This is a genomic window from Pseudoalteromonas sp. CO109Y, from assembly GCF_004208935.1.
Classification (GTDB): domain Bacteria; phylum Pseudomonadota; class Gammaproteobacteria; order Enterobacterales; family Alteromonadaceae; genus Pseudoalteromonas; species Pseudoalteromonas shioyasakiensis.
The window spans coordinates 57,672-115,342 of sequence record NZ_SGPD01000041.1 but is presented as its reverse complement, the minus strand read 5'-3'; the positions used below and the strand labels follow the sequence as shown (position 1 = coordinate 115,342).

Annotated in this window: 50 protein-coding genes (1 of these 50 only partly in view); 26 read left to right on the top strand and 24 right to left on the bottom strand. The window is 40.8% G+C overall.

Annotated features, from left to right (window positions below):
- A protein-coding gene (gene yfcC, locus EXT43_RS17145) for a putative basic amino acid antiporter YfcC (RefSeq protein WP_130167530.1) crosses the window boundary here: on the bottom strand, nucleotides 1-1,409 show its 5' portion. The gene continues 1 nt to the left of window position 1, outside the view; only the first 1,409 of its 1,410 coding nucleotides appear in the window; its start codon is at nucleotides 1,407-1,409; the stop codon is cut by the window's left edge — 2 of its three bases fall inside, at nucleotides 1-2.
- Between the two features lie 142 nt (nucleotides 1,410-1,551).
- Nucleotides 1,552-4,479 (bottom strand): TonB-dependent receptor, encoded by a 2,928-nt coding sequence (locus tag EXT43_RS17140; RefSeq protein ID WP_130167529.1) that lies wholly within the window; start codon nucleotides 4,477-4,479, stop codon nucleotides 1,552-1,554.
- A gap of 343 nt (nucleotides 4,480-4,822) precedes the next feature.
- Between EXT43_RS17140 and EXT43_RS17135 the strand changes: the two genes are divergently transcribed.
- The 7 genes from EXT43_RS17135 (at nucleotide 4,823) to EXT43_RS17105 (ending at nucleotide 14,847) form a co-directional block, all read left to right on the top strand.
- A complete protein-coding gene (locus EXT43_RS17135; protein WP_130167528.1) occupies nucleotides 4,823-6,517 on the top strand; it encodes a cyanophycinase in 1,695 nt (564 codons plus the stop codon).
- An 86-nt stretch (nucleotides 6,518-6,603) separates the two neighbouring features.
- Nucleotides 6,604-7,017 (top strand): hypothetical protein, encoded by a 414-nt coding sequence (locus tag EXT43_RS17130; protein ID WP_130167527.1) that lies wholly within the window; start codon nucleotides 6,604-6,606, stop codon nucleotides 7,015-7,017.
- A 71-nt stretch (nucleotides 7,018-7,088) separates the two neighbouring features.
- Nucleotides 7,089-8,177 (top strand): ATP-dependent 6-phosphofructokinase, encoded by a 1,089-nt coding sequence (locus EXT43_RS17125; protein ID WP_130167526.1) that lies wholly within the window; start codon nucleotides 7,089-7,091, stop codon nucleotides 8,175-8,177.
- A 213-nt stretch (nucleotides 8,178-8,390) separates the two neighbouring features.
- The gene (locus tag EXT43_RS17120) at nucleotides 8,391-9,554 is read left to right on the top strand and encodes an efflux RND transporter periplasmic adaptor subunit (RefSeq protein WP_055198854.1); all 1,164 of its coding nucleotides are present in this window, start codon (nucleotides 8,391-8,393) and stop codon (nucleotides 9,552-9,554) included.
- A gap of 12 nt (nucleotides 9,555-9,566) precedes the next feature.
- The gene (locus EXT43_RS17115) at nucleotides 9,567-12,698 is read left to right on the top strand and encodes an efflux RND transporter permease subunit (RefSeq protein WP_054563051.1); all 3,132 of its coding nucleotides are present in this window, start codon (nucleotides 9,567-9,569) and stop codon (nucleotides 12,696-12,698) included.
- On the top strand, nucleotides 12,698-14,101 hold the full coding sequence (locus tag EXT43_RS17110) for an efflux transporter outer membrane subunit (protein ID WP_130167525.1): 1,404 nt from the start codon (nucleotides 12,698-12,700) through the stop codon (nucleotides 14,099-14,101). The genes EXT43_RS17115 and EXT43_RS17110 overlap by 1 nt, the downstream gene beginning before the upstream one ends.
- A gap of 128 nt (nucleotides 14,102-14,229) precedes the next feature.
- Nucleotides 14,230-14,847 (top strand): TetR/AcrR family transcriptional regulator, encoded by a 618-nt coding sequence (locus EXT43_RS17105; RefSeq protein ID WP_058584303.1) that lies wholly within the window; start codon nucleotides 14,230-14,232, stop codon nucleotides 14,845-14,847.
- Between the two features lie 8 nt (nucleotides 14,848-14,855).
- Here the strand turns inward: EXT43_RS17105 and EXT43_RS17100 are convergent, their stop codons facing one another.
- Both EXT43_RS17100 and EXT43_RS17095 read right to left on the bottom strand, forming a co-directional pair.
- Entirely contained in the window at nucleotides 14,856-15,953 is a 1,098-nt protein-coding gene (locus EXT43_RS17100; RefSeq protein WP_130167524.1) for a HupE/UreJ family protein, read from the bottom strand.
- Between the two features lie 177 nt (nucleotides 15,954-16,130).
- On the bottom strand, nucleotides 16,131-16,820 hold the full coding sequence (locus EXT43_RS17095) for an anti-sigma factor (protein WP_130167523.1): 690 nt from the start codon (nucleotides 16,818-16,820) through the stop codon (nucleotides 16,131-16,133).
- Nucleotides 16,821-17,124: 304 nt separating this feature from the next.
- Here EXT43_RS17095 and EXT43_RS17090 point away from each other — a divergent pair, with 304 nt between their 5' ends.
- Complete coding sequence (locus EXT43_RS17090) at nucleotides 17,125-18,747, top strand: diacylglycerol kinase family protein (protein WP_130167522.1); 1,623 nt, start codon at nucleotides 17,125-17,127, stop codon at nucleotides 18,745-18,747.
- A 4-nt stretch (nucleotides 18,748-18,751) separates the two neighbouring features.
- Here EXT43_RS17090 and EXT43_RS17085 read toward each other — a convergent pair whose 3' ends face one another.
- Both EXT43_RS17085 and EXT43_RS17080 read right to left on the bottom strand, forming a co-directional pair.
- Nucleotides 18,752-19,018: a VF530 family protein gene (locus tag EXT43_RS17085; protein ID WP_130167521.1), complete on the bottom strand. Its 267-nt coding sequence runs from the start codon at nucleotides 19,016-19,018 to the stop codon at nucleotides 18,752-18,754.
- A gap of 56 nt (nucleotides 19,019-19,074) precedes the next feature.
- Nucleotides 19,075-19,374, bottom strand: a complete 300-nt coding sequence (locus EXT43_RS17080; RefSeq protein WP_165385116.1) for a DUF1496 domain-containing protein — start codon at nucleotides 19,372-19,374, stop codon at nucleotides 19,075-19,077.
- A gap of 77 nt (nucleotides 19,375-19,451) precedes the next feature.
- On the opposite strand from EXT43_RS17080, the gene EXT43_RS17075 reads away from it, so the two are divergent.
- Nucleotides 19,452-19,682, top strand: a complete 231-nt coding sequence (locus tag EXT43_RS17075; RefSeq protein WP_054563059.1) for a TIGR02647 family protein — start codon at nucleotides 19,452-19,454, stop codon at nucleotides 19,680-19,682.
- Between the two features lie 53 nt (nucleotides 19,683-19,735).
- On the opposite strand, the gene maiA is transcribed toward EXT43_RS17075, so the two are convergent.
- Both maiA and hmgA read right to left on the bottom strand, forming a co-directional pair.
- Nucleotides 19,736-20,365: a maleylacetoacetate isomerase gene (maiA, locus tag EXT43_RS17070; protein WP_063530108.1), complete on the bottom strand. Its 630-nt coding sequence runs from the start codon at nucleotides 20,363-20,365 to the stop codon at nucleotides 19,736-19,738.
- Nucleotides 20,365-21,669, bottom strand: a complete 1,305-nt coding sequence (gene hmgA, locus EXT43_RS17065) for a homogentisate 1,2-dioxygenase (protein ID WP_130167519.1) — start codon at nucleotides 21,667-21,669, stop codon at nucleotides 20,365-20,367. Before hmgA ends, maiA begins: the two co-directional genes overlap by 1 nt.
- Before the next feature lie 103 nt (nucleotides 21,670-21,772).
- Here hmgA and EXT43_RS17060 point away from each other — a divergent pair, with 103 nt between their 5' ends.
- The 5 genes from EXT43_RS17060 to EXT43_RS17040 all read left to right on the top strand — a co-directional run bounded on the left by EXT43_RS17060 (nucleotide 21,773) and on the right by EXT43_RS17040 (nucleotide 26,696).
- Nucleotides 21,773-22,228, top strand: a complete 456-nt coding sequence (locus EXT43_RS17060; RefSeq protein WP_130167518.1) for a MarR family winged helix-turn-helix transcriptional regulator — start codon at nucleotides 21,773-21,775, stop codon at nucleotides 22,226-22,228.
- A 94-nt stretch (nucleotides 22,229-22,322) separates the two neighbouring features.
- A complete protein-coding gene (locus tag EXT43_RS17055) occupies nucleotides 22,323-23,135 on the top strand; it encodes a hypothetical protein (protein ID WP_062565497.1) in 813 nt (270 codons plus the stop codon).
- Nucleotides 23,135-24,175: an extracellular solute-binding protein gene (locus EXT43_RS17050; protein ID WP_130167517.1), complete on the top strand. Its 1,041-nt coding sequence runs from the start codon at nucleotides 23,135-23,137 to the stop codon at nucleotides 24,173-24,175. Before EXT43_RS17055 ends, EXT43_RS17050 begins: the two co-directional genes overlap by 1 nt.
- Nucleotides 24,175-25,674 (top strand): iron ABC transporter permease, encoded by a 1,500-nt coding sequence (locus EXT43_RS17045; protein WP_054552193.1) that lies wholly within the window; start codon nucleotides 24,175-24,177, stop codon nucleotides 25,672-25,674. Before EXT43_RS17050 ends, EXT43_RS17045 begins: the two co-directional genes overlap by 1 nt.
- 11 nt (nucleotides 25,675-25,685) lie before the next feature.
- Complete coding sequence (locus EXT43_RS17040) at nucleotides 25,686-26,696, top strand: ABC transporter ATP-binding protein (protein WP_130167516.1); 1,011 nt, start codon at nucleotides 25,686-25,688, stop codon at nucleotides 26,694-26,696.
- Between the two features lie 437 nt (nucleotides 26,697-27,133).
- Here the strand turns inward: EXT43_RS17040 and EXT43_RS17035 are convergent, their stop codons facing one another.
- Nucleotides 27,134-30,256: a TonB-dependent receptor gene (locus tag EXT43_RS17035; RefSeq protein WP_130167515.1), complete on the bottom strand. Its 3,123-nt coding sequence runs from the start codon at nucleotides 30,254-30,256 to the stop codon at nucleotides 27,134-27,136.
- A 34-nt stretch (nucleotides 30,257-30,290) separates the two neighbouring features.
- A complete protein-coding gene (locus EXT43_RS17030; RefSeq protein WP_130167514.1) occupies nucleotides 30,291-31,154 on the bottom strand; it encodes a S1/P1 nuclease in 864 nt (287 codons plus the stop codon).
- A 219-nt stretch (nucleotides 31,155-31,373) separates the two neighbouring features.
- On the opposite strand from EXT43_RS17030, the gene EXT43_RS17025 reads away from it, so the two are divergent.
- Both EXT43_RS17025 and EXT43_RS17020 read left to right on the top strand, forming a co-directional pair.
- Nucleotides 31,374-32,276 carry a hypothetical protein gene (locus EXT43_RS17025; RefSeq protein ID WP_130167513.1) on the top strand — a complete coding sequence of 301 codons (903 nt, stop codon included), beginning with the start codon at nucleotides 31,374-31,376 and terminating at the stop codon, nucleotides 32,274-32,276.
- A complete protein-coding gene (locus tag EXT43_RS17020) occupies nucleotides 32,263-33,210 on the top strand; it encodes a hypothetical protein (protein ID WP_240701530.1) in 948 nt (315 codons plus the stop codon). The genes EXT43_RS17025 and EXT43_RS17020 overlap by 14 nt, the downstream gene beginning before the upstream one ends.
- Before the next feature lie 58 nt (nucleotides 33,211-33,268).
- Here the strand turns inward: EXT43_RS17020 and ushA are convergent, their stop codons facing one another.
- Together ushA and EXT43_RS17010 are read right to left on the bottom strand one after the other, a co-directional pair.
- Nucleotides 33,269-34,876, bottom strand: a complete 1,608-nt coding sequence (ushA, locus tag EXT43_RS17015) for a bifunctional UDP-sugar hydrolase/5'-nucleotidase UshA (RefSeq protein WP_130167512.1) — start codon at nucleotides 34,874-34,876, stop codon at nucleotides 33,269-33,271.
- A 75-nt stretch (nucleotides 34,877-34,951) separates the two neighbouring features.
- Nucleotides 34,952-35,149 (bottom strand): hypothetical protein, encoded by a 198-nt coding sequence (locus EXT43_RS17010; protein WP_054563072.1) that lies wholly within the window; start codon nucleotides 35,147-35,149, stop codon nucleotides 34,952-34,954.
- Between the two features lie 247 nt (nucleotides 35,150-35,396).
- On the opposite strand from EXT43_RS17010, the gene EXT43_RS17005 reads away from it, so the two are divergent.
- Nucleotides 35,397-36,134 (top strand): peptidylprolyl isomerase, encoded by a 738-nt coding sequence (locus EXT43_RS17005; protein WP_130167511.1) that lies wholly within the window; start codon nucleotides 35,397-35,399, stop codon nucleotides 36,132-36,134.
- A gap of 123 nt (nucleotides 36,135-36,257) precedes the next feature.
- Here EXT43_RS17005 and EXT43_RS17000 read toward each other — a convergent pair whose 3' ends face one another.
- On the bottom strand, nucleotides 36,258-36,671 hold the full coding sequence (locus tag EXT43_RS17000; protein ID WP_130167510.1) for an MAPEG family protein: 414 nt from the start codon (nucleotides 36,669-36,671) through the stop codon (nucleotides 36,258-36,260).
- Nucleotides 36,672-36,837: 166 nt separating this feature from the next.
- Here EXT43_RS17000 and EXT43_RS16995 point away from each other — a divergent pair, with 166 nt between their 5' ends.
- Nucleotides 36,838-39,723 carry an insulinase family protein gene (locus EXT43_RS16995; protein WP_130167509.1) on the top strand — a complete coding sequence of 962 codons (2,886 nt, stop codon included), beginning with the start codon at nucleotides 36,838-36,840 and terminating at the stop codon, nucleotides 39,721-39,723.
- A 49-nt stretch (nucleotides 39,724-39,772) separates the two neighbouring features.
- On the opposite strand, the gene EXT43_RS16990 is transcribed toward EXT43_RS16995, so the two are convergent.
- Nucleotides 39,773-41,155 (bottom strand): Na+/H+ antiporter NhaC family protein, encoded by a 1,383-nt coding sequence (locus EXT43_RS16990; protein ID WP_062565487.1) that lies wholly within the window; start codon nucleotides 41,153-41,155, stop codon nucleotides 39,773-39,775.
- 285 nt (nucleotides 41,156-41,440) lie between these two features.
- On the opposite strand from EXT43_RS16990, the gene EXT43_RS16985 reads away from it, so the two are divergent.
- The gene (locus tag EXT43_RS16985) at nucleotides 41,441-41,845 is read left to right on the top strand and encodes an NUDIX domain-containing protein (RefSeq protein ID WP_130167508.1); all 405 of its coding nucleotides are present in this window, start codon (nucleotides 41,441-41,443) and stop codon (nucleotides 41,843-41,845) included.
- A gap of 3 nt (nucleotides 41,846-41,848) precedes the next feature.
- Complete coding sequence (locus tag EXT43_RS16980; protein ID WP_130167507.1) at nucleotides 41,849-42,340, top strand: GNAT family N-acetyltransferase; 492 nt, start codon at nucleotides 41,849-41,851, stop codon at nucleotides 42,338-42,340.
- Here the strand turns inward: EXT43_RS16980 and EXT43_RS16975 are convergent.
- Genes EXT43_RS16975 through EXT43_RS16965 form a run of 3 tightly spaced genes read right to left on the bottom strand, consistent with a single transcriptional unit; the run spans nucleotide 42,323 to nucleotide 45,824 of the window.
- Nucleotides 42,323-42,934 carry a PqiC family protein gene (locus EXT43_RS16975; protein ID WP_130167506.1) on the bottom strand — a complete coding sequence of 204 codons (612 nt, stop codon included), beginning with the start codon at nucleotides 42,932-42,934 and terminating at the stop codon, nucleotides 42,323-42,325. The two genes, EXT43_RS16980 and EXT43_RS16975, sit on opposite strands and share 18 nt — an antisense overlap.
- Nucleotides 42,934-44,589 (bottom strand): intermembrane transport protein PqiB, encoded by a 1,656-nt coding sequence (gene pqiB, locus EXT43_RS16970; RefSeq protein WP_062565483.1) that lies wholly within the window; start codon nucleotides 44,587-44,589, stop codon nucleotides 42,934-42,936. Before pqiB ends, EXT43_RS16975 begins: the two co-directional genes overlap by 1 nt.
- Nucleotides 44,586-45,824, bottom strand: coding sequence for a PqiA/YebS family transporter subunit (locus EXT43_RS16965; RefSeq protein WP_063529372.1), 1,239 nt, complete (start codon nucleotides 45,822-45,824; stop codon nucleotides 44,586-44,588). The genes pqiB and EXT43_RS16965 overlap by 4 nt, the downstream gene beginning before the upstream one ends.
- Nucleotides 45,825-45,964: 140 nt before the next feature.
- On the opposite strand from EXT43_RS16965, the gene EXT43_RS16960 reads away from it, so the two are divergent.
- A complete protein-coding gene (locus EXT43_RS16960) occupies nucleotides 45,965-46,741 on the top strand; it encodes a transporter substrate-binding domain-containing protein (protein WP_240701529.1) in 777 nt (258 codons plus the stop codon).
- Here the strand turns inward: EXT43_RS16960 and EXT43_RS16955 are convergent.
- Nucleotides 46,730-47,530 carry a thioesterase family protein gene (locus EXT43_RS16955; protein WP_130167505.1) on the bottom strand — a complete coding sequence of 267 codons (801 nt, stop codon included), beginning with the start codon at nucleotides 47,528-47,530 and terminating at the stop codon, nucleotides 46,730-46,732. The two genes, EXT43_RS16960 and EXT43_RS16955, sit on opposite strands and share 12 nt — an antisense overlap.
- Before the next feature lie 239 nt (nucleotides 47,531-47,769).
- Here EXT43_RS16955 and dnaK point away from each other — a divergent pair, with 239 nt between their 5' ends.
- Complete coding sequence (gene dnaK, locus EXT43_RS16950) at nucleotides 47,770-49,692, top strand: molecular chaperone DnaK (protein ID WP_055021216.1); 1,923 nt, start codon at nucleotides 47,770-47,772, stop codon at nucleotides 49,690-49,692.
- 233 nt (nucleotides 49,693-49,925) lie between these two features.
- Nucleotides 49,926-51,065: a molecular chaperone DnaJ gene (gene dnaJ / locus EXT43_RS16945; protein ID WP_054563084.1), complete on the top strand. Its 1,140-nt coding sequence runs from the start codon at nucleotides 49,926-49,928 to the stop codon at nucleotides 51,063-51,065.
- Between the two features lie 75 nt (nucleotides 51,066-51,140).
- Here the strand turns inward: dnaJ and EXT43_RS16940 are convergent, their stop codons facing one another.
- The 3 genes from EXT43_RS16940 to EXT43_RS16930 all read right to left on the bottom strand — a co-directional run bounded on the left by EXT43_RS16940 (nucleotide 51,141) and on the right by EXT43_RS16930 (nucleotide 52,933).
- Nucleotides 51,141-52,271 carry an HlyD family secretion protein gene (locus tag EXT43_RS16940; RefSeq protein ID WP_062565480.1) on the bottom strand — a complete coding sequence of 377 codons (1,131 nt, stop codon included), beginning with the start codon at nucleotides 52,269-52,271 and terminating at the stop codon, nucleotides 51,141-51,143.
- 3 nt (nucleotides 52,272-52,274) lie between these two features.
- On the bottom strand, nucleotides 52,275-52,619 hold the full coding sequence (locus EXT43_RS16935) for a DUF3302 domain-containing protein (RefSeq protein ID WP_054552213.1): 345 nt from the start codon (nucleotides 52,617-52,619) through the stop codon (nucleotides 52,275-52,277).
- Between the two features lie 77 nt (nucleotides 52,620-52,696).
- Nucleotides 52,697-52,933 (bottom strand): hypothetical protein, encoded by a 237-nt coding sequence (locus tag EXT43_RS16930; RefSeq protein ID WP_130167504.1) that lies wholly within the window; start codon nucleotides 52,931-52,933, stop codon nucleotides 52,697-52,699.
- Nucleotides 52,934-53,083: 150 nt separating this feature from the next.
- On the opposite strand from EXT43_RS16930, the gene ybaK reads away from it, so the two are divergent.
- Nucleotides 53,084-53,545, top strand: coding sequence for a Cys-tRNA(Pro) deacylase (ybaK, locus tag EXT43_RS16925; RefSeq protein ID WP_062565479.1), 462 nt, complete (start codon nucleotides 53,084-53,086; stop codon nucleotides 53,543-53,545).
- Here the strand turns inward: ybaK and EXT43_RS16920 are convergent.
- The 3 genes from EXT43_RS16920 to EXT43_RS16910 all read right to left on the bottom strand — a co-directional run bounded on the left by EXT43_RS16920 (nucleotide 53,542) and on the right by EXT43_RS16910 (nucleotide 55,697).
- Nucleotides 53,542-54,798: a Y-family DNA polymerase gene (locus EXT43_RS16920; RefSeq protein WP_062565478.1), complete on the bottom strand. Its 1,257-nt coding sequence runs from the start codon at nucleotides 54,796-54,798 to the stop codon at nucleotides 53,542-53,544. The two genes, ybaK and EXT43_RS16920, sit on opposite strands and share 4 nt — an antisense overlap.
- On the bottom strand, nucleotides 54,786-55,199 hold the full coding sequence (gene umuD, locus EXT43_RS16915; protein ID WP_054552219.1) for a translesion error-prone DNA polymerase V autoproteolytic subunit: 414 nt from the start codon (nucleotides 55,197-55,199) through the stop codon (nucleotides 54,786-54,788). Before umuD ends, EXT43_RS16920 begins: the two co-directional genes overlap by 13 nt.
- Nucleotides 55,200-55,262: 63 nt before the next feature.
- Entirely contained in the window at nucleotides 55,263-55,697 is a 435-nt protein-coding gene (locus EXT43_RS16910) for a MarR family transcriptional regulator (RefSeq protein ID WP_054563088.1), read from the bottom strand.
- Between the two features lie 112 nt (nucleotides 55,698-55,809).
- Between EXT43_RS16910 and EXT43_RS16905 the strand changes: the two genes are divergently transcribed.
- Together EXT43_RS16905 and EXT43_RS16900 are read left to right on the top strand one after the other, a co-directional pair.
- Nucleotides 55,810-56,583, top strand: coding sequence for a siderophore-interacting protein (locus EXT43_RS16905; protein ID WP_130167503.1), 774 nt, complete (start codon nucleotides 55,810-55,812; stop codon nucleotides 56,581-56,583).
- Between the two features lie 67 nt (nucleotides 56,584-56,650).
- Entirely contained in the window at nucleotides 56,651-57,646 is a 996-nt protein-coding gene (locus EXT43_RS16900; RefSeq protein WP_130167502.1) for an LLM class flavin-dependent oxidoreductase, read from the top strand.
- The last annotated feature ends 25 nt before the right edge of the window (nucleotides 57,647-57,671 follow it).

The window sequence follows — 57,671 nt, the reverse complement described above, 5'->3', positions numbered from 1 at the left end:
TACTGATAGTTAATAAAGTGTGCGAGAAAAATAAAACCACTGGCAAGGCCAAACAAAGCTAAAGTGAAGCGCCAAATAAAACGTGCCCATTCACTCCAATCTAATTTAACAATACCTAAACAGCCAATGAGACTAGCAGAAGTAGGAATAAAAATATTCGTTAAACCATCACCCAACTGAAATGCCAACACCACAATTTGACGTGAGATATTTAACAAATCACCGAGCGGCGACATTAGCGGCATTGTTATGGCTGCTTGTCCTGAACCTGACGAAACAAAGAAGTTAAACACACTTTGAAATAATAGCATGCCCCAAGCCGCAATATAATCGGGCACAACTGAGATGCTGGTGGCACTATAGTACAGCAAGGTATTAAGGGTCGAAGGCGACGTTAAATCGCTACCGCCAAGTATTAAAATAACGCCTTTTGCAAGTGCCACTAAAAGTGCTGCAGGTAGGAGCTCTTGGGCACCTTCTTTAAATGCATTTGCACTTTCATTGGCAGTTAGTTTTTTGAATAGGCTAGCGATTACAGCGCAAGCAATACCAAGGCAAAAGAATTGCGCTGCTAATTCAGGAATATAATACTGCCGAGCCATCACGCCCCAAATAACCCAAATAATGCCAGCAATAAAAGTAAGTAAGATTAGTTTATCTGCGTTATCTAAATTTATTGCACTGTCTTTGTGTTGGTTAGATTGATGTTTAGTTGCTCTGATAGAGTTGGCATAGCGAATAGTAAATACAAGGCCAAATGAAGTAAAAACAAGCCAAGCAAACATTCTGAAGCCAGCGCCAGAAAAAACGGGAATTTCAGCAATTGATTGAGCTATGGCAATGCTAAAGGGGTTCATCCATGAGGTAGCAAAGCCAATTTGTGTGGCAACATAGGTTGTTAACACGGTAACTTTTGCATCATAGCCAAGCTGTTTCATAATCGGAAATAACACAATACAAAAGGCGATGGCTTCTTCACCCATGCCGAAAACTGCACCGCCTAAAGAGAAAAGCACGAACAAGAGAGGAATGAATACCCACTCTATATGTTGTGTTTTGTTGATCAGTGCCATTATGCCGTTATTTATCGCACCGGTTTTTAAGATAATCCCAAACGCACCGCCAGTGATTAAAATAAACGCCATTACACCAATCGCTGCGCCATACTTATCACCTGACACTAACCCTTCAAATAAGACATTAGCTAGGCCAATTTCACCACCTTCTGCAAAAAATGCTGGCGGTGTATGATCTGAGGCTGTTTGATATTGTGATAATTCAACGCTATGGCTATCTTTTTCGGCATTAAACACACCGGGGGTTATAAATAGGCTGGCAAAATAGGCGATAACTGCGACGCACAACAAAATGATGCTCGCATCTGGCATCGCAAACTGTTTGTTTTTCATAAAGTCACTTAAATGTCATTCGACGTTTATAAGATAAGCAAGGTATTGTAGCCCTTGCTAAGAAAGATTAATACTGAGAGTCGTCAGTTTAAGATAACGTAAGCTCAAAAGTGTGGGCGACTATTAAGCCGCCCAAACCTTGCTAAAAGCGATAGCTCAAACTTAACGTATAGCGACTGCCATAAGCATTATGGTTTATAGAATCAAAACCTCGACTTGAACCATACAGTTTAGGCGCTTCTTTATCGAAGATATTATCGATACGAGCACGGATTGATAATGCATCATTGATAAAATACCCGGCAGATAAATCCCATACTAGCCAGTCATCAACATCGCGTTTTAACTCATCATTAAGCTCGCCAAGTTCTTCTAACTCATCTATTTCACGGCCACGCAGCCCTTCAATATCATCCTCATAGCTACTGGTATAATTGGCACCTAGATTTATGTAATAACTCTCGGCATCCCAATCGATAGAGAATCTGCCTACATTTTCAGGGTAGCGATAAGTGCCGATTAACTTTTCGATTGCATCTGAACCGGGTTTGTTTCGCTCAAACTCTAAATAGTGTGTACCATCGAAAGCGAGTGTTAAGTTGCCTGTTGCAAAAAGAAAACGATGATCGAATTTAAAGTCGATACCCGCTAAGGTTTGTGTGCCGGTATTTTCCAGTGGAATAACATGGTCTCTAAATAGTGGCAGGAATAGCTCATCTTCTCGCGGGTTAAACTCACTAATATAGTTTGTTAGGATCTCTGAAATATTTGCGCCATCACTTTCGATATTAAGGCCAGCATTATCGGTTACTTCACACAGCTGCTGCTCGTACGAAATACCTTGTTGTCCTTGTGGTACTAAGCCACAGTGACGAAGAGAAGCATCCGTAATTGCTCTATCTAGCACGGCAGTCATATTGGTATCGATGACTTGCTCATGATCAAAATGCCAATAATCGACAGTGAGATTGGTATTTACAGATGGGCTCCATGCAAAGCCAATACTGAGCGCTTCAGACTCTTCGGCTTTGAGTGCTTGATTCCCAAGTTCTAGGCTGTTAACACTGACTTCTGTACCATCACCCATACAGTATAAGTCTGCAACTGCCTGATTTGCGCCGCAATCAAAGCTTGATTGTGTGGTACGTAATTTTACACCAGCTTGAGTTAATGAAGGTGCTCTAAACGACGTTGACCAAGAGCTCCTAATTATTAGAGAATCTGAAGGGCGGTAGCTTAAACCCACTTTAGGGTTAAACGTTCCACCAAAGTCATCGTAATGATCGTAACGACCAGCAACTTGCAGTTCTAGCTGCTCAGTAACTGGCATATTCAACTCTACAAATGCAGCGTACTGCGTACGGTCTGCCTCTGATAAACTCGAGCCAAAACCAAAAACATCAACTAAATAACCATTTTCAGCACGCGCTTGAGAGTCTAAAGACGGAATATCTTTTAACTCTTCTCGGCGAGCCTCAATACCAAATGCAGCATAAATGGGTAACTCATTAAATGTAAATAAGTCGCCATTAAAGTTTAAATCCCATCCGTAAACTGTACTTTCACCACTTCTACTTGGGTTTGCTTTTGCAAGCTCAAGCACCGCATCATTATTAGCATCACCCTGTAAAAAAGGGTTGTAGAATGGCATTAACTGACCTTGCGCACAATTGAGCTGTGTTCCATCGTATGTAGCTAATGATCCGTCAGAGCATAATTCACCAGTGATTGCAGCATGAAATTGGTAGCGGTTGTAAATTCCATCAATCGCTTCTTGCTCTGACTTAGAACGAGAAAATGTTACACCTGACTCCCAACTCCAGTCCTCAATGTAACCAGCTAAGCTACTGACTAAGCGAAAGTTTTTAGTTTCAACTTCAACTGTACGCGGTGAATTAAAACGTGCATCAAATGCAAAGCCATACACTTCTCGACCGGCTTGAGTGGTAAATGGATCAATATAAAGCTGGTCCATTAAGTCGTTACTGCCATCATCGTTATCATAAATGAATAGCGCATCCTCTATGATATACGGACCATCATCGTCGTTTATTTGATTGATTGGTGCAGGTGATGAATAGGCTTTTGATATAGTTTGGCTATAGAAGAAATCGGTATGCCAATCTAAATCACCTAAGGTGCTGTTAAACATAAAGCCAGTTGAAAGGCTTTCAAATGGGGTTTCTAGGTAATCATCTTGGTTAGCATAGTAAGCACAAATTTGCTCACCATACTCAGTCGTGACTAGCTCTGTTTTACAGTTTGGCGCTGGTAATTCATTGCCATCTCGGCTGCTGTAATAATAAATGTTTGGTGAGTTCTCAAGTTTCGGTAAATATGAGTAACCATTCACTAGATTAGGTGTTGCGGTATAACTTCTGTCGGTCGCTTTAAAGGCATTGCGGTCGTAAATATCAGCAAATACCGTTAAGTTACTTTCACCGATATTGGTTCCGTAGACTAAGTTAAGCTGCTTCTTACCTTCGTCATGACTGTCAAAACTATTGGTGTAAGAAGTGTTTACTTCAGCTCCTTGATAGTCATCTTTGAGAATATAGTTAATAACACCAGCGACAGCATCAGCACCATAAATTGCTGATGCGCCAGTGGCTAAAATATCAATGCGCTCGATTGCAGCAAGTGGAATTGAGTTCACATCGACAAAGTTTTCAGTGCCTGCTGCGAACGAGCTTGGTGCAACTCGGCGGCCATTAATCAGCGTTAATGTTGCAGAAGGACCCATACCTCTAAGGCTCGCAGCGGATTGACCCGCTGGCGTTGAGGTTGATGTACCACCACTTTCAGATGTTGAAAAGGTACCGGATCCGCCTTTAAAAACGGATAAATCTTTTAATAATTCATGAATAGTGTTCGCTCCTGAGCGCTTGATTGCATCTTGGTCAAGCACTGTAAGCGGGATGGTTCCTTCTAAATCAACCCCTTTAATTCGTGATCCTGTTACTTCTACTCGTTCAATTTTTTCTGATTGTTGGTCGTTTTGAGCATACACAGCTTGTACTGGGCACAGCACAGCACTGATTGCTACAGCAATTGATAACTGACGAAACATATTGATTTACCTTTGTCTTAAAAAACACACGGCAAAACCGTGACGTTTTGAATAATTGTTATAATTTTTTAGACAGGGCAGTGGGTTATAGACACAACTAGCCCCTCACAGGAAGTGAGGTGTGGCTACTCGTCAAACCACTCCGAAAGGTAGTGTGGAGAGTAGAAATATGTGCAAAGCGATAATGCGTTTTTCAACATAATTCCAATCCGTAAGGTCTTTTGACAAAGCTAGCGATACAGTGCTAGCTTACTCGCGTTTTTAAATGTTCCTTTTTTTTATAGCAAGCAACAAAAAGCTGCGCAAGCAATTTTCTAATATTTTTTTACAAGAGTGTAACAATATGAACATCCTTAAGGAGCAAAAGACTAAATATCAAACTTCAGCTTTTTCTTTGGTATTTGGTTTGTTTTTCGCATCATTTGGCAGCAAAGTCTATGCAAATGATCAACAGCAAACGCTGGTCTTAGTCGGCGGTTCTTTGACCACCTGCTCAAGTATGAGCCCTAAAAATTGTCTTTCTAATAAACAGATTAGTGGTAAACAAACTAATCAATATCGATTAAATAATGATGCTTTATCTGCAATAAAGACAAATTGGCCAACCAAGAATAAAAAAAATCGTCAGCAAACGCTTAAGGTATTAGCACAGATTGCACGTGAAAAGTCAGGTGTGATCACTAAAAGTGATATTTTATGGGCATGGCGTGATTTAGATAACAAGTTACTAAACGAACTCACTGATTCAGAATACAACTTTGTCATAGACTCACTTGAAGTCGCTGTATTAAATACAGATTCGACCCGTCAAAAAGAGCAGGTCAGTACAAGCGATAATAACGAACGTGCAGCCAATGATATTTTAGACTTTGTTGCTGCATCATTAAAAACAACCACCGGATCACCAACAATTTTAGCGGTTACGGCTTCAAGCAGAGACCCATATGAATCAGCTGACTTTTATGAAGGGCTATTAGACTTTACTGGTATAGAATCAAGCTGGTTACCTCTAACCCCCGCCTTAGCAAAAGCGATTACCAGTAAGCAATGTGAGAGTTTGGATTCTTTACGCACTGACTCTATGGGCGTTTTTAATCGTGAGACAATTTACCCTGATCGAATTAAGGCCGAAAAAGCGCTTTGTGATAAAGGAGTCGATCATTTAGTTAAACTGATTGAAAACGCTACGGGGGTGATGTTTAACGGTGGCGATCAGAGTTTAACCAGAAAAGTACTGTTTGATGACAACGGCAAGCAATATCCTTGGACTCACGCAATTTTACAAAGACCATTACTTGTTGGCACAAGTGCAGGTACAGCGGTGCAAAGTGGTGGTAAAAATGCCTACGGGATAGTGCCGATGATTTCAAATGGTACAAGTTTAGCGGCAATGAGAGAAGGCTCGTTTGCGGTGTCTGCGCCGAGTGAGCGCTGTGAAAATGAATGCGGTGATAAGATTTCGGCTGATAGTCTTACCTATGAAAAACAAGGTGGGCTTGGCAGCTTTACTTATGGTGTTCTTGATACACACTTTAGCGAGCGCAACAGAACAATGCGTTTGGCAAGATTACTGGCAGATACCGGGCAACAGCATGGCTTTGGCATTGATGAGACCACCGCCCTTGTATCAATTCGAGCTGGTGAAACCGCACTAATGACGGTGATTGGTAAAAGCGGTGTCGTGCATGTTAAATCTAACGCTAAAAACAACGGAGCAATCAGTTATTGGCCTGCTGGTGCCGTTATTGATGTAACAAAGGATGGTTTTACTCTAGCTAAACGAACTGTTGATAATGCACTCCCTAGTATTAAAATTCCGCCACTGCCGATGCAGCGTTTTGGCACTATTTTTTCAGATGCTAAATTACGTTCGCTTGTACAAGCTATGTGCTTAACACAAGAGCAACAAGCAGTCGCTCAGCATGATGAGTTTTTATTAGATTTAAATGCCACAGACAATACTCATTATTATCGTGTAAACACTAGTAGTACAGGCTGTGCGGTAGAAAACCTAGCCTTTAAAGTTAAGACATTTTAACGATGTAAGGTACTGAAAAAGTAGTGGATAATTTGTTCATTATTAGTTAGCGTAAGGCTAATAATGAACAAACCATGGAATGGGGTATGAAATATAACGTACTACTTTTATTTATTTTTGGCTGTTTATTTGCCTATTTATCTATACCAGTCATAGGTTATGGTTCGGCTATTGCGATTCCAACCGAAGTACTTTCAGCCCTTTATGATTTGTCACCTAACTTTGCTTTATCAATGGTTGATATCGTTACTTTAGGTCTTCCTTTATTAGCGTTACTCTTAGTATTTTTACTCATTAGTAAGTCGCTGTATCTTAAAGATAAAACGTATTCATACTTTATATTGCTGACACCATTTTTAGCGCTGCATTTATATTTTGCTGTTAACACCTTTTCTGCAAATATTGATAACACCACTTTACTGACAAGTCTGCCTAAGTATGTATTACTAGTGCTATTTGTTGCGCTTTTTTCTACGCATAAAAAACCAAGTTTTAGTTGATGTAAGTCATACGCGAAACTTCAACATATAAGCTAATCTGTAATTAATCAGTGAACGAAGTTGGTAACACAATGAAAAAATTACTGCTATTAACAAGTGGGGGTGATTGCCCTGGGCTCAATGGGGTGATCAGAGCGGTGGTTAAAGCAACCGAACATGATGGCAATTGGCAGGTGTATGGTAGCCGAAGAGCATATTGTGGTGTGCTTGAAAAGCCAAATGATATTATACACTTAACTAGTGAAGTTGTGGCGGGTATTCATGTTCGTGGTGGAACAATTCTCGAAACAGTTAATAAAGGGAACCCAACCGCATTTCCTGCTGAAATAGCGGGCGAACAAGTGTTTATTGACCGCTCTGATGAGTTAATCAGTATTATTAAGCAACTTGGGTTTGATGCCGTAATTAATATTGGTGGTGATGGTTCACATAGGGTATCTCAGCACTTATTTGAACATGGCTTAAATATCGTAGGCGTGCCAAAAACTATTGATAATGATTTATATGGCACTGATTACACAATTGGTTTTCAGACTGCTGTCGACACCGCCACCGAAGCCATTGATCGTTTAATACCAACAGCGCAAAGTCATAACCGAGTGATTGTGACTGAAGTAATGGGGCGCGATGCCGGTTGGATTTGTTTGCACTCTGCTATTGCAGCTGGCGCAGAAGTCGCACTTATTCCAGAGATTCCTTACGATATTGAAGCTATTAAAGCCAAACTAACATCACGATTTGATAAAGGCCATGGATTTGCCAACATTGTCATTTCAGAAGGAGCAAAGCCTGTTGCTGGTGGTGTTGTTAGTAAACAATCAAATGAACTTGGTTACGAAAACCCAGTGCTTGGTGGCATTGCTGAGCAGCTTGCTTCACAAATACGTGTGGCGCTTGATCTTGATGTAAGAGTAACCGTATTAGGGCATATTCAACGTGGAGGCACACCTAATGCGTTTGATAGGGTGCTTGCAGCAGAGTTTGGGGTGCAAGCATTCGAGCTAGTAAGGCAAGGTCAGTTTGGTTTTATTCCTGTCAGTAAAGACGGTGAAATTAAACCAATCAGTTTAAAAGAAGCTACTTCTGAATATCGCGTCATCCCTCTAGAACATTCTTTAATAACAAGTGCCCGCGCAATGGGCATGTGTTTAGGCGAATAATATGCGAATTGATATAACTTCAATTCGCATAACTAATAGTTTTAAAACAACTTTCTCAGTTACGTTCGTAATAATTCAATTAGCAATTTATTTATTGCACAAAATTCATGCTTTAAAGCAAGCATTTTATTTAATGTAAAGTTCTTTAAAGATGGTTGATCTGTGCCTTTTTTAGTTTAGAATGATCGTTCACTCTAAACTAAGGAACTACACATGCAGCGCTCTCGCATTCCATTTTTTGCAGTGTCAGCTTTGGCTGGTGCTGTTTTATTATCAGGCTGCGGCCAATCAGAATCGGCTCAAGGGCAAACGCAGGCAGCTCAAGCTGTTCCTGTTGGCGTTATTGAGATGCAAAGCAAACCACTTACGCTAACTAAAGAATTACCGGGTCGTGTGGCTGCTTCACGTATCGCGCAAATTCGTCCGCAGGTTAACGGTATTATTCAATCTCGTATGTTTGTTGAAGGTGCTGAGGTTGAAAAAGGCCAAGCTTTATATCAGATTGACCCATCTACATTTGAAGCTGAAGTAGCAACTAGTAAAGCCGCTATTACTAAAGCTCAAGCAAGTATTGCAAATGCCAAGGCAAAAGCAGAACGCTATAAAGAGCTATTGAGCATCAAAGCAGTAAGCCAACAAGATTACGACGAAGCTGATGCAGCATACAAAGGTGCAAAAGCTGACTTACTGACAGCTCAAGCGCAGCTTAAAACCGCTGAAATCAATTTAAACTACAGCAAAGTGTTAGCGCCAATTAGTGGCCAAATTGGTAAATCAGATGTCACTGCCGGTGCCCTTGTGAGTGCTAATCAAGCAACAGCATTAGCGACCATTACACAATTAGACCCAATTTATGTTGATTTAACCCAGTCAAGCAGTGAACTAACACGTTTGAAAAAAGCCATTGCTGCGGGTGATCTTGATAAAGATGCCGCTTTACATTCAAAAGTTGAATTAAAGATGGAAGACGGCAGTACTTATCAACATAAAGGTACATTGCAATTCTCTGAAGTGACTGTTGATCCAAGCACAGGCTCAGTAACCTTACGTGCTGAATTTCCTAACCCTGAAAAATTACTGCTGCCTGGTATGTATGTTCGTGCAGTGATTGTTGAAGGTGTGAAAAGTGATGCGATTTTAGCACCACAACGTGGCGTTAGCAGAAACACAAAAGGTGAGCCTACTGCCATGGTTGTAAGCAAAGACAATACCGTAGAAGCACGTGTGCTTAAAACTGATCGTACTGTTGGTTCAAACTGGTTAGTGACAGATGGCCTAAACAGTGGCGATAAGTTAATTGTTGAAGGTTTACAGAAAATCCGCCCAGGTGCACCAGTCAATGCAATGCCTGCAGAATCAGCAGCTAACAGCCAGTAACGGAGAAACTTAATGTCACGATTTTTTATTGATCGGCCCATATTTGCGTGGGTGCTTGCTATCGTTGTGATGCTGGCAGGTATCTTAGCAATTAGAAGTTTGCCGGTTGCGCAGTATCCATCAATTGCACCACCTGCAATTAGTATTCAAGCCACATACCCTGGTGCGTCGGCCCGTACTCTAGAAGATACGGTTACACAGGTTATTGAACAAAAAATGAAAGGGCTAGATGGCTTGCTCTACATGTCTTCAACCTCTGAGTCTAACGGCTCAGCGACGTTAACCTTAACCTTTAGTGCAGATACAGACCCTGATATCGCACAGGTTCAAGTACAAAACAAATTGTCGCTTGCAACACCGTTATTACCAGAAGAAGTACAACGTCAAGGTGTCTCGGTTGCAAAATCCGCTCGTAACTTCTTAATGGTTGTAGGCTTTGTATCTGAAGACGGCAGTATGAACAACATCGATATCGGTGATTATGTTTCATCAAACGTGCTTGATATTATTTCTCGTGTTAACGGTGTCGGTGAAGTGCAGCTGTTTGGCTCTCAATATGCAATGCGTATTTGGTTAGACCCAGCTAAATTACTTAAATACTCATTAACTCCTGCTGATATTAGTGCTGCAATCAGTGCTCAAAATGCACAAGTTTCAGCAGGTCAATTAGGTGCGTTGCCAGCAGTAAGTGGCCAACAATTAAATGCAACGGTAACTGCACAAAGCCGCTTACAAACACCTGAGCAATTTAGAAATATTTTTGTAAAAACCAATGCTGATGGTTCAGTTGTTCGTTTAAGTGATGTTGCTGATGTTGAATTAGGTGGTGAAAACTACGGTGTTGTTGCGCGTTTTAACGGCAAACCGGCATCAGGTTTAGGTGTTAAGCTTGCCAGTGGTGCTAATGCACTTGATACAGCTGATGGCGTAAAAGCGGCCCTTGCTGAACTTGAGCCTTTCTTCCCTGAAGGTTTAACAACGGTTGTTCCTTACGATACGACGCCATTCGTCTCACTTTCGATTGAAAAAGTTGTCAGCACTCTAATCGAAGCTGTTGTGCTGGTGTTCTTGGTCATGTACTTATTCTTACAGAACTTCAGAGCAACACTTATTCCGACTATTGCAGTACCTGTTGTATTGCTAGGTACGTTTGCTATCTTGCAAGTGTTTGGCTTCTCAATTAATACCTTAACCATGTTTGCGATGGTACTTGCCATTGGTCTACTTGTAGATGATGCAATCGTCGTGGTTGAAAACGTTGAACGTGTAATGACCGAAGAGAACTTATCTCCTCTTGAGGCAACACGTAAATCAATGGATGAAATCAAAGGTGCTCTTGTTGGTATTGCGATGGTGCTGTCGGCAGTATTCGTGCCTATGGCGTTCTTCCCTGGCTCAACAGGGGTTATTTATCGTCAGTTCTCAATTACCTTGGTAACTGCGATGAGTTTATCAGTACTTGTTGCATTGATTTTAACACCTGCTTTGTGTGCGACAATGCTTAAACCAAGTCATGTACATAACGATAAATCTTTATTTGGTCGTTTCTTCCTTGGCTTTAACCGTGGTTTTGACAGAACGAACTCGGGTACACAAGGTTTTGTGTCTCGCATGATCAAGCACAGTAAACGCTATTTACTTATTTACGGTTTAATCGTGGGTGGCATGGTGTTTATTTTCTCACAATTACCATCGGCATTCTTACCAGATGAAGACCAAGGTATTTTGTTTAACCAAGTAAGCTTACCTGCCGGTGCAACAACAGAGCAAACTTTAAAAGTTGTTGAAAAGATGGAACATCACTTCTTAGAAGAGCAATCAGAAGCGGTTAAGTCTATCTTTACGGTAACAGGTTTCAGCTTTGCAGGTTCTGGTCAAAACGCGGCAATCGGCTTTGTGGGTTTAAAACACTGGGATGAACGTCAGCGTCCTGATCTAACCGTCGGTGCGGTTGCGGGTAAAGCCATGGGATACTTCTCAACGATTAAAGAAGCGTTCGTATTTGCTTTCCCACCTCCTGCGGTTGTTGAGCTTGGTACTGCAAACGGTTTCACCTTGTTCTTACAAGATAGGGTTGGTCTAGGTCACGAAAAACTACTTGAAGCACGTAACATGTTTTTAGGTATGGCTGCACAAAACCCGGTGTTATCAGGTGTGCGCCCGAATGGTCAAGAAGATAAACCTGAGCTAGAGCTTGACATTGATTTAGCGAAAGCCGAAGCATTAGGTCTTACTCAAGCAGATATCAATAATACGTTATCAACGGCTTGGGGTAGTAGCTATGTAAATGACTTTATTGACCGTGGTCGTGTGAAAAAAGTGTACTTACAAGGTACGCCTGAATCACGCATGGTGCCAGAAGACTTAGATGAGTGGTATGTACGTAACGCCAATGGTGACATGGTGCCATTTACAGCCTTTGCTCACTCTTATTGGACATATGGCTCACCTCGTCTTGAGCGTTATAACGGCTTTTCAGCGATGGAAATCCAAGGTGCTGCTGCTCCGGGCTACAGTACTGGTCAAGCGATGGCTGAAGTTGAGAAAATGGTTAAGAAGTTACCACCGGGTGTATCGTTCGAATGGACAGGTATTTCATATGAAGAACGTTTAAGTGGTGGTCAAGCGCCATTACTTTATGCACTTTCATTGTTGGTTGTATTCCTATGTTTAGCGGCGTTATATGAGAGCTGGTCAGTTCCTGCAGCAGTTATGCTCATTGTACCGCTTGGTGTATTTGGTGCGTCGATTGCGTCATTTGTATTTAATTTATCAAACGATATTTATCTCCAAGTGGGTCTCTTAACCACCATAGGTCTGGCATCAAAAAATGCCATCTTAATTGTAGAGTTTGCTATTCATAAAATGGATGAAGGTATGAAACTTGTCGATGCCGCGGTAGCAGCAATTCGTCTACGTTTACGCCCAATCTTTATGACATCAATGGCATTTGTGTGTGGTGTACTACCATTGGCAATTGCATCAAGTGCAGGCTCAGGTGCACAAAACGCACTAGGTATTGCTGTTATTGGTGGTACTCTTGCGTCATCGACCATTGTGGTAATTTTTGTGCCGCTGTTCTTTGTACTGGTGCGCCGAGTATTCCCAGGCAAAACAAAATCAACTAATGAGGAGCAGGCATAATGAAAGCTAAACTTATCTCAGTGTCTGTTGCTGCACTTATGTTATCTGCCTGTAATATGGCGCCAGATATGGAGCAACGTGAATTACCCGTTGCTCAAAACTATGATATCCAAGGTACAGCGGGCGATATAAATGCGCTCAATTGGCAGTCATTTTTCAGTAATGCGCAACTTCAACAGTTGATTGCGCTCACACTTGAAAACAACAAAGACATAAAAACTGCTGCACTGAATGTGCAGCAGGTTAGAGCAATGTATCAGATTGAAGATTCAGCGCTTTACCCAAGCATTGATCTCAATGCATCGGGTACACGTCAGCGTCTTCCGGCAGATTTATCTGGTACTGGTCAAGCAACTATCTCTGAAAACTATACAGCAACTGTAGGCCTAACCGCTTATGAGATTGATCTTTGGGGCAAAGTACGTAACCAATCAGAACAAGCATTACAAAACCTATATTCGGCTGAATACAGTTTGACTAGTGTGCGAATTAGTTTGATCTCCGAATTAGTAAATGCATGGCTTAACTATGCAACGGACAAAGAGCTTTTGGCACTTGCAAACGAGACTTTGAAGTCTCAGCAGGAGTCTTTAGAGCTAACTCGTAAGACATTTGCTCTAGGTGCTGCTTCTCAGTTAACGCTATCGCAACTTGAAAGCACAGTAGCAACCGCTAAAGTCGATATTGCAAACTATCAGCGTTTACTAAAGCGTGATAAAAATGCCCTCGATTTTCTAGTAGGTAAAACCGTCACTGCAGATTTATTACCAAGTGAAAGTATAGATGATGTACTTAGTTTGCCTGATGTGCCAGTAGGGTTACCGTCTGAGCTATTGACTCAGCGACCTGATATCAAAGCTGCAGAGCATGATTTATTGGCTGCCAATGCAAACATTGGTGTGGCAAAAGCGGCATTTTATCCAAGCATCAGTTTAACAGCGAATGCGGGGACAGCTTCAGCTGACTTGAGTAATCTTTTTGATTCGGGCTCAGGTACTTGGAGCTTTGTGCCTTCGGTAAACTTGCCTATTTTTAACATGGGTCGTAATCAAGCTAATCTCGATGTTGCAAAAGCTCAACAAGAAATGGCTATAACCAGTTACGAGCAAACCATTCAACAGGCATTCAAAGAAGTCTCTGATGCCCTTGCTGATCGTGAAGGTTATATGCATCAGCTAGATGCCCTGAATGACTTGTATCAAAGTAATGAGCTATCTTTTACTTTATCGGATGCGCGTTTTCAAAAGGGTGCCGACAGCTACTTGCAAGTATTGGATGCACAACGAAATTGGTACAGTGCAGGACAACAGTTAATTTTGGGTAAGCAAGCGTATCTGGCGAGCCAAATTAATTTGTATAAAGCACTGGGTGGCGGCTGGAATGCACAAAAATCTGTGCAATAAATCAGCAAAAGCATAATTTATTTAAGGTTTTGCAGGTTCTTAGTTGTTTTGACTCTCCTCAAAGATTAAGATCCTGTAAACCTTGTTTAAATTAAAGTTAACCCTAGTCAGTAAAGCTTGGAGAAACCATGACGCAAAAAACGAAAAGACACAATGATCCTGCGCTTGCTGAGGCAAGACGTAATCAAGTGCTTTGTGCCGCAGCGGATTGTTTTCGACGTAAGGGTTATCATGGCGCGGGAATGGCCGAAATTTCTAAAACCGCGGGTATGAGTGCTGGCCACATCTACAATTACTTCGCCAGTAAAGAAGCGATTATAGAATCGATTGTTGAGCGTGATATGGAAGAAATGTTCTCAATCTTTAAAGAGTTTGCTGATAAACCTGGCGATCGTGTCACTGTATTACTAGATGGTCTAGGCAGAGGCGTTGAGCGCCATACCGATTTGAATCAAGGTGCGCTTGATTTAGAAATGCTCGCCGAAGCTGCTCGTAATGAAAAAGTGGCTAACTTATTACGAGAGTCAGATAGCCACGCTCGTGATTCTATGCGTGAATTATTAGTGGGTGAAAGAGGGCCATTACAAGGCACAGCACTTGAAGAAGTGAATGCCCGTATTGAAGTGATGTTTTCAGTAATGGGTGGCCTGTTACTGCGTAAAATGCTCAACCCAGATTTAGATATTCATGAGTTACTTAAAGCGCTACGTCCAACAATGAAAACCTTGTTGTTACCATTTGAATAAAGCGCTTATTAAAAGCGCTCTATAGACCATTGGATTGCCATAATGGCAATTACCACTGAGCCTGCTGGCATAATAGCTTTTTTGTACCAAGTGTTATTTCTAAGTAGCATTAGCAGTGGTAAACAGATTGCTAAAATAACCAGTTGACCAATCTCAACCCCTAAATTAAAGGCTAAAATACTCATTAGCTGGTATTCATTTGATAAACCAAGCTCACCTAAAACACTCGCAAACCCCATACCGTGTAATAGACCAAAACAGAATGTGATCCAGCCTAAGCGCACAATCATTGGCCAAATATTATTTATTGCAGCAAATAATACAGAAAGCGCGATACCTAATTCTACCCATCGGGTGTTTGGCGATATGATATTCATTGCCGTTGCTGTTAGGGTAAGTGAGTGAGCAAGTGTAAAAGCGGTGATTATCCAAGCGGTATCAATTAGAATTTGTTTTTTAGACTCGACATGTTGCCACTCGCCTTGCTTACGAACTAACACACAGCCCAGCAATAGCGCGATTAAGAACAAAATATGATCGGTACCCATCCAAATATGTAATATGCCTTGATGTACATATTCTATAAACGTTGTGGTGAAGCTTTGCTCTTTAAAGTTGATAACTTGTTTTGGCGTATTTTGTTCAAATACGCGGCTTGACTTTGCAATGGCAGCAATTGCTTGATGATGCTCATCTAATTCAAATAGGGCTGTGTAATTAACTGTTATAGAACTATCAGATGGACAATCAACTTGTAGTGGCACATGGATATACGACTGATTAAAGTGGTTATCTATACTAAGTGCACCATCAACCGTGACCTTGCAGCTTTGATTTTGTTGTAACACATTAAAATGGCTATTTAGATAGTCTAATACTGCTTGTTGCTGTGATGTAATTTCATGCCATGTAATTACATTATCCTGATTTTTATCGAAGTTGAGCGCTTTATCGAGATCATTCACCGAGGCTTGCCAAGAGCCTACTAATGATAGCTTATTGCTCGTTTGTTGTTTTAAATTAAGATAAGCGGTGCTTTGCTGGTGGGCGTGACAGATAGAGCTAAAAATTAATAGAAATAGCGTAAACAACAACGACTTTTTCATTTTTATTCCTAAGATAATACAGGCAGACAAGTCTGATACTCGAATGACCCCATTTCTTTTAATATAAGTAAAAAGAGGCTGTAACTATAGCAAGTACAAAGGTTTATCGACTAGGTCATCTATCTTAGAAATACTGGCTTTGCTCGTATTTATATATTGTTTCTAGTCTGTGTATGATTAGTTCGCATCGAGTACGGCTGTATAAATAATTTCACTTGGGCTACCTGATTGTGAGCCGCCAATTGGCTCACGGCTTATTGCAAGTAAAGTGATATCTTTTGGTTTAAATATTGCGTTTCGGGCAATTTCTTTGCTATCTGTTTTTGGTAATAAAGCAATAGGGATGGCGTTGGGGTAGTTTGTTAAACGGATCCACAACTGGTAATCATAATCAGTTTGCAAACTCATGCCGCTAGCTGCTTTAAGTAAAATACTGTGATCGCTTATTTCTAAATTCCAAACTGGATTATTTGCTGAGTCATAAAACGTTACCGAGTGATTGATTTTATCACTAAACGACTCTTGCGGTTGCCAAGTAATTAATACCAACACAATACAAACCGCTGTTGCAATAGCAGCCCAAGCCTTAAATATTCCAAAGTTAGGGTCTTTTGCTTTCTTCTGTGTTGGTAGAAATAGTGGGTCAATCCGTTTTGTTATTTTATCCCAAACTTGTTGATCAGGTGGGTTAGATTCAATCGCGTTTTCTAGGTTTTTTATATGTCTTTGCCATAATGAGGTTGCGTATCGGGCTTGAGGAGAGGTACGCATTAAGCGGCTAAATCTATCACGGGCATGGCCATGTAAAGTGCCTAAAACATATTCTGCTGCAAGTAAATTAAGTAGCGTTTGGTCATCGTATTTCATAACGAATTAGGCTCGGGTTGATTTAAATTTTTGACGAAAGCTCTACTAAAAACCTGTGATTATTAGGCATGGCTTTTAACTTAGACTAGCAGGGAAAGAGTACTTGGCAAATCTATGCAATTGGTTCTATGTAAATTATTGTAAGTTATTCATAAAATTGTGAAAAAATGTCCTAAACTAAAATGGTAAGCTTTTTTATAAATGCTAAGTTACTGATTTTAAATAGCCAGTAGGGGTAATTTAACGGCTTTTACTGGAGTGAAACTTGCAACGTAGTATGCAATTAGAATAACAAGGAGTGATTATGTGGGCAGCATTTAGTTACTTAGCTTTAGCGATTGTATTTATAATTGCGGCTATTCGGGTAGAAACTGTTTACTTTGCGCTGTTTTTTTATTGGACGGCTTTGTCGTTACTTTTGGTTAGTGGCGCATATTTTTTTAATATCGCACGTATTTTTAGAAAACGTGAAAATGGCGTTATTCCTATCTATATTCGTTGGGCTTTTATTCCATTTTTATTGGGTGCACAACTTTACAATGCTTGGTCGAGAAAACACGACAAAGTGCCACCATTACAACAAATTAATGAGCATTTATTTTTAGCCTGTCGTTTATTTCCTTCAGATATAGACACCATGAAAGAAATGGGTATTACAGCTATTTTAGATGTAACTTGCGAGTTTGATGGCCTTGAATGGTCCTCTACGCAAGAGAATATTCGTTATTTAAATATTCCTGTTCTTGATCATAGCGTACCTACACGTGCGCAATTACACCAAGCGATTAATTGGATTGACCATCAAGTAAAGGCAGATAGACGTGTTGTAGTTCATTGCGCTTTAGGGCGTGGCCGTTCAGTATTTGTGATGGCGGCTTACTTACTTAGCCAAAACAAAGATGCCGATGTCCACCAAGTACTCGCACAAATTAAAGAGACACGAGAAACTGCAAATTTAAACAAGCGCCAGCTGCGTCATCTTGTGCGTCGCCATCGAAGAGGTGACTTACTAATCAAAAATAAAGCTGTGCTCATTGCTAATCCTGTTTCTGGAACAAAACTGTGGGAAGCTAAACGTAAGCAAATTACATCTCGTTTGTCTGAGTATTACGATTTAACTGTTTACACCACGTCAGAACAGGTAAATGGTACTGAGTTAGCCAAAGAAGCACTTGAATTGAACCCTGATGTAGTCATCGCCTGCGGTGGCGATGGCACAGTAACAGAGGTGGCAAGTGTACTTGTTAATACAGACTGTAAACTGGGTATTATTCCTTTAGGTACTGCCAATGCCCTCGCTCATGTGTTGATGGGTATACAATCGAAGCTTATTCCGGTAGAGCAGGCGTGTGAGCTAATAATTGAAGGGCAGGCGAGTCGGATAGATACCGCTGTATGTAATGGCGAGCGTATGTTATTACTAGCAGGGATTGGTTTTGAACAAAAGATGATTGAAAAAGCCCATCGTGATGCTAAAAATGAGTCTGGGCAATTAGCGTATTTACAAGGGTTTTGGCAAGCATTAGGTGAGCATGAAGCGCAAGACTATGTTGTTACTCTTGATAATAACGATGAGCAAACAATCAATACCACCAGTTTAATTATCGCCAACGCTGCGCCATTTACTACTTTACTTGCTCAATCTGCAGGTCAGCCAGATCACCAAGATGGTTTACTCGATGTAAATTGGTTAACACCAAGTGCCGATTCTAAAGCGAGTACTTTAAGTATTGCGGAGTTAGTGTTCTCGAGCATTACACAAACTAGTTTTGCCATTAACAGTCACCATACAAATGCTAAACGAGTGACTGTAAGCGCAGAAAAAGGATTGAGCTATGTTATTGATGGTGAAGTGAAAACCGCAGATAAACTAGAGGTAGAGATATCACCGAAATCGCTTTCGGTGATTGTAGCTGCTGAAGAATAAGTGGTTACTTTTTGATGCTTTTCCATTGGAAAGTGCCATCATCAGCTTGGTCATTATTGATAAAGGTATCAATATATAACTGCTCTACTTTTTCTCGTGCCCAAGGGGTCTTTCGTAAAAATTTAAGACTCGACTTTACACTTGGGTCATTCTGAAAGCAGCGTACATCTACGTGCGCTGCCATACCTTCCCAACCAAGTTTTTCTTCAAGTTTAGTAACGATGTCGGCTAATTTAACGCCATGTAACGGATTATTTGGTTGATTGTCCATGATAAATCTTAGGTTATTTGCAACCGCGCAATAGTACCCTATCTGTGCGTTTTAAGCTAATTGACGTGAATCGTTTTCGGTTGTTTAGGGTAAATAATCTCGCCATTGGCATTTAGTCTGAGCCATGCCAAATCACTGTTTGAAAAATTAGGCTGTTTAGCAGTGCAAATTAACCTAATATCGCCAACGGTAATATACGCACCTTCGGTATAGCGTTTATTTTCATACCAACACACTTTTTGATTGTTTAATGCCTCTTGACCATCAAGCACGATTAGTGGTTTTTCTTTTGCTAGTGCTTGGTTTAGAAACCCTAAAGTAAACAAAGTACTTAACAGTAAAATTTTCTTTAACAAAATACGCCTCCCGTTGGGCAGATCTGTATAACTACACTAAGCTTATGACAAGGAATAAATAATAAAAAGGTGAACACATGCAATTTGATAAAAATATGATCGACGAACTAACCCTGCTTGCAAAATTTCCTCGCAACTCTCAAATGCAGGGAATTAAAATTCATTCCGATGCCGAAAGCTCAATTAAAGATGCAGCAAAACGTCTTTATGATAAAGGTATTACAGATAGTCCTGATGGGGGCTACTTAACCGACTTAGGCCTCGATTTAATTAACCATGTGAGTGTGATTAACTCAGCACTTAGATAAAATATAAAAAAGGCCCGAAGTGTTCGGGCCTTTTTAACTACAAACCTTAAAGCTTAAATTGCATCTGGCTGATTTTGTGGTGCAGCATCTATAAAGGCATCAAGCTTATTACATTGCTCATATACCGCAGCAATTTTAGGGTACTTAGTCATATCAACTTTAAAGCGCAAGGCATTAAATACTTGCGGCACTAAGCACACATCAGCAAGCGTTGGTTTGTTGCCCACACAAAAAGTATTCGCTTCATCAAGTAGCTTTTCGATACTCTCAAAGCCCACTTCTACCCAATGCTTATACCAGGTCGTTTTTGCTTCTTCATCAACACCAAGATCGTTAGCCAAATACTTTAATACACGCAAATTATCGATAGGGTGGATATCGCACGCTACTGCGTAACATAAATTACGGATCTGAGCTTTTTGCCATGCATCACCTGTTAAAAGCGGTGTTTCTGGGTGAGTTTCTTCTAGCCACTCTAAAATAGCCAGCGATTGCGCAAGTACACCTTGCTCAGTTTCAAGTGCAGGCAATAACCCTTGTGGGTTTTTAGCTAGGTACTCGTCGCTTTGTTGCTCTGATTTTAATAAATTAACCGTCACCAACTCGTGATCAATGTTCTTTAAATTAAGCGCAATGCGAACTCGGTATGCAGCTGATGAACGAAAATAGCTATAAAGTTTCATTATACGTCCTGTTTACCTGTGAAATGTTTTTTAATAGTGCGCCAACAATCTGTGTAGTTAGGCTGACGCTCTTTACCTTCAAGGGCATATTTAGTTGGTGAAATAACGTAACGCGATTCGAACATAAATGCCAAAGTGTTTTCGTAGCGTTGTGGTTCAAGCTCAGCATTTGATGCTTTTTCGAATGCATCTGCTTCTGGACCATGTGGCGACATACAGTTATGTAAGCTAGAACCACCAGGTACAAAGCCATGCTCTTTGGCATCGTACACACCTTCGATTAAGCCCATAAACTCACTCATAATATTACGATGGTAATAAGGTGGGCGGAAAGTGTTCTCAGCCACCATCCAACGTGGAGGGAAGATAACAAAATCGATATTAGCGACACCTTCTGTACCCGATGGTGATGTTAATACAGTAAAGATTGATGGATCTGGGTGATCGTAACTTACTGTATTCATAACATTGAATCGAGCAAGATCATATTTGTAAGGTGCACTGTTACCCGTCCAAGCAACCACATCTAATGGCGAGTGACCAATATCACAACGGAACATATTGCCATTGAATTTAGCAACGAGTTCAAAATCACCTTCAATATCTTCGAAAGCCGCTACAGGGTAGTGGAAGTCACGGTCATTAGCATAACCATTGGCACCCACTGGGCCGCGCTCTGGTAAAATATAGGCATGGCCATAGTTTTCACAGATGTAGCCACGTGCTGTATCGGTGAGCAAATCAACTGCGAACTTAATGCCACGAGGAATTACGGCAATTTCTCCTGCACGAACGGTTAGTTGCCCGCACTCGGTTCTAAGTAATAGCTCACCTTGTTGCGGCACAAATAACATTTCACCATCAGCATTATAAAAGTAACGGTGTTGCATTGATTTATTAGCGACATAAATATGAATACCAATACCTGTTTGTGCATTGGCACTACCGTTGGCAGCCATAGTGACTAAACCATCTATAAAATCAGTTGGCTGTGCTGGAATTTCAATTGGATCCCAACGTAGCATTGTCGGTGGTGTTGGCACTTCTGTAATAGGAGCGGTGCGAATAAGGCCATTATCAATTGGCGTGTAATCACCTTGTATTACTGACGGGCGAATGCGGTAAAACCAGGTACGACGGTTATCAGCACGGGGCGCTGTAAATGCCGTTGTGCTGAACTGCTCAGCATATAAATCGTATTTAACTTTTTGCGGGCTGAATTGACCGATAGGTAATGCACCGGGTAATGCTTCGGTTTCAAATTCATTACCAAAGCCTGTCATATATTGTAATTCGTTATTCATCACTAGACTCCTGAAAGGTTTTAGGTAAGATACTCTCATGTGAGACTAAATTCAAACTACACTGAATTTACTTGTGTAAATATTCTTTGACAGTAGTGCAGCCATGACGACAGATAATCAAACAACGCTCGATTTAAAACAGTTCTTACCTTATTCATTAACCAATATTGCAATGCAAATGAGTGAGCAGTTTAGTGAGCTATATCAACAGCAGTTCGATTTAACGGTGTCACAATGGCGTATAATTGCGAATTTGGCGCAATATGGTGAGCGTACTGCCAAAGAGTTATGTGATATGGCACAAATGGATAAATCAACGGTGTCTCGTGCAGTAAAGTCGCTATTGACAAGAAACCTTATAATAGCCAAAGAAAACCCTAAGGATAAACGCGCAAGTTTGTTATCACTATCCGTTGAGGGGAACCGTTTGCATGAGCAAATTGTGCCATTAGCAAATGAGTGGCAAGCCGGTTTAGTGAGCGACTTAGATAGCCAAGAACTTAAACAATTTATGAACACTCTTAGTAAGCTTTCCAATCACTTAAATAAAAATGTGTAATTCTGTAATCAAGGCTTTATAGCAATTGATTTAGACAATCGATACGTATATGATAATGGCTATCATTTACAATTAGAAACTTGGATGTCCCCCCATGAAATTAGCGTTAAACACCGTTAAAACACTAGGTCTTAGCCTAGTATTAGCATCTACTTTTATTGCCCAACCTGTATTGGCAAATGGCCCAATTGGTGAGCACGTTAATCATCTAAAAGAAAATTTAAAAGATTACTCAGAAGACGTTGAGTGGATGATCGGTAAAGTTGACACCATGGTTACCGATTATGAAACAAAAGGCGCAAAAGCAGTTAAAAGCGATGATTTAATTGAATACTGGGAATCAGTAAAGTTTCACAGTGCGATTGAAACGAATTATGTACCGGTTTATGCATCAATCTGGCAAGGCATTTATGGTATCAAAATGGCCATTGATGACAAAAAACCAGCAAGCGAAGTACGTGAGCACCAAAAGGCCTTAAATGCTGCCTTGTGGCAGGGTCTTGGAGCTGTTAAACTTGCTGCCGACTTCCAGCAAAAAGGCTTATTAAAAGCTGTAAAAGCAACTGCTTCTGAAACAATGACGCAAAGCGCTACTATCGATGAGATCAAACATAAATTAGACCGTGTTGTTGCAAAATACGCAGAACGTTTAAGCGATGAAGCAACGCAAATTGTACACGATACTTACCTTCACTTATTCGAAGGTGTTGAAGGTACACTTATCGAAAAAGATGCAAAGTTAGTAGAAGTTCTCGAAAAAGATTTTAACGTAACCCTGCCTAAAGCTATTTCTGATAAAGGGTCTGTTGACCAAGTACGTGCAGTGGTTGTTGATATGCAAGAAAAACTAGATCGCGCTAAGGTGTTACTAGAAGAAGCCGAAAAAGCACGTAAGGATGTATTTTAGTGAAGCGTAGGACCTTTATTCAAGGCCTGGCTGCGTTTGGGGTAGTGGGCGCAATGCCACTACCTCTTTCTCGTGCCTTTGCAGCCTCTGCTGCAAGCCCAAGTTCAGTGAAAGACTTACCCGCCCTAGAGGGTGACTTAACCTTATATTTAGGCCGTGGTGAAGGTGGTTTGTACGAAAACGTACTGCAATCAATCCAAAAGAAAAATCCAAAACTTAATTTATCAATTCGCCGTGGCCCAACTGCTGCACTTGCCAACATGATTGTGGCTGAAGCGAAAGCGGGTGTTAAACGTGCTGATTTATTTTGGGCCGTTGACTCAGGTGCGATTGGCTTAGTAACAGACGCAAATTTAGCTAAACCGCTACCAAGTGACTTAGAAGCGCAATTACAACCGCAGTTCCGCTATCCGGGCTGGGCACCAGTGACAGGTCGTATTCGTACATTACCTTACAACACTAAGCGTTTATCAAAAGATCAGATCCCAGATAGCATAATGGCTATTGCCGATAGCGATTTATCAATTGGTTGGGCACCTGCTTATGCTTCTTTCCAATCATTTGTCACGGCAATGCGCATTCTTGAAGGTGAAGATAAAACGGCTAAATGGCTTAAAAAAGTTCAAAAACGCTCGAAAACTTATGCCGGCGAGCTTGGCGTAGTGATGGCCGTTGAACGTGGTGAAGTGGATATTGGTTTTGCAAACCATTATTACACGTTACGTCTTAAATCAGGTAAACCAGATGCAAACCTTGATCTTGCTTTTACCAATCAAGATGCCGGTTGTTTAGTTAATGCATCAGGTGTGTTATCGCTGACAGACAACCCGAATGCAATGAACTTTATGCGCTACTTACTAAGTTCTGAAGTACAAAGTTACTTAGCACGTGAAGCCTATGAAATTCCATTGATCCAAGGTATTGACCAGCCAGCTGGATTACCAGCCTTAACGGATGTGTCACCGCCGAAAATCGATTTAACTCAATTGGCAGATTTAAGGCCAACACTCGACCTTATGCGCAGTAGCGGTGTTTTATAATGCGCATACCTGCTTCTTATCCCATGGCGCTGCTTGCAGCGCTTTTGGCGTTAGTGCCAGTTTATATTCTGATCACTTTAGCAAGTGATGCGACGGCTGTTTTTGATAGTCACAATTTAAAAATTCTAGGTAACACTTTATCACTTATGGTGTTAACTGTTTTAGGCTCTATTTTAATTGGCGTGCCTCTGGCGTTTATTAGTGCCTATGTTCAACTTCCTTTTAAAAAGCTTTGGCTTGTTTTGTTTGCAGCTCCACTTGCTATTCCAAGTTATATTGGCGCGTTTACTTTATATGCAGCTTTTGGCCCCGGTGGTGAAATTAATCAGCTGTTAGGCTTTGAAACCCCGCCTATGTATGGCTTAACGGGTGCCGCCATTGTAATGACGCTATACACGTTTCCATTTGTAATGCTTACAACGCGTTCGTCTTTACTTAGTCTAGATGCCAGCATGGTAAACGCGGCTCGCACTTTAGGTATGTCGATGCCGATGAGTGTGTTTAAAGTTATATTACCGCGTGTAATAAACGGTATAGCAGCGGGCTCATTACTGGTTGCACTTTATACTCTGTCCGATTTTGGTACACCGGCGATGATGCGCTTAGATACCTTTACCCGCGTGATCTATGTTGAATACAATGCCTTTGGCTTAAGCCGAGCAGCGATGTTATCGCTACAATTAATGGTGATTGTAGGCTTTTTACTGTTTATCGAATCACAAATTAAAACAGCTTCTGAGCGCCACGGTAGACCGCTAATGTTATTTCCATCTAACGGGCAAAAGTTAGCAATGCTAGTGACTTTTCTACCGGTTTTATTATTGGCTATTTGTTTGCCGTTAGCCATTTTTACCCTTTGGCTTGCCCGTGATGGTGTTGCTGATTTTGATTTCAGTATTGCATGGAACTCAGCTTATGCATCTGGCATTGCGGCTATTGTTGCTGTTGTCGTTGCTGTGCCTGTAGCGCATGCTGCCTTAAGCGGTAAAGTAGGGCGCATTATGGAACGAGTCACTTATTTCGGATTCGGTATCCCGGGTATAGTGATGGGAACTGCACTTGTTTATGGTGGCTTGCAATTACCGCTTTTATACCAAACTCTGGCATTATTAGTGATAGCCTACGTGCTACGCTTTTTACCGCTGGCAGTTGGCTCTGTGCGTACCAGTACAGAACACTTAGACTCGAGTTTAATCAAATCGGCACGTGTATTAGGTGCCAGCCCTCGTGAAGCATTTATGCGTATTACCTTGCCTTTAACACTACGCGGTATCATTGCTGGTGCAGCCTTGGTATTTTTAGAATCAATGAGAGAGCTTGAAGCGACCTTGTTACTTGGCCCAACAGGCTTTGAAACCCTATCAACCTATTTGTGGCGAGTTTATGAAGCAGGTTATTTCGGTCGCGCAGCCATTCCTGGGCTATTGTTGGTAGTGATATCAGCATGTGGCTTAGCTATAATGCTCTCAGGCGAAAAGCGCAGTCAATTAGAACATTAAGGATCAGTTTAATGCTATCAGTTAGTAAGCTGTCTATCGATTATGGTAGCAATCGTGTGGTAAGTGAACTTAACTTATCACTAGGGGAAAGTGAGATCCTCATGCTAGTTGGTCCAACTGGCTGTGGTAAAAGTACAATTTTACAAGCGTTAGCTGGGCTTATTCCTATCAGTGAAGGCGAAATTAATTTAGGCTCATGGCGTGCAACACCCAAGTTAAAAGTACCACCAGAAAAGCGTAAAGTGGGTATGGTCTTTCAAGACTTTGCGTTATTCCCGCATTTAACAGTGCAGCAAAATATTTGCTTTAGATTAACCGATACCTCAAAAGCTGATCATTGGATTAAGTTACTGGGTCTTGAAGCATTTCGTGATAAAAAGCCCGCTACTTTATCGGGTGGTCAAAAGCAGCGTGTAGCACTTGCGCGTACACTAGCTCACGAACCAGACTTTGTATTACTTGACGAGCCTTTATCAAACTTAGATGCAGCTTTAAAAGACACCCTTCGTTGGGATATTCGTAATGCATTAAAAGATGCAGGTGTTCCTGCAATTTGGGTAACCCATGACCAAGAAGAAGCCTTATCTGTAGGTGACCGAGTTGGTGTACTTAAAGAAGGCATTATTCAGCAAATCGATACTCCTGAACGTTGTTTTAGCTTACCAAGCAATCGCTTTGTAGCGCGCTTCTTAGGTGAAGCAAGTTTCATTGCTGGTAATTGTGAAGGTGATATTGCCACCACTGATTTAGGTAATGCACCAGCGATTAGGGTTGACCATGATACTGCAAAAGTTGATGTATTACTTCGCCCTGATGATGTTCACCTTATTCAAAATGCAGCTACTAGCAATGGTAAAGTGACCTGGGTACGTTACGAAGGTGGTAGCCGCTTATGCGCTGTAAAATTAGCGTGTGATACTGTGGTGACAAGCCGAGTAAGCCATGAAGTGATGGTACGCCCTGGTGATGCAGTGCATGTATCTATTAACACAACACACCCACTTGCGGTTTACGCAGCTTAAATAAAAATATCTTTGCAGGTCTCATTGGCCTGCATTTTTTAGAAAGCTTTCAGCCATCAGCCATCTGACGCGATGTAAAATCGCTGCTACCTAGCAACTTGCTAACTTTCCCCAAGAAGCTTTACTCTCGTAACTCTTATCTCGTATCTCGTTACTACAACCATTCACTGCTAAAGCCCGTCCTAAGAAAAGATTTATCAGGTCCTAGGCTCTAGGTTTTAGGTACTAGGACGGGATATAAAATCGCTGTTACCTTGCAACTTTCTAACTTTACTCTTGAAGCTTTACTCTTTCTAACTTTACTCTTGAAGCTTTACTCTTGCTAACTTTCCCCTAGTAGCTTTACTCTCGTAACTTGTAATAGCTAACTTTCTCCAAAACGTAAAAAGCCCGCCAGTAGGGGCGGGCTTTTGTTTTATAACAAGGTTAACTCGTTATTAGAATGTGTAACGTACACCTACACGCATTTCCCAAACTGATGCGCTGCTTTGAGTTGCAGTTTTACCATTGTTAGGGTTGAAGTCTGAGTATACATAACGACCTTGGTCATCAAGGTCTACGGTCACCATGCTGTTACCAACAAAGCTACCTTTCTTAAGTACGCCCCAGTCATCGTTTAACATGTTTGTTAAGTTATCGATAACGAAGAATACTTCACCTTTGTGACCAGGCATGAAACCAGGTAACTCTTGAGTCATCTTGAAGTTAACTTTAGTGAACCAATCAGCATTTTGACGGTTACGACCCGAGATTTCACCGCGAGCTAAGCCTTGAGCAGAAATCCACTCGTTGAACTCAGTTACTTCTTCAGGAGTCATGTCGTAAACAACGTTAGGGTCATTCACTTCAGGGATATACATTAGCTGACGACCGCCGTTTGAGTTGCTATCACCCCAAACGCCGTCTGAATCATCAAACGTGTAGCTGTAAGGTAGACCTTTGTACGTTTCGCTGAATAGGTTGAAACGTGTATTGTAACCATCAAACAACTCAGTTGTGTAGCCTAATGTCATAGTAAAGCGATGTGGGATCTCGTAATCAGATGTGTGTGCACCTGGGTTAGTCGGATCGTATGTTGCTAAGTTACCGTAGTTTGAGCTCGCTACCGAACTTGTCATAGGGTTAGCATCAGTTGAATCAGTGTAAGCGTAAGCTAGTTGTACGCTAATACCGTTATCAAAACGTTTGCTCATAGCAGCAGAGATAACATGAGACTCACCGCTGTCACCACTTACATTAGTCAGTAGTAAATCGCCGTAACGGCCTGTTTCTTTTTCTTCAAGAATTGGGCGACCATCAAATGTTGTTTCACCAGAATCTTGTAACGCGATATCTTCTAGGAAAGCAGCATCCTTACGTTTAGTGAATAAGTAATCTAGTGAGAATACATACTCATCTTCAGTTGTGTATGTTGCACCTACTGAGTATTTCCACTCTGATGGCATTTCGAAGTCTGGGTCAACAGCGTTTACCGATGAATCACCTGAACCAATGACTGTGTTTGCAACTTGATCGTAAAGGCTTTGTGGTACTTCGTAACCTGGTGTGCCGCCGTTCACGTTTGGCGTAGCGAATAGGTCAACACCACCTCTGATTGATGTACCAATGTTAGTGATACCATCATTCGAGTATGAGTTAGATAGCCATACATTCGGGTTACCACCAGAGAATAAGCCAACACCTGCACGTACTTCTAGTGCATCTGTTGCGTACCACTCAAAACCAACACGTGGTTGAATTAAATCGATGCCGTCGAATGTTGATTGGTTGCTGAAACCGTAACGGTTTGTAAAGTTTTCATTGTAGTTAGGTTTGTCGTCACTTGTATATTTGTCGTAACGAAGACCAAACGTTAATGTTGCATCTAAATCTGTAAAGCTGTACTCATCTTGCACATAGAAAGTATGCTGAGCATAGGCAAAGCTTGCAGCAGCGTCTGTTGGATCATTTGTTCCTGCCGCGTTGTTGTAGTAAACACGGTCTGCAAAACCAGCTTCAAAATCGTCTACAGATTTAAAACGCCACTCACCTTGCGTATGTTGAACGAATTGGTTGAATACGTCTAACTCTTCAAACTCGTAGCCAGCAGTAATTGTGTGTTGATCAAGGTAGTATGTACCCGCAATTTTTGCTGTCACTGTTTCATAGCTAAGAGCATTTGATTGACGAGAATCATCTGGACCAATGTAGATTGTACCACCATCTTCTGTACGAATTTGCATTTCACCAAAGCTGCTTGCTGCATCTAAAGAGCGAACAGTCTGATCTAATTCTGATTTACCTAAACGAATTTCAGTTGAAAATTCATCAGACCAATCTGAGTAAAGTGAACCAATGATTGATGTAAATTCAGCACTTTGCTTGAAGAAGTGATTATCTAAAGTAACAGTGTTGCTGTAAGCATCTGACTGAGACAGTGTAAAACCATCGTTATAGTTATAGATTAAGTTTGCACGGTGGTCATCGTTGATATTCCAGTCTAACTTAACTAAGATTTTTTCATCTTCAACTGGTGCGCTTGATGGCATGCCACCTGCGTCATAACCGTAAACATCTTGAGCGATTTGCTGTACACGTGCAACGTCTGCAGCTGTAACACTACCTGTGTCTAGGCCGCCGTAGTTGTATTGTTTTACACCTTCAAGTTTTTCGTAAGATGTAAATAAGAAAAGGCTATCTTTAATTAGTGGTAAACCAACGTTGAAGCCGTAACGTTTTTCAGTGTAATCACCGTTATCGTAGTCTTCACCTTCGATTTTATCACCTTTCATTGAATCATTTGTGTAATCGAAGAACATACCACCGTGTACTTCGTTACCACCTGATTTAGTAACAGCGTTGATGTTACATGATGTGAAACCACCATATTGAACATCAAAAGGTGCTAGTTCAACTGCAACCTGTTCGATTGAATCAAAAGAGAAAGGAGCACGGATTGTAGGGTAACCGTTAGAGCTTAAACCGAAGTTATCGTTCATACGAACGCCGTCAAGCGTTAAGCTGTTGAAACGTGGGTTACCACCACCACAGTTGATTGAACCGCGGCTATCGTCAATAGTTACACGTGGGTCGATACGAACGATATCTTTTAAGTCACGGTTGATAGCTGGTTGGTTTTCTAAATCTTCAAGTGTGAACGTTGCAGCTGGGCCTGTACCACCAGACATACGGCTGATTGGACGACCAGTAACTACAATTTGTTCTACATCAGATTGTCTCTCTAACGTAACATTAACTGGGTAGTCAGCACCAACTTGTAGGTTGATGTTGTTGAATGTTTGATCTGCGAATACGTCAGAATCAACAACAACGCGGTAAGGACCACCTACACGTAGGCCTTTTGCTGTGAAGTAACCCGCATCGTTCGTTTCAGTTTCTTTAGTTGAACCTGAAGGTAAGTGAACGATAGTAATCTTAGTGCCTGCAGCAGGGTTGCCGCTAGGACCTTTGATTTGACCCTTGATAGCAGATGTTGTTTCATTTGCTAACGCTGCACCACTCACACCAACACATGCTGCAATAGCAAGTGATAGAGCTGTTTTGCGGAGTTGGATTTTCATTATGTTATTTCCCGTGTTAGAGGTTATGTTTCATTTATAGTTTGCTGTCAGTTGGCATCTTAAGTGCCTTTACTAACGGTTTTGCTGATTTATCAAATAGATTATTTAATAAACCTGCCAATCTTATCCCGCCTTGTTGTAGGCGAGTTTTAACAATCGGTAAGTTTTTATAGATATAACTATAACTTACGTTTGTTTCATTTTCTTTATACAGAGAGTTTGCAATATTATTTGATTCGATTAACCAATCGCTAGGTGAACTGGCAAGATAGTCCGTTATTAACGCTTGATTTGTTGTATTTATAAATTGCGCAAACTCAGTATAGGACAAATTTTCATTTTCAATGAGTTTTGTGTCCCACAAGCTATGTAAATTGGTATCTTGACCGAAGAATGTGACAGAAATATTGTTGCCGCCACGATCTTCACCGCGACCGGCATGAAAAGGTTGATGGCTATCACCAACGAGGTGAACTAAAAAACGCAGTGCGAACTGTTTTTCACCTAGAGAAGCTTTTTGGTTTTGTAATACTGAGATTGAATATTCCATGCCTTCGAGGATATCTGACACGGTTTCTTTGTTATGGTGGGCATGTGAGTCGTAATGAGGTTTAGCATCGCCTTCTTTAAAGTTAATGTAATGCCAGCGCGAAGATTTCTTTTGCCAGAATTTTTCTGGAGCAGAACGCATTTCATCAGCCCACGTTGCTACCTGTGGTAAAGAATCACCATCAAGTAAAGGAACTAATGCTTGCTTGGTGGTGTCTGTAATATGCTTAGATGCAATTTCACCAATAATACGGTGACCATTCTGACCCCATGCATTAGCCGGGTTACTTAACACCGCAGAAATAACTGGTGTCGATAACAGCAACATTTTTATTGTTTTTTGTAACATTGACTCAGTGTCCAAAAATGAATGTGCCCTGAAGCACGATTTCTTGATGCATATTTTCCTGAATTTAAAAGCAAATAGAAAGGACTCAATAAGATTCATAATTTCCTGTTCATATATGTTATTTATCAATAACTTAAAATATTCAGGTAAAATTACTTGTTGTAATAAGTAAGAATAATTGTTCAAATAGAGACAACGGAGCGTTGTTGGCTATTAAAATTGAATTTAAGAACAATACTAATAAAAAAATCGTCGATTGTTACATTTTTGTTTCTAGCAGTTATTTTGTTTTTTTATATCGGAATTTTGCAGGGTAAACCGGCTGTATCAGATATAGATGCATTTATTGAAACGTCTTTTCAATGTGATACTAAATCAGAGGTTAACCTTAATGAGTTGGTGGTGTATTCATCGGGCAAAGTATTGGCTGAGGATGTCGCTAAAACTTTGTGCGCAGATGACATTATTAGTAAACAATACGGCAAGGTCACCTCTTATTGGGGTTATAAAACCTCAGACACAATTGAGTTTTTAGGTAAAGGGATTGCAGATTTGATCCTGGCTAAAGAAAACTTGATTAATGCCTTTATGGCCGAGTCAACCTATAACTACCAAGCAGTTGTTGGCTTTCCTGACTACACTGCTTATTTAATTTCTAGTAAAGAAAAGCCACGCATTGAAAAAAGCTACTTTTTAGATAAACGTATTGGTTTGCTTGATTACCCAACGAGCCGCTCTGGACACATTCTCCCTAAACAATTATTTAAAAAATTAGATATCAACCTAGAAAACCTTAATATCACTTACGCAAGTTCGCATACTGAATTAAGAGAGCTGCTTGCAAGTGGTAAGGTCGATTTAATTTCTTCTTATTGGCAAGACAGCGACCAGCAACGTTTTTCTAAAAACTACATTAAGCCTATACGCGACAATATAAGTGGTAGTCGTTGGTATTTAAAAATGCAGGATGAAAACACCGACCTTTTATGTGCAGTACAAGCGCAGTTAACCCAATTGGCACACAATCAAAATTCTCATTACTTTAATCATGTTGAGTCTTTTTGGGAATGTGAGTCGACTCAGCAAACAATGAAAGTAGGGGATAGCAATGCTGCCAATTAAAGTAAAACTTGCTTATGGCGGAGTATTTATAAGCTGTTGCTTGGTTTTATTTGCCAGCTTTATTACAGCAAAAGCTTATAAGACAACAACTAATGATGCTCTGACTCTAGCAAAAGTTGAAAACCGCATTGCCCTTGATTTAAACCATTTAAATTTACCTGATGATTTTTTAAAGCATTCAGGTAGTAAAGATATGGTACTTAATTATATCGCGCGTCTTAATGCACAATTAGCTGACTCAGGCGTGATGGTTTACTCCATTGAGGGGATCTCTGATTATCCTGCTCGTGCAGATTTAATCACTAAGCAATTGCATGCACCACAAAAATCATTAACGGTTAGCTTTGTTGTAGCATCGTCTTTATTTGCTAAAGATGATATCGCTGTGTTGATTTTGGTGTGTTTATTTGCAGCTGCATTTACTTACTTACTATTTATAAGTGAACGCACTAAAATCCAAATAGCTAAACACGAACCAGAAGTTGCAATTCAGGCAGAAGAAAAGCCTAAATTGATAGTCGATCTTCAAAATAAAACCTTGGCTGCTAGCTGTGCTGTTGATAAAACAGTGGCGCTTGCTAATAAACCGCTGTGCTTTTACCTTGCATTGGTTGAGTTTTGTATTGAACATCCGGATGTAGTGCTTAATCAAAATAAAGATGTACCAGAAGAATTACTGACTTTAGCAAACAAGTATTTTTACCGGTTAGTAGAGCTTGGTCATACAATACGTAAGCGCCCAAACTTTACCAATAGTTTAGAAAAAACATTAAGTGAAATTCGGGCTGCACTTGATGAAGTTTGGCAAGAGCAGCCTGAGATAAAAGAAACCTATTATCCACCTAAGGCCCATGGTGAAGGCTCCCGTTCTCGATTACATCATTACGGATTGAAAGCGATTGAGATTGCCGATATTGAAGTCATTGGCAAGTAATCTAGTTTAAAAGTAAAAAGGGAAGTCACTGACTTCCCTTTTTCTATTTAAGTAGTCTTTATTTAGGGGCGTAATCAGCCGCTTTAACAGGACTATTTTGTTCAAAGAAACGTTTTAATGCCTGTGCATCTGTATCATCTGTACTTACAAATCCTTTTTTACTGGTAAGAGTAGGGTAACCATCACCACCAGAGGCATTATAGCTGTTAATGCTCATACGATAAGTTTTAGCCATATCAAGTGGTTTACCGGCAATTTTAACATCAGATAAAGTTTCATTGTCGCGCTTAAAGCTTAGCTTATAGTATTGTAAGTAAGCACCTGAATCAGGTGGGAAAGAAGTAACAACTTGTAAGTAGTCAAATAGCTCTTGGCCTGTCATATCAATATAGGTGATACGGTTTTTAAAAGGATGAACTTTTAAAATATCTTTATAACTTACATCGCCTGCTTGAATGCTATCGCGAATACCGCCACCGCTTATCAAACCAAAATCAGCACCCACTGACTGCATTTGTGCAGCAATAATAACGCGTGCTAAGTTTACTTGCTCATAGCGTACTTTATTGCGGTCACCTTCAAGTTTTGCATCCACGTTACCTATTTTACCAGCAATTTGTGCTGCGCCTTTTTGCTGATAAACCGCAAGGATGTCTTGTAAGTTTTTGTTTGGTTCAATGTACTCAGCCGCTAGCTTTTTATTACCGTTTTCATCATCAATATAAAGATTTACCGGAATAAGTGAGTAATTGAGCAAAGTTAATTCATCGTTTTCTAATTTGAACTCAGCTTTACCAACATATTTACCCCACTCATGGGCTTGCATGATCCAAGTTCCATTTTGTTGGTCAGGCTTACACTCTTTACCTGGCATAAAGCTTTTGTCAGCAACATTGGCTTCTTTCATACACACAGGCTCTTGTGAATGACCGCCAACAATAATATCAAGCATCCCTTTTGGTAAGTTGCGCGCCATAGTCACATCACCGGGTGCGTTAATACCAAAGTCAGCATCAACATAGTGACCCATGTGAGTAACAGCGATGGTAATATCTGGGTTGTATTGTTTATCAATTTCTGGAGCTAACTTTGCAGTAACGTCTGTAGGGTCTTTAAATTCTAGGCCACCGATATATTGCGGGTTACCGATTTTAGCGGTATCTGTGGTAGTTAAGCCGATTACAGCAATTTTAAGTCCATTCTTTTCGAAGATTTTATAGCCTTGGTAAAGAGTTTCACCGGTTGTTTTATCGATGATATTTGCTGATAGAAAAGGGAAGTTTGACCATTTTTGTTGTTGATCGAGTACTGCCAGTGGATTATCAAACTCATGGTTACCAATTGCCATGGCATCATAACCAATTACCGACATACCTTTAAAATCTGGTTCCGCGTGTTGTAAGTCAGACTCTGGAATACCCGTATTGATATCGCCACCAGAAAGCAGTAAAACAGCATGACCTTGTGCTTTGGCTTCGGCTTTTAGTTGATCAATTAAAGTCTTACGAGCAGCCATGCCATATTCACCTTGTTCGTTATGCCAAAAACGACCATGGTTATCATTAGTATGAAGCAGAGTTAAATATTGGGCTGAATCAGTATTATTAGAAGAGGAGCTACATGCGGTTAGGGTAACCAGTAGCGATGTTAGTAAAAAAAAGCGCATAATTGTTTGCCTGAATAGAGCAGTAGGTTAATTATGCGCTTAGTTTAAACGACTTAAGTTTAAATTAAATGTCTTTTATAAACTTTTGTCGCTATTTTCTGTATTTAGTTGTCCTGTTGCGGCAAGTTGTCTGCGTTGTAGTTCTTGTTCTGCGTAATGAGACTTTTGATGATTATTGCCGACCATCCAATTTAAAAAACTAGCGGGTAACTTACTATAAGGCTCACCTTGGTGTAGGCCAAAATCGCATATTGCGTTCTCTTCATTCGCCATGGTTCATTCCTGTGTGTTCATTGTTGTCGTGATGATACTAACAAACTGAGCCTATTTGATAAGACGATTTTGATTTATTCTTTAAATTTTTTATAACCATAATGAATACATGGTGTAAATTAATGTAACTGAGATGTAATTGCTTTGGCGCGTTTTGTGTAACTGTTTTGTTTGCTATTTAAGCGCCTGTCTATTTTGTTTAAGCTTCTTGCAGTTTTATAATAAAAATTATCAGGAAAGATAAACAATGAAAAAACATCTACTTGCAACTGCTTTATTGGCTAGCTGTTTTACAGCCAATGCTACTATTGTTGAAATGCAGACAGATCTGGGCAGTATTACTGTTCACCTTTATGATCAACATACACCTGTTACCGTTGAAAACTTTTTAAACTATGTTGCAGATGGCAGCTACGACGGTACGGTTATCCATCGCTCAGTTGATAACTTTGTATTGCAAGGTGGTGGTTTTAAATTTGATACTGATTTTGAGGCGATAGAAACTGCTGACGCTATTACCAATGAGCCAGAGCTGTCGAATGTTAAAGGTACCATTGCAATGGCCAAGCTTGGTGGTAATGCTAATAGTGCGACAAGTCAGTGGTTTTTCAATTTAAAAGATAACAGCGCTAACCTCGACTTACAAAATGGTGGCTTTACTGTTTTTGGTGAAGTAACTGTACAGAGTATGGATGTTTTAGAACAAATCACCTCTTTAGTTCACTGTGGAGAAATTCCAGTAGTAAATCTTAATGAAGAGCAGTGCCCAGATACAACATCAGGTTTCAGTGGTGAAAACTTGTTTTACATTAACAGTGTGACTGTGATTGATGATGATCCTAATTCGTCTGCTTCTTTATCACCAAAAGAGAACACGCTAATTGATGAAGATAACTCTTCAGACAATGGCGGTGGTAGCTCAGGCGGGAGTCTTGCGTGGATGCTATCTTTATTAGCTCTTGCAGGCTTTAGTCGTCGTAAATAATTCCAACCAACAAAGTAACGCCTTGATATTAAGCTGCTGTGAAACGCTGAATTCTGCATATTGAGGTGGCTTGGGTATATATAAGGCGCTAAAAAGCGCCTTATTTCTTTGTATTGATGATTATTAGAAGATTCTAACTAAAATAAGCACCCACATTACTAGCATTATAAAGCTACTGACAACAAAACTATAATAGCGCGCCTTCAAGGTGTTTGAAGTTAAGTGTATTACGCTATGAATAATTCTTAATGCAACATAAACCCAAGCAAGGGCAACAAATACAGTACCTACAGCATTGACTTGCAGAGCTGTTAAACACGCAATAAAAAACAGCACAGGCATTTCGAATTGATTGATAAAGTTCCGATCTGCTACGCGAACATTATCCCCAGCCTTTTCAAGCTCCATTGTTAAGAAGTCTCTCATCTCGATGGTTTTTTGTTTTGCCGCACGAAAACGACGCTTACCCATAATGTACATGACTGCAAAAGTCAGAAAGACCTGAGTGAACATTGCTACAATTAGCCACTTTTCCATAGCTCATCCTTTGTTATAGTTATTGCTATTAATCTTAACCGTAAGTATTGCATTTTCACAATGTGTTACAAAGTTTTGCTGTAACTTAGCTAAAAAGCATTGAATTGCGGCGCTCGAAAACACATGATAAATAAAAATTTATTCAATTTCTAATGGATACAAAATAATGAAAAAAATAATTGGACTCAGTGCAATCGCTTTTGCAGTGTTAGCTGGTTGTTCTTCTACTTCTACCACAACGCCTCCTGCAGCTAATACTAACCTTATTCCTGACTCGTTAGTTATCAGCCCAAACGACACCCGTGAGTACAAAACATTAAAACTAGATAACGAAATTGATGTAATTTTAATTTCAGATCCTAGTGCTGAAAAATCAGCTGCTGCTTTGAGTGTAGGCGTTGGTTTATTGCACGATCCTATGTCGCAACAAGGCATGGCGCACTACCTAGAGCATATGCTGTTCCTTGGTACAGACCGCTACCCAGACACTAAAGGTTACAGTGATTTCATGACCAAAAATGGTGGCGCACATAACGCTTACACCTGGTTAGATATCACAAACTACATGTTCAAAGTGAACAATGATGCCTACGACGAAGCACTTGACCGCTTTGCAGACTTTTTTAAATCGCCAAAGCTTTACCCTGAATACACAGACAAAGAAAAAAATGCGGTAAACGCAGAGTGGTCAATGCGTCGTGAAATGGACTTTTTTGGCCAATTTAAACTAGCGCGTCAAATGATGGGCTCACACCCTGCAAACCGTTTCTTAATTGGTAACCTAGAAACTTTAGGGGACAAAGAAGGCAGCAATCTGCATAAAGAAACCGTTGCTTTCTATAACAAATATTATTCATCGAACATTATGAAAGTGGCGATGATCTCAAATCGTCCACTGGCTGAAATGGAAGCAAAAGCTAAACAGTATTTTGCTGATATTGAAAATAAAAAAATCGAAAAACCTACGGTGACTGATAAGCTAGACTTTTCTGTTGCTGGCGGAAAGCGTGTTTACTACTCACCAAATGAAGATGTAAAACAACTACAGTTAGAGTTCACAATTGCTGATAACAGTTCACAGTTTGCGGTTAAACCAAATCGTTTTGTTTCATACCTTTTAAGTAACGAAATGCAAGGTAGTCCTGCGCAAATCTTGCGTGATAAAGGCTGGGTGTCACGTTTATCTGCTTCTGATGCTCCAACACAATATGGTAACTACGGCAGCTTAACGGTTAATATTGAATTGACTGATGCTGGCATGCAAAACCGCGAAGAAATTGTCGCTATGGTTATGCAGTACATTGCGCTTATTAAAGAGCAGGGTGTTGATAGCAAATACTTTAATGAAATCCGTACATCGTTAAACAATGAATTTCAATTCCTCGAAAAAGGTGATGAGTTTGGTTATGTAAGTAACTTAACTGATAGCATGCAAAAGTTCCCTGTGAACAACGCAATTAACGCACCTTATTATTATGCAAAGTTTGATGCAGATGCGGTGCAAAATGTGCTGTCGCAATTAAACGAAGATACTTTACGTATTTGGTATATCTCTCAACAAGAAGAAACAGATTCACAGCTGCATTTTTACGATGGTAAATACCGCATTGAAGATATCAGCGAAGCAGAAGTTGCAAGCTGGAGCAAACCGAGCGAATACGCTTTAGCATTACCAACAGTAAACCGCTTATTACCAGAAAGCTTTGCAATTAAAACGGCGGAGTTTAAACAACAAGCTCATCCTGAACTGGTATTTGATAAGCAGGGTGTAAAAGTTTGGCGCCAAGCAAGTCAGCAATTTGCTGAGCAACCAAAAGGTCTTGTTGAAGTTTATATTAATACACTTGATGCCCTTGTGAATGTTAAATCACAAGTTCTTTATGCAGTGTGGGCTGATCTCTATAACTTACAACAAAGCAAACTAAGCACAGAAGCAGCCGTTGCAGGTATGAGCTTAGGGCTACAACCAAGTAACGGCCTTGTGTTATCACTAAGTGGTTTTACTGATAAACAAGACGTACTTTTAGCTCAGGCCCTTGAAAATCTAACGTTAGATGTGTCTGAAGAAGGTTTTGCCCAAGCAATCGATCGTTTTAAGCGTGATTTACTCAATCAGCAAAAACAGTTCCCGTTCTATCAAGCTTTTGGTGAGTACTCTAAGCTTACTCGTAGTGGTAAATTTGACACCGAAACCTTGATTGCCGCGGCAGATGCACTAACCCTTGCCGATTTTGCGGCTATTAAACAATCAACACTTGCAGCCAATGATCTACGCGTATTCACTTTTGGTAACTATAACCAAAACGATGTTGAATCTATTGCGAGTAAGCTAACTGCAATTTTACCTAAAGGTCATAAAGCGACTGAGTTTGCCAGAAGCAAAGCTTGGTTACCTCAGCCTGGTGAACGTATTGTACTGCAAAAAGATATTGATGTAGCTGATGTAGCAATTATTGATATGGTTGTTCACCCAACCCCAGGTTATAAGCAAAAAGCACAGGCACAAATTTTACAAAGCCACTTTAGAACCGTTGCGTTTGATAAGTTACGTACAGAAGAGCAGTTAGCTTATGCGGTTGGTGCGCTTGCACGTCCTATCGAAGACTACTCTGCTTTGGGTCTTTATATTCAAACACCGGTTAAAGGCCCTAAAGAAATGCAAGCGCGTTTTGATGAGTTCAAAAAGCAATACGCTGTTGAGCTTGATAACATGACAAAAGAAACATTTGCACAACTTAAAAATGCAACGCTTGTGTCTTTAAAAGAGCAACCTAAGAATTTAAGTGATGAAATGTCACCGCTTATTTCTGATTGGTACCGTGAAAACTTCAACTTTGACTCTAAAGAAAAGCTTATCGCTGAAGTTGAAAAAGTGACATTGGCTGATCTGAAAGATTACTACAAGAAAACGATGCTCAATAGTGAAGCTGCACGTTTAAATATTCAAATGCGTGGTAGTAAGTTTGCAGATAAGCCATTTGCTGATCTGAAAGACCAAACAAAAGTTGAAAACTTAGAGAGTTATTACAAAGGGATCAAATTCCAAAAGTAACCTAATAGTTGATAAACAAAAGCCCAAGCAATTGCTTGGGCTTTTTGATTTATGCGATAAGTAAAAACCCTATAAATGCAGCGCTTGCTGCAAGTAAGGTATAAGGCAGTTGTGTGATAGCATGGCTGACTAAATCACACCCTGAGCCTTGTGCAGCAAGTACCGTGGAGTCAGAATAAAAACAGGCTTGACTACCAAACGATGACGCTGACAACAAAGCACCAATCACTAAAGGAATGTTGGCATCTATAGCGTAAGCCAGTGGCATTACAATAGGAATCGTTACCGCGAAAATACCCCAGCTTGAACCCGTTGCAAAAGCAAGGACTGCCATTGCTAAAAACACCACGGCAGGTAAGTACTGTGCTGTCATATAAGGGCTTAATGTATTAATGACATATTGCGGAAGCATTAATTGGTCACACACATCTTTAAATATAAATGCAGCAACCACAGTCCCAATAGCGGGGATCATACTTTTAAAACCATCGAGCATACGCTCAACGAGTTCTGACAGTGTCATTAACTTTTGTAACATGTAAAAAGGTAAAACAACGGCAAAGGTTGCAAGCAACCCTTTATATACGTCAATGTCAAAGTAAACAGTAAACGCAACAAGTAAAACTATCGGCACTAAAAAGTTATAGAGTTTGCCGTTTGATGCTGCTGTTTCAAAGTTTTCTTCCGCTGCTTTCACTGCGTATTCATCTGCTGTTTGAATATCTGTGTATTGGCTATTCGAGATCTCGATTTGATTATTCATGGCACGTAGTTGTGCTTTTTTCATCGGACCAAAAGCAGGGATCACATTTAAGCTAACCAGTAATACCACAATTACTGCAAACCAAGCGTATAACATATAAGGGATTGCTTGAATGTAGACGGCAATACCTTGGCCTTCTGGTGCAACATTATTGTCAACTAACAAGCCACCAAAAAAAACGGCCCATGTTGAGAGTGGTACAAGCACACAGATAGGCGCAGCGGTTGAGTCAACAACATAAGCGAGCATTTCACGGCTAATTTTAAACTTATCGGTGATACGTTTCATGGTTTCACCGACGGTTAACGCATTTAAGTAATCATCAATAAAAATAATCACACCTAGCACAAAGGTCATCACTAACGATGAGCGCTGGCCTTTGGCAAACTTTAACGCTAATTCGGCGAAGGCACTTGCCCCCCCGGTTCTTACTAATAAAGCGATTAATGCACCAAATCCACCACAGACTAAAATTAGCCAGGCAATGGTTTCGTCTTGCATTACTTTTAATGAAATATCAGCAAAATTGGCTAACACAGCGGTTGGACCTAGCATGGCTAAACCAAACAAAGCACCAATTAGTAAAGATAAAATAGGGCGGCGTAAAAATACGGCCAAAACCACCACCAATACTGGCGGCAGTAAACTTAACGCAGAAGGTTCTTGCATTATATTTTTCACACAGTTAAGCAATGCGAGATTGCTTACAGAAATCAAAAGTCTATCGACTCAAATAACTGCTTTACGCGAACACACTTTTATGGACCCATTAGGGAAAGTGCCTGCGTTGGCTGGCGCCAGACAATATAGAGGGTATACTGCTTTTGTTTTGCCCAAAACATCGCAAGAAAAATAATCTTGAATATTAATTTAGTCAATAACAATTTTTATTGCGATGATAATTATTTTACACTCATCAATAACGTCACTTTTTATTAATTGAGCAAAGGGATTATGGCATTTTCAGATACTTACAGACTCAGTAGCCATGCGGTTATCACCAACAACCAAGGTCAGGTGTTATTACTAAAAGCTGATTACGGTCAAAAAAGTTGGGGGTTACCTGGCGGCGCTTTAGATAAAGGTGAAACCATTCATCAAGCGTTACTTCGCGAATGCCAAGAAGAACTTAATTGTGACGTAGAAATAGCTTATTTAAGTGGTGTTTATTATCACACAGCGTTTAACTCTCATGCGTTTATTTTCCGTGCTTATATAGCTGAGGACGCTGAGATAATGTTGAGCGATGAGCACACAGAGTTCGGCTACTTCGATTTAGATGAGTTATCTAAAGTACAAAAAGAGCGTGTTCTTGATTGCCTTAATTTTACCAATGATGTCGTTAGTAAGGTGTTTTAATAAATGTTAGATATATATTTACGTGCCGGGCAGCCTGATGATGCGACTTTTATCGTTGAGCTTTTAAACCAAGCAACATTCTTAGAACATATCGGTAATAAAAACATTAATACGCCCGCACAAGCTGAGCATTATATTCAACAAACCTTTATAAATAGCCACCAGCAATTGGGCTTTGGCAGTTATATTGTTTGTTTAGCTGATGATACACCGGTTGGAATGGTGGGGCTCTTTCAGCGCGATGCGTTAGCTATCCCCGATTTAGGATTTGCCTTGTTAGCTAAATATGAAGGCAAGGGGATCATTACAGCTGCTGCTCGGTTATTGATGGCCAAAAAACACGTATTAGAGCTTGGTGTGCTTGCTGCAATAACCTCGCAAACAAATATTGGTTCACAGAAGGTGTTACAGAAACTTGGTTTTGAGTTTTTAGGCGATGTCATTATTAATGATGACAATCAGCCTCTAAAACTCTTATTAAAGAGCAAGCTTTGATACTTCGTTTGCAACCTGTTTGTTGACCTTTAGCCAGGTTGACTCAAGTGTTGCAACAAGCCCTTCGTAATCACTGTCTTGTAATGGCGTAAGCTCATTAAAATAATTGACCGCTTTTAACTTTCGGCCCGACTCAGGGTTTGTATAGTACAAACGCCAAAGCCCGGCAATGTTGGCATTGCCTTGTTCATCGCCGTTGAAGTGATGTAGCTCATATTCTAATTCATAGAAACTTTGCTGATCTAAATCGGTTATCACCGGTAAACCTTTTATTACCATCCAATTATCAAGGTCAGTGTAAAGCTGTTGATGGGCACTGGCGGTTAACATTAAATCAGGTGATTCGCTCCATAAATGGTAGTTAGCAGCATTGACTCGGTTGTTGTCGAGAACCATAGCAATGCCACGATTATTAAGCGCACCACGTAGCTGTACGGTGTTAATTCTGAGCTGAGCTTGCGTATTCTCTGCTAAGCGTTGCATTGCAGTAATTGGCTGCGAAAATTGATAATACTCAATGGTTGAGAACGAAGTCTGACTGCAGGCCGAAAGTAACAGCACTGATGCCACTGAAGCACAGAGTTTATAGTTCATTATTGTTTCCTCGGCGTTGGATCGGCAGGTAGCTCTTTATCAAAGATCAACATATTAGGTTGCTGGTTTAAACCTCGTGTGAGTGGCTGTAGCTCTTCACTTAAACGTTTAAATTCAGATAAAGTTGTTTGCAACTGCTGGTGGAATGTTGAGCCTTGCTCGTAACTTGCCATGGTTTTTTCAAATTGTTTCATGGTTTTATCGAACTGTTGCATGCTCTTAGTCATTTCTGCAAAGTTGCGATTAATATCACCCGGTAAGTCTTGCGTATCTTGTTTATTTAGTAGCTCTCTCATGTCATGAGCAAGTGCTTGATACTCAGCAAAGGTGGTCTGCATTTGTGCCAAGCTATCTTCAATTTTAAGGTTATTTACTTTATTCAATACATCAGAGACTTGGTCAGCTATGACTGTAATACCACTTGATACACTCGGGAATACGGTGTACTCGGCTATTGTCTTTAATTCGGCAGGCTCTGCATTATCGTAAATATCTAAGTCAACGTACACGGCGCCAGTGAGTAAGTTACCCGGCTTTAAAGATGCTCGAAGACCATTTTTGATCCATCCATTTAAACTCGAATGCCAAAACTCGCGTGCTGCTGTACTGTCGTGGTAGAGGCGCCCATACTCAATCTTTATCAGGGCAGGTACTGCGGTGTTATCAGTTCTAAAGTGTGCAGGCTTACCGTCTATTATGACACTTGCAGGTGCTTCAACTACACTACCGATACGCATACCTCGGTATTCTACAGGAGCGCCAGCGCGTAAGCCGCGAATTGATTGCTCAAAGTCGATTAAGTAGTAGTCAAAATCGTAAAAGCGTTCTTCTAAGGCGGCTTTGTAGCTATTACTTAAAGAAAAACTATGGCCGTTACTGGCAACTTCACCGGGCGCTTGTTGCTCAGGAATACCAACAGAAATACCGCCTTTGAGCAATTTACTTAACGAGCCTGTATTAACATTAATACCATCTGCAGAGAGGTCTATTTCGATGCCTGAGTTTACCCAGAAAATAGAGTTTAAGGTGATCAAGTTTTGATATGGCTCATTGATAAAAATGCCATATTTCATCGCTTGGTTCTTCCAATCAAAGGTGGCGGTTTCTATTTGGCCAATTTTGTAATCTTTAAAGTAAATACCGGTACTCACATCAAGCACTTCTGCGTTATAACTTAACAGTGTGAAGCGCCCACCTTTTACATCTTTACCAATTAAAGCCGGTTCATCTTGTAGCTCAAATCTTTCGGCCAGCTTTTTACTCTCTCCCGGTGCAAATTCTAAATACACACCAGAGAGTAGGGTACTCATGCCGCTTATGCCGGTATCGTCAATCCGTGGTTTTACAACCCAAATTTTCGCATCATCAGTGAGTAAATCGTCGTAATGTTTATCGATTTGCGCCCGTGCGATAACGCTATTTTGTTTATCTGATAAACGAACATGGTCGATTTGGCCAATCTTCACGCTACGTACTTTTATTTCTGTTTTACCAGCCACAATACCTTCTGCATGAGGCATTTTGATGAAGATGGTGGTGCCTTTATTTGCTTGATACTGGTACAACATCCATGCGCCGATTAATAAGGCAATAACTGGAATGATCCAGATGGCCGATATATTTGGCGCTGTTTTTATTTTAGCGGTTTCGCTCATGCCAAGGTCTCTTGTTTCGCAGTACTTAAGTTATCTGGGTTATCCCACAATAAACGGGGATCAAACGCATGGGCTGCCAACATTTGGCAAATAACCATGGTTGTAAAAAATATTGTGCCAATGCCAGGTGTTACTGACATTAAGTTTCCTAGTTGTACTAAGGCTACTAGAATCGCCACAACAAATACATCGATCATTGACCATTTACCAATAAATTCAGTCAATTGGTAGATACGTGTATAGCTTTTAGTTTGTCTGTTTGCTGGCCTCATCACCATAAAGCATAAAAAACTTAATATTAGCGCTTTGGCAAGGGGTACAACCACACTCGCTAAAAAGATGATCATTGCGATAGGGTACGAGCCACTATTCCATAAAATCATTACGCCACCAATAATGGTCGATGGAGTTTCATCGCCAAGGCTTGTGGTGTACATAATAGGATAGACATTAGCAGGAATATAACAGGCCACTGAGGTTAATAACCATGCTGCGGCCTTTTGCACACTAAAAGGGTTACGACTGTAAGTTTTAGAGTCGCAGCGTGAACAGATTTCGGTCGCACACAGTTGTCCACAAACATGACATGCTCTTAAACCTTGATCAATAGCACGCGTATTTGGCTGTGTTTGCTCTATGTATTCAGGTTCTTTTAATTGTTGCCATAAGGTGTGCTTATTTAATTTTGCTGTGGCTGCCACATAACAGATAACAAAAGCGCTATATGCCCAAAAGCTTACACCAAATTCAATGTCGGCCATTGACATGATTTTAACCATACTGACCATCACACCAATTAAGAAAATCTCAGACATGATCCAAGGCTCTAACGCAAAGGTGGTTTTTAACAGTCTTTTTCCCCATTGATACGGCAGCGCTTTTAGTAAGCCTAAATGCAGAGGAATTATGAGTACTAATAAAAGTAGTGGCAGACCAATAATACTGGTGTCGATGAACAAACCTAAAAAGTCGTTGTCGTAATTAAAGAGAATACGTGCGGCATCGGGTAAGGTGATTGTTTGGGTAATACCACTACTAGTAAAAGACAGAAATGGGTAAAACATACTACTCAGTAGCATAACAATAGCACTTAAGCTTAGTGCTACCACCATACTATCTTGGTTAGCTTGCGATGCCGAAAGCTTTGTATTGCAATGAGGGCATATTGCCACTTGTTTTGCACTTAAGTGTGGGATCTCAATGACAAGATCGCAGCTAGGACAGGCTGTTTGCAAACTTAGGGTCTCTTAAACAAGAACTTAGTTAAGTTTGCATCAAATAGTGTATAAATTCAAATGCACCTTTGTTTAATATAAGCTAATATTTGTACAAAGCGATTACGCTTTTTAATACATTTAATTCTTTAAGGTGAGCAGTGAAGCAATTATTTATCCTTTTAATGTTGTTTGTTAGTGTTAAAGGTGAGTGTTTATCTGAGCCAAATACGCAAAAGCCTATAGTTGTTGCTGCAAGCGCCTCTTTACCTCCTTACGTCATTCAAGACACTAATAGCGGTATTCAACTCGAAATATTGAAAGCTGCTTTTAAATCGCAAGGCATATCTAATATCGATATCCATTACATGTCTAATAAGCGTGCTGAGCAGCAGCTTATGCAGGGCAAAGTAGATATTGCATTAAATTTTCCACCCGTACTCACGCCGCATGTTTATAAAAGTGACGAGCTACTGAGCTACCAAAATGTTGCGGTTAGCCTTGCCAATAAAGAGCTGAAAATTAATAGTATTTACGATTTAGCAGGTAAAAGCGTGCTTGCCTTTCAAAATGCGACGAATTTCATTGAAGCACCTTTTAAATCGGTTACCAATATTTTGCGTTCTTACGAAGAAGTAGTTAACCAAGAAGCACAAGTTGATCACCTTATGAAAGGCTGGGTCGATGTAATTATTTTAGAGCGACGGGTGTTTTTATATTATTTAGAAAAATATAAACAAAGCGCTGAGGTAAAACCTTTTATTGTGCATGCAATCTTTAAAGAAGCACCAAGACCTGCGTTTTTTTACAGTAAAACGTTAAAAAACACCTTTAATTTGGGTCTTGGTGAGATTATTGAGTCAGGCCAGTACCAAGCAATTATTCGCCTTGATGGTACTGAGTATGCGCAACTTTCAGAGCCTGAGTTACGCGAATAACGCGACGGTTTGGCGGCTCAACGCAATTAGCTTGCCGTCTTCTTTCCAAATGCAGCCATCTTCTAGCCCATAGCCATCCTTACTATGATGTGTTATTGCTTCGTAGCCAATCCAAGCATCATGGGCAATTGAAGGTTCTTCAACAAATTCTATGTACCACGACATACTACTTGCAGGTGCAGGTTGCTTATACATTTGTAATAAGGTTGGTGGCCATGCATCTGTTAGGGCGATGATATGGGCTTCAGTCATTTGCTCTGGCACATGTTTGAATTTCATCCAGCCACCTAAATGTGAGGTATCTGCTCCAGAGAAAGGCATATTGCCGTCTTGTAAACACAATGCCACATGCTGGAAAAATGCCGGCATGACGCCTTCCTTATAAGGTAGAGTGAAACGCTCATCAACCGGTTTTAGCTGCATGGTCTTAGTGACATTTACACGAACATCGGACTGTCTCTGTGCACCAAAGCAGGCTTGTGTAATAACACAAACATCGCCATTTTGAATCACTTTTGCTAGTACCTGCGCACTGTTTTTGCCTTCACGTAAGACTTCAACGTCGATTGAAAAATCATTGTCAGCGATTAACGGGCCAACAAAGTTAGTGCTTAAAGATAATAAACGACGAGAGCTATCGATATGCTGACGTATAGCTTGATATAATAAAGCTGCAGATAATCCACCAAACGCTGTGCGGCCTTGGCACCAGTTTTCTGGAAATTGCATAACTTTTGTTTTGTCTTTGCCTAGTTCAGCTGCCATGGCGAGTAATTGTTCAAAATGCATAATTTTCCTTAACATTTATTGTTATGGTGTTTGTTATAGCATAGCTAAAGTCATCAGACCAGTTTGTTTATCCTGCAAGCAGGTTGAGAAAACAGCGCTTTTTGTGGAAAAAACGCCCATTTCGAAAATATTTCAAAAAAAAGTAAATTTTTTTCATTTTTACAGTTGAATTCAGTTTCCTGCACCCCTATTTACTAGTCATCGAACGTTTTAACGAATTTTGAAGTTGGAGAAGATTCATGGGTAGAATTATTGGAATCGATTTAGGTACTACTAACTCTTGTGTAGCAGTACTAGACGGTGATAAAGCACGCGTTATCGAAAACGCGGAAGGCGATCGCACAACACCATCGATCATTGCATATACGCAAGACGGTGAAACATTAGTTGGTCAACCTGCAAAACGCCAAGCAGTAACTAACCCAACTAACACATTATTTGCAATCAAGCGTCTAATTGGTCGTCGTTTTGAAGACGAAGAAGTACAACGCGATATCGGTATCATGCCTTTTAAAATTGTAAAAGCTGATAACGGTGATGCATGGGTTGAAGCACGTGGCGAAAAACGTGCGGCACCACAAATTTCAGCAGAAGTGCTGAAAAAAATGAAGAAAACAGCTGAAGACTTCCTAGGTGAAGCGGTTACTGAAGCAGTAATCACAGTACCTGCATACTTCAATGACTCACAACGTCAAGCAACTAAAGATGCTGGTCGTATTGCTGGTCTTGAAGTTAAACGTATCATCAATGAGCCAACTGCCGCTGCACTTGCATACGGCATGGACAAAAATAAAGGTGAAAACGTTGTTGCAGTATATGACTTAGGTGGTGGTACTTTCGATATCTCTATCATCGAGATTGATGAAGTTGAAGGCGAGCACACGTTTGAAGTTCTAGCAACTAACGGTGACACTCACTTAGGTGGTGAAGACTTCGATAACCGTGTTATCAACTACTTAGTTGAAGAGTTTAAGAAAGATCAAGGTATCGACCTTAAAACTGATCCACTTGCAATGCAACGTGTTAAAGAAGCTGCTGAAAAAGCGAAGATTGAACTTTCTTCTGCACAGCAAACAGAAGTTAACTTACCGTACGTGACTGCCGACGCAACTGGTCCTAAGCACATGAACGTTAAAGTTACTCGTGCAAAACTTGAGTCACTTGTTGAAGACTTAGTAACTAAGTCAATCGAGCCACTTAAGCGTGCACTAGCTGATGCTGATTTATCAGTAAGCGACGTAAATGACATCATCCTTGTTGGTGGTCAAACACGTATGCCTTTAGTACAAAAAACAGTTGCTGAGTTCTTTGGTAAAGAGCCACGTAAAGATGTGAACCCAGATGAAGCAGTTGCAGTAGGTGCAGCGATTCAAGGTGGTGTACTAGCTGGTGACGTTAAAGACGTACTACTACTTGACGTATCTCCGTTATCACTAGGTATCGAGACTATGGGTCAAGTAATGACAGCGCTAATCGAGAAAAACACGACGATTCCTACTAAGAAATCACAAGTTTTCTCAACAGCTGAAGACAACCAATCAGCGGTAACGATACACGTACTACAAGGTGAGCGTAAGCGTGCAAGCGATAACAAATCACTAGGTCAATTTAACCTAGAAGGTATTCGCCCAGCACAACGTGGTACTCCACAAATCGAAGTAACATTCGACGTAGATGCGGACGGTATCTTACATGTATCTGCTAAAGATAAAGATACAGGTAAAGAGCAGAAGATCACAATCCAAGCTTCTTCAGGTCTAAGCGACGATGAAGTAGAAAAAATGGTTCGTGATGCTGAAGCGCACGCTGAAGAAGATAAGAAATTCGAAGAGCTAGTAGCAACTCGTAACCAAGCTGATGCAATGGTTCACGGTACACGTAAGCAAATCGAAGAAGCGGGTGATGCATTACCTGCAGAAGATAAAGAAGCAATCGAAGCTGCGCTTACAGAGCTAGAAGCTGCGATTAAAGGTGACAACAAAGAAGAGATTGAAGCGAAAACTCAAGCTCTTGCTGAGAAGTCGCAAAAGCTAATGGAAATTGCACAAGCTAAAGCACAGCAGCAACAAGGCGGTGCGGATGCAGGTGCTGAGCAATCTTCTGCAAAACAAGACGACGATGTTGTTGATGCAGAGTTCGAAGAAGTGAAAGACGACAAGTAATTGCTTGTTTCGCTTCTGCCTAACACAATAATGGCTGCTTTGTTTAGCCAATTAAGTTAGGATGAAATGATTGAGGCGCGCCAGCGATTTCGCTTGACGCGCCTTTTGCATGTATATAAACGGTAAATTGATAAGATGCTAATCTTCTTAAATGGTCATGACCATAATACGACTTGTATCAGTCGATTTACCTTACGCAGTGTAGCTGCAGTAAAAAGAGTAGTGTGATAGATATGTCAAAAAGCGATTATTATGAAGTTCTCGGCGTGAGCAAAGATGCCAGCGAACGAGACATAAAAAAAGCGTATAAGCGCTTAGCGATGAAATATCATCCAGACCGTACCGCAGGCGATAAAGACCTTGAAGCTAAATTTAAGGAAGTAAAAGATGCCTACGAAGTACTAACTGATCCGCAAAAGCGTCAAATGTATGATCAGTACGGCCATGCAGCCTTTGAACAAGGTGGTGGCGGTCATGGCGGTGGCTTCGGCGGCGGTCATGGTGATTTTGGTGATATTTTCGGTGATGTGTTTGGAGATATCTTTGGTGGTGGCGGTGGTCGTCGTCAATCGCGTCAACAACGTGGTTCGGACTTACGTTACAACATGGACTTAAGCCTTGAAGAGGCTGTTCGTGGTAAAGATGTCGAAATTAAAGTACCAACCTGGGTTAGCTGTAAGCCATGTGACGGTAGCGGTGCAAAAGCGGGTTCTAAACCAAAAACATGTACTACCTGTCATGGTGCAGGCCAAGTACAAATGCGCCAAGGTTTCTTCGCGGTTCAGCAAACTTGTCCTACGTGTCAGGGCACAGGTCAAATTATTTCTGATCCATGTGACAGCTGTCATGGCCAAGGTCGCGTAGAAAAAACTAAGACCTTATCAGTTAAGATCCCAGCGGGTGTTGATACAGGTGACCGTATTCGTCTATCGGGCGAAGGTGAAGCGGGCATGCATGGAGCACCAGCAGGTGATTTATACGTTCAGGTTTCTGTACGTGAACATCCGATTTTCCAACGTGATGGTAATAACCTGTATTGTGAAGTGCCTATTGGCTTCACAACAGCAGCACTGGGCGGTGAAATTGAAGTACCGACACTGGATGGCCGTGCAAAACTGAAGATCCCATCAGAAAGCCAAACGGGCAAGATGTTCCGTATGCGTGGTAAAGGCGTTAAGTCTGTACGTAGTGGCGCTCAAGGTGACTTGATCTGTAAAGTGGTTATTGAAACGCCGGTTAATCTTAATGATCGTCAACGTGAATTGCTTGAAGAACTTGAGCAAAGCATGGGTAAAGATGGCTCTAAAAATCGTCCAAAAGAAAAAGGTTTCTTTGACGGTGTTAAGAAGTTTTTCGATGACCTAACTAAGTAACTCTAGTTAAGTAACTTTAGTTAGATAGTAAAAAAGGCGCTAATAAGCGCCTTTTTTTATTGGTAATTGCCTACTTTAGTGATCTAAGAATAGGTAGTTTTGCCAACTTTTCATTCTGATCAATACTTTACGCATTACTGATACGTGCTCGAAGTGTTCTGAATAAACAGCGACTTCTGTGCTTGTCCCCTGTGGTAGGTTATATTCACTCATGTCGTCTGTGATTTTTAAGGTGACAATTGCGCGGCCTTGGCGAGCAAAAAACTCAGTGCCCATCAGTGTGCCTTGTGCTTGTACTTGCCCTTCACCAATAGCAGGTAATACATCGATTACTTCACCCGCAAAGGTTTTGCCAGGAATAGCTTTAAAGATAAAGTCTGCTTTGTAGCCTGGTTCGAGTCTTAATAGTGAATTTTGTCTAAATGCAGCGACGTAAACGGTATCTTCTTTGTGCACAAAGGTCATTACTGGGCGTAGTGGCATTGGTACTGCAATCATCCCAGGGCGTAATGTTAGTTGTGTAACATAGCCATCGGTAGGTGCATAAACGCTTGTGCTGTCTAAGTTAAATTGAGCTTGCTCTAAATTAGCGCGAGCTGCGGCAATTTTAGTTTGTTCGCCGTTTATTTCAGACTCAAATGCAAGTTTTTGACGTAGCTCTTCGGCCTGTGCTGCTTCGTAACTTGCCTTTGCTGCTAAGTATACACCTAATTTATTATCAACTTGGCCTTTTGAGTAAGCACCGCTTTTTGCCCCTTTTTCATAACGTTCGTATTCTTTCTTACTGCGATCATATTCAGCTTTAGCCATTAGTGCACTGGCTTGTGCTGATTTATAGGCCGCTTCTAAACCAAGCACTGACTGTTTTGCATCTTGCAAAGCGGCAATCGCTTGATTTAGTTTGGCTCGATATAAGGTATCGTCTAGGCGAAACAATAACTCACCTTTTTTAACGGGCTGATTTGGCTTAACAGCCACTTCTTCAACGGTTCCGCGTACATTTGGCACAATAGGTGTTGTGACATAGGCACTGCTGGCCATATTTGAATGTGGATGGTTATAGTTCATTAACAGGATCAAAGCGCCGATCAGCACCACACCACCAAGTACCGCGGTAGGTACCGTCCATTTATTTAGTGGGATTTTAAAAACTTTAAAGATACCAATGCACAATGCGGTATAGGTGAGTATTAATAACAAATCCATATTCTATTTCTCTTTATTATTCGATTGAGCATTTATTTGTGCTTGTAGCGCTGCCACTGTGGCTGTCAGGCTTGCCACTTTTTCAGCTAAGTCTTCTTGTTCCTTTTGGATCTGGTTAAAACCCCAACCGCGGTCATCACGCCATAATGTCGCCCAAACCCATAAAAATGGCCACAGCACGTGTAGGGTAAATAGGCTAACCCAGCCTGCATAATGGATGGCATCTTGATGAGGGTGATTACGCTTTTTGGCAATTTCGTAGGGAATATCGTGAATGGCAATAACACCATAAAATATTACTACCGTTACAAACACTAGCATGACCAGTGCAAAGTAGTCTAAAAACATGTACTTTCCTTTGTTTAACTTATAATCAATTTAATAATACGTGAAATTTCCCTAATTCCTAGTCGGTATTTTCAGATTTAGTTCAGCACAACGTAGTAGTCGGTATCAGCAAGACAACGGCATAAAGTCACATCCTCTGAAAATGTGGTGTTTTGTATTCGGCCTTTTTCTAAGCCAAGCGTATGGCATTTGCTTTGACAATCCATGTAGGCATTCCACGCGAGGTATTCGTTGCACACAAAATTCACTGCATACAATAGGGTGAGTATGATAAATAACTGTTTGGCTAGATAGAGCCCTGTGTGTCTAGACATGCTTGTTACCCTGCCCAGGATTCATTACTTTAGTGTAGTCGAATTAGGTCTATTTCGTGTGTTTTGTAGCGGTTTTTCTATTGCCTTATATTCCTTGTTCACGGTATGTTTTATAAAGTGACTGCTAATTAATTAGTTATAGGAAAATCAATGACGCCGGCTATAAACTTACTGAAGAAGAAAGGTATTAGCTTTGATGTGCTCAGCTATCAGCATGAGCCTTCGCAACAACAGTTTGGCCTTGAAGCGGTTGAAAAGCTTAAGCTACCAGCTGAGCAAGTATTTAAAACCTTAGTACTTGAAGACGCTGACCACCAGCTTTTGGTTGCTATTGTGCCAGTTAGCCAACAAGTTAACCTGAAAATGCTGGCAAAGGCGGCAAAGGTTAAAAAAGTACAAATGGCTCCACAACAAAAAGTCGAAAATACCACAGGTTATATTTTAGGTGGAGTAAGCCCGCTAGGTCAGAAAAAGCGCCTTAATACCTATGTGCATCAATCTGCAGATAGCTTTGACTTGATGTATGTTTCAGCTGGTAAGCGAGGCCTTGAGATTTCGTTGGCACCTAAGGATTTATGCAGTTTACTAAATGCTAAGCTGGCAGATTTTTAACAATGTATTTTTGGTAGGTTATGCCAGCGGGTTGTGTAATGAGGCGATAAGTACGCGCGTTTCATATGCCAACGGGTCGTTGGAGTTTCGCTGGCTATGGCAAGGGTACCCACGCCATAACGGGTGTTAATGCTATCAAGACACTTCATCAGTTTTGGGTTATCGATAGGCGCTTGAAATAGATCAGGTTGCTGAAACATGTGGCTTGATAACTCAAGAGCACCTACACCACATTTATAAAATCGTACCCCAGGTTTATAGAGATGATCAAATACCTCGCTGATAGCATTGGCAAACACGCAACTATCGGCGGTGGCGACACTAAACTCATAAATATAGGACTTTTTATAATAGCCATCTTGGTGAGGAGAACTGGCCACAAACATTAATAAGCGTTGAGTGTGTGAGCCTTGCGCACGTAGTTTTCTTGCTACAATGACACAATGATTGATCAGTGCCGTTTTCAGCGCGGTGGCGTCAGTGATACGCTCTCCAAAACTACGGGTCGAAAAAATTTCTTTTTTGTCTTGGCGTACTTCATCCCAGGCTAAACAGCTTTTACCGCGTAACTCGTTCACTGTGCGCTCTAATACAATACTAAATAGGCGTTTCATTTTTCGTGGGTCTTGCTCGGCTAAATCAAAGGCTGTATTAATATTCATTGCTTTGAGTTTTTTAGCTAAGCGTCGACCAACGCCCCAAACATCTTGTACGTCCATGGCTTTTAGAATGGCTACCCGTGAAGTTTCTGAGTCAATCACTGCAACGCCATCAAAGCCGGGGAGTTTTTTCGCTGCATGATTGGCGGCTTTGGCTAGGGTTGCTGTTGGGCCAAATCCAACACCGACTGGCAGCTTTGTTTCGCGCCATACGGTACGGCGAATATCATGGCCATAACGATGCCAATCGTGAATAAGTTTTTTGAAACCAGTAAAGTTTAAAAATGATTCATCAATAGAGTATATGTGCTGATTATCGCAAAAGCGGCCAATCACGTTCATCATCCGCTCGCTTAAATCCGCATACAGCTCATAGTTAGATGAGCGGATCACCACTTGGTTATCTTCGAGTATTTTCTTTACTTGAAAATAAGGCTGAAATTTTGGAATAGCCAGCTTTCGTGCAATAGGGCACACGGCACAAATACAACCATCGTTGTTAGTAAGAACCACAACCGGTTTACTACGAATAGCCGGATCAAATACTTTTTCGGCGCTGGCATAAAAGGCCACCGCATCGACTAAGGCGTACATGCTAATAGCTCTTTACTACTGCGATGTAAGCGAATTGAGCGAGTGACCACGCCTTCTAATTGAAATTCATCCGATTGGCGTAGTTGCACTGCGGGGTATTTAGGTGAGGCTGATAATAACTGTGCATTGTGTTTATCTAATAGCTTACAAACAAATAAACCATTTAGATTCGCGACAATGACATCGCCATTTTTAACGTCTTCGGCGCGATCAACCAGTAATAAGTCACCATCAAAAATCCCCACACCTTGCATTGATTCGCCAGAGGCAATACCAATAAATGTTGCATCAGGGTGTTTAATCAATAGCTGATCTAATGATAAGCCTAGCTCTTTGTATTGTGCTGCCGGTGATTCAAAACCACATACGCCAGCTTCGATATAAATAGGAATAACACGCATAACAAAACCACTATACTGTACGTTTGTACAGTATAGTGGTTTGTGGTTATCTTGCCAATAAGATCACGGGGTGTTGTGATTGATATTTTCGATCATGGTTGTGGCAATAGCGATAAAATCACGTACTTGTTGATCAGTTAAACCGTGGCAAAGTTTGGCATCAACTTCTTGCTCTGCAACTTCTAAACGCGAGAACAGGGCGTTACCTTGATCAGTAAAGGATAAAATTAAACAGCGCTTATCGTTTTCGTCGGCACATTTAGAAACCAGTTCAAGCTTTATAAGCTCTTTTACTAAGCGTGCTATTTGTGCTTTATCACGACCAGTTTTGGCAACAATATCATTGGCAGTACAGTGCTGTGTTTCGGCAATAATATGTAAACAGCGTACATGCAGTGCGTTAAGACCAAGCTCGTTGGCGTTAATGGCTTCGCGTACAGTGACACGGTAACTTTGTGCCAGTGTAAATAAAGCTGAAGAAAGAGAGGTTTGTGGCATGATTCACCTAAGTTAAGCAAGTTTACATTAGTTGACAAAGTCAATTAAAAGCGTATAGTTGACTATATCAACTATTGGGGCGTTGTGCAATTTAACCAGCTAGGAGACCAAGATGGCTAGAAAAGTTCGTCGTGCAAACGTATTAAGTACTACACGTATTTCCCCGCATCTACAAAGAATTGTTGTTGGCTCAGAGGAGTTTGCCGATTTTCCACAAGATGCAAAAGGTGCGTACGTAAAGGTGCTACTCCCGCATGCCGGAGAATCAAAAGTTGAACTTGATTTACACGCTGAGCACCCAGCATTAATGCGCTCTTACACTATTCGTGATATCAACCCATTTAACGGTGCAATTACCCTCGATTTTGTGGTTAACCAACATCAAGGCGTGGCAACCAACTGGGCACAAAATGCGTGTGTAGGCGACGAGGTAGGTATAGCAGGCCCAGGCCCTAAAAAACTCACTGATTTTACGCAAACACATTATTTAATGCTGGCAGATTTAACTTCAGTAAATGCAATCAATGGCTACTTACAAGCCCTGCCACAAGATGCCACTGTTGATGTCATTATTCATGTTGCTGATAAAGCCGACATCATTGAGCTTGAGCAAATTAAGGCACACATCCAACATAGTGTTGAATGGTTAGTTACAGATGAGCCAGAAACAGATCTACTCGACCAAGTAACACGCTTATGTGCTGGCTATAACACGCAACCTATGGTGTTTATGGCACTAGAAGCAAACTTGGTAAAAGCAATTCGCCGATTAGTAACAAGCAGTTTTGAAATTGACCGTGAACACATTGTTGCATCAGCTTATTGGAAGCGTGGTATTGATGCCGATGGCCTAAAGGTGGAAAAACAGCAACAAAGCCGTGCCTAATTAGCATTTGAAAAATAGCCATTCGCTCTCATTAACTAATTATAAAGAGTTAAATTTTGGAGAGCGAATGTCAGATCTTAGCAACACACCTTTTTCATTGCTTGAATTGAGCCCAATGAAAGAGCACGAAACCGTTTCGCAAACACTAGCAAATAGTGTTACCTATGCAAAAACAGCCGACAAACTGGGTTTTAATCGGTTTTGGATGGCAGAGCATCATAATATGCGCGGAATCGTGTGTGCCGCAACTTCAGTACTGATAGGTCATATCGCAGGTAAAACTCAGAATATTCGCGTAGGTGCAGGTGGGGTGATGTTACCTAACCATCCACCGCTGGTGGTTGCTGAGCAATTTGGCACCCTAGAGAGTTTATACCCCGGTCGCATTGATTTAGGTTTAGGCCGAGCACCAGGTAGTGACCCAATTACCAGCCGTGCTTTGCGCCGTGACGAACAACGTGCTGAGCACTTCAATGATGAAGTAACGGAGCTGCAAGCTTTACTTGGCCCATATAAAGGTGACTCTCCAGTACGCGCAATCCCAGGTGAAGATACAAATGTACCAATCTGGTTACTGGGCTCAAGCCTTTATAGTGCTGGACTTGCGGCAAAAAAAGGCCTGCCATATGCATTTGCTGGTCATTTTGCCCCACGCTTTGTTGAAGATGCCATTGCATTGTATCGCAGAGAATTTCAACCATCTGAGGTATTAGATAAGCCATACGTCATGCTTGGCTTACCCGTTGTTGCAGCTGACACCGATGAACAAGCACAGTTTTTAGCAACCACAGCGAAACAACGCATCTTAGCACTTATGCGCGGGAAGCCACTTTGGCTTAAAGAGCCTGTTGCAACAATGGAAGGCTTGTGGACAGCGCAAGAAAAAATGCAAGTAGAAAACTTTTTAGGACTTTCTGTTGTTGGCGGTCAAGCGAGCGTTAAGCATAAGCTGAGTATGATTAAACAAACGCTACAGGTTGATGAGTTTATTTTTACAAATGACCTGTATGAATTGAGTGACAGACAACATGCGCTGGAAATATTAGCAAGCATCATGAACTAATACGGTTTGGCAAATAGTGAATGCG

What these genes read in the sequence shown, in the direction of transcription:
- EXT43_RS17140 (WP_130167529.1), bottom strand. Translation starts at nt 4,479, where the DNA reads ATGTTTCGTCAGTTATCAATTGCTGTAGCAATCAGTGCTGTGCTGTGC.
- EXT43_RS17135 (WP_130167528.1), top strand. Translation starts at nt 4,823, where the DNA reads ATGAACATCCTTAAGGAGCAAAAGACTAAATATCAAACTTCAGCTTTT.
- EXT43_RS17130 (WP_130167527.1), top strand. Translation starts at nt 6,604, where the DNA reads ATGAAATATAACGTACTACTTTTATTTATTTTTGGCTGTTTATTTGCC.
- EXT43_RS17125 (WP_130167526.1), top strand. Translation starts at nt 7,089, where the DNA reads ATGAAAAAATTACTGCTATTAACAAGTGGGGGTGATTGCCCTGGGCTC.
- EXT43_RS17120 (WP_055198854.1), top strand. Translation starts at nt 8,391, where the DNA reads ATGCAGCGCTCTCGCATTCCATTTTTTGCAGTGTCAGCTTTGGCTGGT.
- EXT43_RS17115 (WP_054563051.1), top strand. Translation starts at nt 9,567, where the DNA reads ATGTCACGATTTTTTATTGATCGGCCCATATTTGCGTGGGTGCTTGCT.
- EXT43_RS17110 (WP_130167525.1), top strand. Translation starts at nt 12,698, where the DNA reads ATGAAAGCTAAACTTATCTCAGTGTCTGTTGCTGCACTTATGTTATCT.
- EXT43_RS17105 (WP_058584303.1), top strand. Translation starts at nt 14,230, where the DNA reads ATGACGCAAAAAACGAAAAGACACAATGATCCTGCGCTTGCTGAGGCA.
- EXT43_RS17100 (WP_130167524.1), bottom strand. Translation starts at nt 15,953, where the DNA reads ATGAAAAAGTCGTTGTTGTTTACGCTATTTCTATTAATTTTTAGCTCT.
- EXT43_RS17095 (WP_130167523.1), bottom strand. Translation starts at nt 16,820, where the DNA reads ATGAAATACGATGACCAAACGCTACTTAATTTACTTGCAGCAGAATAT.
- EXT43_RS17090 (WP_130167522.1), top strand. Translation starts at nt 17,125, where the DNA reads ATGTGGGCAGCATTTAGTTACTTAGCTTTAGCGATTGTATTTATAATT.
- EXT43_RS17085 (WP_130167521.1), bottom strand. Translation starts at nt 19,018, where the DNA reads ATGGACAATCAACCAAATAATCCGTTACATGGCGTTAAATTAGCCGAC.
- EXT43_RS17075 (WP_054563059.1), top strand. Translation starts at nt 19,452, where the DNA reads ATGCAATTTGATAAAAATATGATCGACGAACTAACCCTGCTTGCAAAA.
- maiA (WP_063530108.1), bottom strand. Translation starts at nt 20,365, where the DNA reads ATGAAACTTTATAGCTATTTTCGTTCATCAGCTGCATACCGAGTTCGC.
- hmgA (WP_130167519.1), bottom strand. Translation starts at nt 21,669, where the DNA reads ATGAATAACGAATTACAATATATGACAGGCTTTGGTAATGAATTTGAA.
- EXT43_RS17060 (WP_130167518.1), top strand. Translation starts at nt 21,773, where the DNA reads ATGACGACAGATAATCAAACAACGCTCGATTTAAAACAGTTCTTACCT.
- EXT43_RS17055 (WP_062565497.1), top strand. Translation starts at nt 22,323, where the DNA reads ATGAAATTAGCGTTAAACACCGTTAAAACACTAGGTCTTAGCCTAGTA.
- EXT43_RS17045 (WP_054552193.1), top strand. Translation starts at nt 24,175, where the DNA reads ATGCGCATACCTGCTTCTTATCCCATGGCGCTGCTTGCAGCGCTTTTG.
- EXT43_RS17040 (WP_130167516.1), top strand. Translation starts at nt 25,686, where the DNA reads ATGCTATCAGTTAGTAAGCTGTCTATCGATTATGGTAGCAATCGTGTG.
- EXT43_RS17035 (WP_130167515.1), bottom strand. Translation starts at nt 30,256, where the DNA reads ATGAAAATCCAACTCCGCAAAACAGCTCTATCACTTGCTATTGCAGCA.
- EXT43_RS17030 (WP_130167514.1), bottom strand. Translation starts at nt 31,154, where the DNA reads ATGTTACAAAAAACAATAAAAATGTTGCTGTTATCGACACCAGTTATT.
- EXT43_RS17020 (WP_240701530.1), top strand. Translation starts at nt 32,263, where the DNA reads ATGCTGCCAATTAAAGTAAAACTTGCTTATGGCGGAGTATTTATAAGC.
- ushA (WP_130167512.1), bottom strand. Translation starts at nt 34,876, where the DNA reads ATGCGCTTTTTTTTACTAACATCGCTACTGGTTACCCTAACCGCATGT.
- EXT43_RS17010 (WP_054563072.1), bottom strand. Translation starts at nt 35,149, where the DNA reads ATGGCGAATGAAGAGAACGCAATATGCGATTTTGGCCTACACCAAGGT.
- EXT43_RS17005 (WP_130167511.1), top strand. Translation starts at nt 35,397, where the DNA reads ATGAAAAAACATCTACTTGCAACTGCTTTATTGGCTAGCTGTTTTACA.
- EXT43_RS17000 (WP_130167510.1), bottom strand. Translation starts at nt 36,671, where the DNA reads ATGGAAAAGTGGCTAATTGTAGCAATGTTCACTCAGGTCTTTCTGACT.
- EXT43_RS16995 (WP_130167509.1), top strand. Translation starts at nt 36,838, where the DNA reads ATGAAAAAAATAATTGGACTCAGTGCAATCGCTTTTGCAGTGTTAGCT.
- EXT43_RS16990 (WP_062565487.1), bottom strand. Translation starts at nt 41,155, where the DNA reads ATGCAAGAACCTTCTGCGTTAAGTTTACTGCCGCCAGTATTGGTGGTG.
- EXT43_RS16985 (WP_130167508.1), top strand. Translation starts at nt 41,441, where the DNA reads ATGGCATTTTCAGATACTTACAGACTCAGTAGCCATGCGGTTATCACC.
- EXT43_RS16980 (WP_130167507.1), top strand. Translation starts at nt 41,849, where the DNA reads ATGTTAGATATATATTTACGTGCCGGGCAGCCTGATGATGCGACTTTT.
- EXT43_RS16975 (WP_130167506.1), bottom strand. Translation starts at nt 42,934, where the DNA reads ATGAACTATAAACTCTGTGCTTCAGTGGCATCAGTGCTGTTACTTTCG.
- pqiB (WP_062565483.1), bottom strand. Translation starts at nt 44,589, where the DNA reads ATGAGCGAAACCGCTAAAATAAAAACAGCGCCAAATATATCGGCCATC.
- EXT43_RS16955 (WP_130167505.1), bottom strand. Translation starts at nt 47,530, where the DNA reads ATGCATTTTGAACAATTACTCGCCATGGCAGCTGAACTAGGCAAAGAC.
- dnaK (WP_055021216.1), top strand. Translation starts at nt 47,770, where the DNA reads ATGGGTAGAATTATTGGAATCGATTTAGGTACTACTAACTCTTGTGTA.
- dnaJ (WP_054563084.1), top strand. Translation starts at nt 49,926, where the DNA reads ATGTCAAAAAGCGATTATTATGAAGTTCTCGGCGTGAGCAAAGATGCC.
- EXT43_RS16940 (WP_062565480.1), bottom strand. Translation starts at nt 52,271, where the DNA reads ATGGATTTGTTATTAATACTCACCTATACCGCATTGTGCATTGGTATC.
- EXT43_RS16935 (WP_054552213.1), bottom strand. Translation starts at nt 52,619, where the DNA reads ATGTTTTTAGACTACTTTGCACTGGTCATGCTAGTGTTTGTAACGGTA.
- EXT43_RS16930 (WP_130167504.1), bottom strand. Translation starts at nt 52,933, where the DNA reads ATGTCTAGACACACAGGGCTCTATCTAGCCAAACAGTTATTTATCATA.
- ybaK (WP_062565479.1), top strand. Translation starts at nt 53,084, where the DNA reads ATGACGCCGGCTATAAACTTACTGAAGAAGAAAGGTATTAGCTTTGAT.
- EXT43_RS16920 (WP_062565478.1), bottom strand. Translation starts at nt 54,798, where the DNA reads ATGTACGCCTTAGTCGATGCGGTGGCCTTTTATGCCAGCGCCGAAAAA.
- umuD (WP_054552219.1), bottom strand. Translation starts at nt 55,199, where the DNA reads ATGCGTGTTATTCCTATTTATATCGAAGCTGGCGTATGTGGTTTTGAA.
- EXT43_RS16910 (WP_054563088.1), bottom strand. Translation starts at nt 55,697, where the DNA reads ATGCCACAAACCTCTCTTTCTTCAGCTTTATTTACACTGGCACAAAGT.
- EXT43_RS16905 (WP_130167503.1), top strand. Translation starts at nt 55,810, where the DNA reads ATGGCTAGAAAAGTTCGTCGTGCAAACGTATTAAGTACTACACGTATT.
- EXT43_RS16900 (WP_130167502.1), top strand. Translation starts at nt 56,651, where the DNA reads ATGTCAGATCTTAGCAACACACCTTTTTCATTGCTTGAATTGAGCCCA.